General features: G+C 65.8%; 45 protein-coding genes and 1 tRNA gene (1 of these 46 running past the window's edge). 26 read left to right on the top strand and 20 right to left on the bottom strand.

Annotated elements, in window-relative coordinates:
• A protein-coding gene (locus tag NX782_RS14395; protein WP_258846159.1) for a DUF4214 domain-containing protein crosses the window boundary here: on the bottom strand, positions 1–873 show its beginning. Its footprint begins 1182 nt before the window's first position; 873 of the gene's 2055 nt are visible here — the first part of the coding sequence; its start codon is at positions 871–873; its stop codon lies off the left edge, out of view.
• Positions 874–1247: 374 nt separating this feature from the next.
• Positions 1248–2621: a FecR family protein gene (locus NX782_RS14390; RefSeq protein ID WP_258846158.1), complete on the bottom strand. Its 1374-nt coding sequence runs from the start codon at positions 2619–2621 to the stop codon at positions 1248–1250.
• A 194-nt stretch (positions 2622–2815) separates the two neighbouring features.
• Between NX782_RS14390 and NX782_RS14385 the strand changes: the two genes are divergently transcribed.
• From NX782_RS14385 to NX782_RS14325, 13 genes are all read left to right on the top strand, one after another.
• The gene (locus NX782_RS14385; protein WP_258846157.1) at positions 2816–4735 is read left to right on the top strand and encodes a CHASE2 domain-containing protein; all 1920 of its coding nucleotides are present in this window, start codon (positions 2816–2818) and stop codon (positions 4733–4735) included.
• A complete protein-coding gene (locus tag NX782_RS14380; RefSeq protein WP_258846156.1) occupies positions 4732–5979 on the top strand; it encodes a tetratricopeptide repeat protein in 1248 nt (415 codons plus the stop codon). Before NX782_RS14385 ends, NX782_RS14380 begins: the two co-directional genes overlap by 4 nt.
• 15 nt (positions 5980–5994) lie before the next feature.
• Entirely contained in the window at positions 5995–6747 is a 753-nt protein-coding gene (locus tag NX782_RS14375; RefSeq protein WP_258846155.1) for a Crp/Fnr family transcriptional regulator, read from the top strand.
• Positions 6748–6892: 145 nt separating this feature from the next.
• Entirely contained in the window at positions 6893–7699 is an 807-nt protein-coding gene (locus NX782_RS14370) for an ABC transporter permease (protein ID WP_308632957.1), read from the top strand.
• Entirely contained in the window at positions 7699–8919 is a 1221-nt protein-coding gene (locus NX782_RS14365) for an ABC transporter ATP-binding protein (protein ID WP_258846154.1), read from the top strand. Before NX782_RS14370 ends, NX782_RS14365 begins: the two co-directional genes overlap by 1 nt.
• Positions 8916–10214 (top strand): FkbM family methyltransferase, encoded by a 1299-nt coding sequence (locus NX782_RS14360; RefSeq protein ID WP_258846153.1) that lies wholly within the window; start codon positions 8916–8918, stop codon positions 10212–10214. Before NX782_RS14365 ends, NX782_RS14360 begins: the two co-directional genes overlap by 4 nt.
• 2 nt (positions 10215–10216) lie before the next feature.
• Positions 10217–14359: a glycosyltransferase gene (locus NX782_RS14355; RefSeq protein WP_258846152.1), complete on the top strand. Its 4143-nt coding sequence runs from the start codon at positions 10217–10219 to the stop codon at positions 14357–14359.
• Positions 14356–15795 carry a UbiA family prenyltransferase gene (locus NX782_RS14350; protein WP_258846151.1) on the top strand — a complete coding sequence of 480 codons (1440 nt, stop codon included), beginning with the start codon at positions 14356–14358 and terminating at the stop codon, positions 15793–15795. The genes NX782_RS14355 and NX782_RS14350 overlap by 4 nt, the downstream gene beginning before the upstream one ends.
• A 2-nt stretch (positions 15796–15797) precedes the next feature.
• A complete protein-coding gene (locus NX782_RS14345; RefSeq protein WP_258846150.1) occupies positions 15798–17726 on the top strand; it encodes a hypothetical protein in 1929 nt (642 codons plus the stop codon).
• A 47-nt stretch (positions 17727–17773) separates the two neighbouring features.
• Positions 17774–18769: a glycosyltransferase family 2 protein gene (locus tag NX782_RS14340; protein WP_258846204.1), complete on the top strand. Its 996-nt coding sequence runs from the start codon at positions 17774–17776 to the stop codon at positions 18767–18769.
• Complete coding sequence (locus tag NX782_RS14335; protein WP_258846149.1) at positions 18762–19175, top strand: GtrA family protein; 414 nt, start codon at positions 18762–18764, stop codon at positions 19173–19175. Before NX782_RS14340 ends, NX782_RS14335 begins: the two co-directional genes overlap by 8 nt.
• Entirely contained in the window at positions 19172–21277 is a 2106-nt protein-coding gene (locus NX782_RS14330; RefSeq protein WP_258846148.1) for a DUF7024 domain-containing protein, read from the top strand. Before NX782_RS14335 ends, NX782_RS14330 begins: the two co-directional genes overlap by 4 nt.
• A gap of 88 nt (positions 21278–21365) precedes the next feature.
• On the top strand, positions 21366–23072 hold the full coding sequence (locus NX782_RS14325) for a histidine kinase famiy protein (RefSeq protein ID WP_258846147.1): 1707 nt from the start codon (positions 21366–21368) through the stop codon (positions 23070–23072).
• Between the two features lie 68 nt (positions 23073–23140).
• Here the strand turns inward: NX782_RS14325 and NX782_RS14320 are convergent, their stop codons facing one another.
• Positions 23141–24604: a DEAD/DEAH box helicase gene (locus NX782_RS14320; RefSeq protein WP_258846146.1), complete on the bottom strand. Its 1464-nt coding sequence runs from the start codon at positions 24602–24604 to the stop codon at positions 23141–23143.
• A 327-nt stretch (positions 24605–24931) separates the two neighbouring features.
• Here NX782_RS14320 and NX782_RS14315 point away from each other — a divergent pair, with 327 nt between their 5' ends.
• Positions 24932–25660: an EF-hand domain-containing protein gene (locus tag NX782_RS14315; RefSeq protein WP_258846145.1), complete on the top strand. Its 729-nt coding sequence runs from the start codon at positions 24932–24934 to the stop codon at positions 25658–25660.
• On the opposite strand, the gene NX782_RS14310 is transcribed toward NX782_RS14315, so the two are convergent.
• Together NX782_RS14310 and NX782_RS14305 are read right to left on the bottom strand one after the other, a co-directional pair.
• Entirely contained in the window at positions 25661–26278 is a 618-nt protein-coding gene (locus NX782_RS14310; protein WP_258846144.1) for an LON peptidase substrate-binding domain-containing protein, read from the bottom strand.
• Between the two features lie 54 nt (positions 26279–26332).
• Complete coding sequence (locus NX782_RS14305; protein WP_258846143.1) at positions 26333–26788, bottom strand: hypothetical protein; 456 nt, start codon at positions 26786–26788, stop codon at positions 26333–26335.
• A 79-nt stretch (positions 26789–26867) separates the two neighbouring features.
• Here NX782_RS14305 and NX782_RS14300 point away from each other — a divergent pair, with 79 nt between their 5' ends.
• Positions 26868–29153, top strand: coding sequence for a CHASE domain-containing protein (locus tag NX782_RS14300; RefSeq protein ID WP_258846142.1), 2286 nt, complete (start codon positions 26868–26870; stop codon positions 29151–29153).
• Between the two features lie 27 nt (positions 29154–29180).
• Here the strand turns inward: NX782_RS14300 and NX782_RS14295 are convergent, their stop codons facing one another.
• The gene (locus NX782_RS14295; RefSeq protein WP_258846141.1) at positions 29181–29639 is read right to left on the bottom strand and encodes a glycine zipper 2TM domain-containing protein; all 459 of its coding nucleotides are present in this window, start codon (positions 29637–29639) and stop codon (positions 29181–29183) included.
• A 202-nt stretch (positions 29640–29841) separates the two neighbouring features.
• Here NX782_RS14295 and NX782_RS14290 point away from each other — a divergent pair, with 202 nt between their 5' ends.
• From NX782_RS14290 to NX782_RS14270, 5 genes are all read left to right on the top strand, one after another.
• Positions 29842–30507: an endonuclease III domain-containing protein gene (locus NX782_RS14290; protein ID WP_258846140.1), complete on the top strand. Its 666-nt coding sequence runs from the start codon at positions 29842–29844 to the stop codon at positions 30505–30507.
• A 139-nt stretch (positions 30508–30646) separates the two neighbouring features.
• A complete protein-coding gene (locus tag NX782_RS14285) occupies positions 30647–31843 on the top strand; it encodes an HAF repeat-containing protein (protein WP_258846139.1) in 1197 nt (398 codons plus the stop codon).
• A 185-nt stretch (positions 31844–32028) separates the two neighbouring features.
• Positions 32029–32583, top strand: coding sequence for a PAAR domain-containing protein (locus NX782_RS14280; protein WP_258846138.1), 555 nt, complete (start codon positions 32029–32031; stop codon positions 32581–32583).
• 10 nt (positions 32584–32593) lie between these two features.
• Positions 32594–33199 carry a lysozyme family protein gene (locus NX782_RS14275; RefSeq protein ID WP_258846137.1) on the top strand — a complete coding sequence of 202 codons (606 nt, stop codon included), beginning with the start codon at positions 32594–32596 and terminating at the stop codon, positions 33197–33199.
• Positions 33196–33609, top strand: a complete 414-nt coding sequence (locus NX782_RS14270) for a hypothetical protein (RefSeq protein WP_258846136.1) — start codon at positions 33196–33198, stop codon at positions 33607–33609. Before NX782_RS14275 ends, NX782_RS14270 begins: the two co-directional genes overlap by 4 nt.
• A 69-nt stretch (positions 33610–33678) precedes the next feature.
• On the opposite strand, the gene NX782_RS14265 is transcribed toward NX782_RS14270, so the two are convergent.
• The 11 genes from NX782_RS14265 to ybiB all read right to left on the bottom strand — a co-directional run bounded on the left by NX782_RS14265 (position 33679) and on the right by ybiB (position 46367).
• A tRNA-Ile gene (locus tag NX782_RS14265) sits at positions 33679–33757 on the bottom strand.
• Positions 33758–33875: 118 nt separating this feature from the next.
• Complete coding sequence (rpoD, locus tag NX782_RS14260; RefSeq protein ID WP_258846203.1) at positions 33876–36080, bottom strand: RNA polymerase sigma factor RpoD; 2205 nt, start codon at positions 36078–36080, stop codon at positions 33876–33878.
• 251 nt (positions 36081–36331) lie between these two features.
• A complete protein-coding gene (dnaG, locus tag NX782_RS14255) occupies positions 36332–38134 on the bottom strand; it encodes a DNA primase (protein WP_258846135.1) in 1803 nt (600 codons plus the stop codon).
• Positions 38135–38288: 154 nt separating this feature from the next.
• Positions 38289–38738: a GatB/YqeY domain-containing protein gene (locus tag NX782_RS14250; protein WP_258846134.1), complete on the bottom strand. Its 450-nt coding sequence runs from the start codon at positions 38736–38738 to the stop codon at positions 38289–38291.
• Between the two features lie 139 nt (positions 38739–38877).
• Positions 38878–39090 (bottom strand): 30S ribosomal protein S21, encoded by a 213-nt coding sequence (rpsU, locus tag NX782_RS14245; RefSeq protein ID WP_005665410.1) that lies wholly within the window; start codon positions 39088–39090, stop codon positions 38878–38880.
• A gap of 105 nt (positions 39091–39195) precedes the next feature.
• Positions 39196–40407 (bottom strand): BaiN/RdsA family NAD(P)/FAD-dependent oxidoreductase, encoded by a 1212-nt coding sequence (locus NX782_RS14240; RefSeq protein ID WP_258846133.1) that lies wholly within the window; start codon positions 40405–40407, stop codon positions 39196–39198.
• 45 nt (positions 40408–40452) lie between these two features.
• Positions 40453–43089, bottom strand: coding sequence for a carboxypeptidase-like regulatory domain-containing protein (locus NX782_RS14235; protein WP_258846132.1), 2637 nt, complete (start codon positions 43087–43089; stop codon positions 40453–40455).
• Between the two features lie 4 nt (positions 43090–43093).
• Positions 43094–43939, bottom strand: coding sequence for a fimbrial biogenesis chaperone (locus tag NX782_RS14230; protein ID WP_258846131.1), 846 nt, complete (start codon positions 43937–43939; stop codon positions 43094–43096).
• An 11-nt stretch (positions 43940–43950) separates the two neighbouring features.
• Entirely contained in the window at positions 43951–44442 is a 492-nt protein-coding gene (locus NX782_RS14225) for a DUF4402 domain-containing protein (RefSeq protein ID WP_258846130.1), read from the bottom strand.
• Positions 44443–44474: 32 nt separating this feature from the next.
• The gene (locus tag NX782_RS14220; RefSeq protein ID WP_258846129.1) at positions 44475–45002 is read right to left on the bottom strand and encodes a DUF4402 domain-containing protein; all 528 of its coding nucleotides are present in this window, start codon (positions 45000–45002) and stop codon (positions 44475–44477) included.
• A gap of 387 nt (positions 45003–45389) precedes the next feature.
• On the bottom strand, positions 45390–46367 hold the full coding sequence (ybiB, locus tag NX782_RS14215; protein WP_258846128.1) for a DNA-binding protein YbiB: 978 nt from the start codon (positions 46365–46367) through the stop codon (positions 45390–45392).
• A gap of 146 nt (positions 46368–46513) precedes the next feature.
• On the opposite strand from ybiB, the gene NX782_RS14210 reads away from it, so the two are divergent.
• The 3 genes from NX782_RS14210 to NX782_RS14200 all read left to right on the top strand — a co-directional run bounded on the left by NX782_RS14210 (position 46514) and on the right by NX782_RS14200 (position 49808).
• Positions 46514–47572 (top strand): 3-deoxy-7-phosphoheptulonate synthase, encoded by a 1059-nt coding sequence (locus NX782_RS14210; protein ID WP_441295304.1) that lies wholly within the window; start codon positions 46514–46516, stop codon positions 47570–47572.
• 122 nt (positions 47573–47694) lie between these two features.
• Positions 47695–48732, top strand: coding sequence for a tRNA (adenosine(37)-N6)-threonylcarbamoyltransferase complex transferase subunit TsaD (tsaD, locus tag NX782_RS14205; protein ID WP_258846126.1), 1038 nt, complete (start codon positions 47695–47697; stop codon positions 48730–48732).
• Between the two features lie 230 nt (positions 48733–48962).
• Positions 48963–49808, top strand: a complete 846-nt coding sequence (locus NX782_RS14200; protein ID WP_258846125.1) for an endonuclease/exonuclease/phosphatase family protein — start codon at positions 48963–48965, stop codon at positions 49806–49808.
• Here the strand turns inward: NX782_RS14200 and NX782_RS14195 are convergent.
• The 3 genes from NX782_RS14195 to ybaK form a co-directional block, all read right to left on the bottom strand.
• Positions 49805–50458: a DsbA family oxidoreductase gene (locus tag NX782_RS14195; protein ID WP_308632956.1), complete on the bottom strand. Its 654-nt coding sequence runs from the start codon at positions 50456–50458 to the stop codon at positions 49805–49807. The genes NX782_RS14200 and NX782_RS14195 overlap by 4 nt on opposite strands.
• A gap of 211 nt (positions 50459–50669) precedes the next feature.
• The gene (plsY, locus tag NX782_RS14190) at positions 50670–51320 is read right to left on the bottom strand and encodes a glycerol-3-phosphate 1-O-acyltransferase PlsY (protein ID WP_258846123.1); all 651 of its coding nucleotides are present in this window, start codon (positions 51318–51320) and stop codon (positions 50670–50672) included.
• A 111-nt stretch (positions 51321–51431) separates the two neighbouring features.
• Entirely contained in the window at positions 51432–51923 is a 492-nt protein-coding gene (gene ybaK, locus NX782_RS14185; protein WP_258846122.1) for a Cys-tRNA(Pro) deacylase, read from the bottom strand.
• 38 nt (positions 51924–51961) lie between these two features.
• Here ybaK and NX782_RS14180 point away from each other — a divergent pair, with 38 nt between their 5' ends.
• The 3 genes from NX782_RS14180 to NX782_RS14170 all read left to right on the top strand — a co-directional run bounded on the left by NX782_RS14180 (position 51962) and on the right by NX782_RS14170 (position 57552).
• On the top strand, positions 51962–52957 hold the full coding sequence (locus NX782_RS14180) for an endonuclease/exonuclease/phosphatase family protein (protein WP_258846121.1): 996 nt from the start codon (positions 51962–51964) through the stop codon (positions 52955–52957).
• A 266-nt stretch (positions 52958–53223) separates the two neighbouring features.
• Positions 53224–54411 (top strand): efflux RND transporter periplasmic adaptor subunit, encoded by a 1188-nt coding sequence (locus NX782_RS14175; protein WP_258846120.1) that lies wholly within the window; start codon positions 53224–53226, stop codon positions 54409–54411.
• A gap of 21 nt (positions 54412–54432) precedes the next feature.
• Entirely contained in the window at positions 54433–57552 is a 3120-nt protein-coding gene (locus NX782_RS14170; RefSeq protein ID WP_370661795.1) for an efflux RND transporter permease subunit, read from the top strand.
• Positions 57553–57671: the final 119 nt, after the last annotated feature.

Raw genomic sequence — 57671 nt, 5'->3', positions numbered from 1 at the left:
GGTCAGGTCGCCCTGGGCCTTGGTCACAGCGGCCGCATTGGCGGCCTGCTGGTCAGCCAGCAGGGCAGCGCGCACGCCGGCGGAGGCGCTGGCATAGCTGGTGCCACTGATCTGGTCGTCCAGGGCGGTCATTTTGGTGGTGACGTTGGTGGCGACGCTAGCTTCGGCGATGTCACGGGCAGCTTGATCAGTACCAACTTTATCGGTGCCGGTATTGAACTTGCCGTCGACTTTGCCATCCAGGCCGTCCAGGAAGTTGGTGTAGGCGGTGTCAGCTGCGGCCTTGTTGCTCAGGGCGCTCTGCAGGGTGAACGGGGTACCAGCCAGGTTGACCTTGGCAACGGTGGTCGCCAGCATGACCGGATCGGTTGCGTTGGCGTACGAAGCGTTGTCGGTCACGCCCGACAGGAAGGTCTTGGCTTCAGCGTTGGCCTTGGCGCCCGAGTACGAGTTGGTCTCGCCCAGTGCGGTGGTGAATGCCAGCGAAGCGTTGACCTTGTTGGTGAAGGCGGTCAGGTCCGAACCCTGTGCGCCGGCGGCGACTTGGGTCACGACGTTGTCGATGGTGATGGTCTTGCTGTCCAGCAGGTCAGCCCAGTACTTCTTGCCTGCGTCTTCAGCAGGACGGCCGAAGATGTTCTGGTAAATGGCGTTGACGATGTCGGCGTTCGACATGTTGGCGTAGGCAGCCTTGTATTCCGCCGAGGTGGAGAAGTCAGCCGAGATGGCAGCCATGGTGGTGGCCAGGGCTTTAGCGTCGCCCTTGGTGGCTTCCAGCACGCCTTCGTAGTAAGCCAGGCCCTTGGTGTCAGCCGGACGGTTGAAGTATGCGACGTACAGCTTTTGCAGATCGTTGTAATAGGTGGTTGCCATTTATTGCTCCAGATAGATCGATCGATCGAGTTATTTGTCTCTATTGTTCAGCCGCAGGTAGTCCCTTGCTGTCCAACGGGCCGAATAATGACATGCAGAACATTCAGGCAGATGTGACGGTCATCACAAAACATCAAAACTCGTTCAAAATTAGGACAATTTTTGACATTCTGGACAAGAAATTAATGTTTTTCCTCGCTCTTCCCTCTGAGGATCAATGTAAGCGAAAAATCGGCGTGCGCCGCATGAGGGCAATATGTGTAACAATTGGATAGATTCTTACCACTTGGAAAGCATCCGAAACTCACAGAAACTCACATGCTAGGCGAAAAAAAACCCCGGCACACCGGGGCTTTCCTGTTACCAACTTCCAGTCAACGCTTGAGCCAATAAGTTGCACCGTTGACGGTGCGTAAAGTATCGATCCTGCCGTCGAAAACATACGAGGCGCTGCCGCCGTTCTCGTTGCTCAACGAACCCTTCACGTTCAGGTAACCAGGCCGCTCGAATGCCTGGTCGCCGAACAGCATGCCATCGTTAGCGACCGTGCCGCTGGCACGGAAGGGAAGCGATTCATTGCCAGTAAGCACGTCAAATTTGGTCGTGAAGCTCCGGCTGCCGAAATCCACGTTCAGGGCGCCATTGGCCAGCGTGGCCGGCGCGATCATCCGGACGCCATAGCCGAAGTTGGTATAAACAACGGCCTCGCTGTCGCGCAGAGAGAAGCCGATGCTGCCGTCGGTCGGCGCGACGAATTCCGCGCCTCGCGTGCGCAGCACCACGTAATCGCCGTTCTGCGCGATCACGCTGGCGTTTTCCATTGCCTGGGTCAGATAGACTTTCGGATAATAGGCATCGGACTGCACCCAACGGCCCCATATCAGGCCGCTGGCAGGCTGCGGCGGCGTAGTCGGCAGCTGCGCCACCGGCGGCGGCTCCGGCACCACCGGCACCTCGGGTGCCGGCACGGTCGGCGGCGGCAGCGTGGTCGGCGGCTTGGGCGGCGGCGGCTCGGCGGTCGTCGCCAGCGCCTCGACCTTCTTGATTTCCAGGCTCGGCGTGGCGGTGGCGCTGCCATCGGTCCTGGCGACCGGCTCGTCGTTGCGTGGCGGCGACACCAGGTCGGGCGACAGCGGGCTGCCGCTCAGCAATTGGGGCGCCGCCTGGCCGCGCGTCACCTGCAGCAGCTGGCCGCGCTGCGCCGCCGAGAGTTCGCGGCTGGCCGCGCCCTGGCAGGGGCCGACGCCATCCGGGCTGCAGCCGCCGGCAAAGCCGCTCACCACCACGGCGCCAGTCAGCACCGCCACGCGCGAAGTGTGGTCATCGGTGAACACCGTGAAGTCGGTGCCGCGCACGCCGATCGCGGCGACCGGCGTATTGAAGCGGAAATTCTGGCGCGCCTGTTTGACGGCGTCGCCCGACTTGCTGCGCGCCACGCCGCTCAGGAGTTCGAACTTGACCTGGGTGTTGGCCGGATCGGCCTTGTCGATGCGGTAGGTCGCGATACGCGCCTGGCTGCCCGGACGCAGGATGAACAGGCCGTTGTCTGCCGTCTTTATATAGATGTAGCCGTCGCTGCCGGTGGCCAGCAGCTGGCCTTCCTGCACCGTGGCGCCTTCCACAGCCGGCTGTTCGCCCACGCTGGCCTTGCCCGCGGCGAAAATGATGCGTCCAGCATCGGCCGCGCTGGCGGATGGTCCGGCGCAAGCAGCTGCGATAAAGGTCGTGGCTAGCAGGTAACGCAACATAGTGGTCCTCTCTCTACAGGCGAGCTTAGCGGCGATGCCGTGCGATTGGATGTGACGGCGATCACAATTATAATTGAACGCTTGAGTGCGCTTGTCCTTAAATCGTCCGCGGCGATGTTGTTTAATGCACACAAGAAAGTTTTCAGAGTTATAATTTTTCTTTCATTTCAATACTCATCGGCCGGTTATCCTGCGTGGCAGTTCCCCTCCAAAAATCCGCTGCTGCGCCGCACGTCGCCTACCGTGCCGCCCTGGCCCGCTGGCTGATCGCCGTGCTGGCGGTGTTGCTGACGGCCGGACTCCAATGGTTGCCGCCGAACCACCTGTCCTTCGTTGCCAATGAATGGCTGCGCGACGCTTTCCTGCGCGTGCAGGTCAGCAGCGCCGCCGAGCCGCGCGTGCTGGTGGTCGACATCGACGAAGCCAGTCTGGCCCGGCTGGGGCCATGGCCCTGGCCGCGCGAACGCCTGGCCGACATGGTCGAGATCCTGCTGTCGCACTATGGAGCGCGCGGTGTCGGGCTCGATATCCTGCTGCCCAAAGAAACCGGCACAGCCGGCGATACGCGCCTGGCCCTGCTGGCCCGGTACGGCCCGGTGGTACCGGCCCAGGCCTTCGACTTCGACCTGGCGGGTGCGCGTCCGGCGCCGGTGCGCGACGGCGTGCTGGGCGGTGCCGTCGCAGGCTATGCGGGCGGCGTCGAGGCCACCGGCTATATCGCCAACTACGCGGCCCTGGCACAGGCGCCGCACATCGGCGCGATCGGTTTCATTCCCGATCCGGACGGCACCTTGCGCCGCGTGCCGATGATCAGCCGCTACCAGGGCCGCGCCTACCCAACCCTGGCGCTGGCGCTGATCAACTGCTGTACAGGAAAACAACAGCTGGAACTCGACGACACCGGCTTGGCGCGGGTCGGTTTCGCGCGCGACTGGAACGCCTACACCGTGGTCTCCGCCGCCGATATCCTCGACCAGGCGATCGATCCGGCCGGCGTGCGCGGCCGCCTGGTGCTGGTCGGCTCCTCCTCGCTCGGCATGGGCGACCGCGTGGCGACGCCGCTGGCGGCCAGCCGTCCCGGCCTCGGCGTGCACGCGGCAATGCTGTCGACCCTGCTCGACCGCCAGGCTGGCGGCGCTCCCGCGCGCTGGCCCGGCGCCTGGCTGGCCCTGGGCTGGGCGGTGCTGACCGCGCTGCTAGTGCCGCTGGCTTTTCCGCGCCTGTCGGCCCTGGCCAGCGTCGCGCTGCTCGGCGTCAGCTCGATCGCCTGGACCGGCCTGGCCTGGCTGGCCTGCAGCCATGACCCGGATTTCAATGCCGTCGCGCCCTACGCCAGCAATCTGCTGCTGCTGGCGGTGGCGATTCCCTACCAGTGGCAGCTGACCCAGCGCCGCTCGCGCCACCTGCTCAGCACCCTGCGCCAGTACGTGGCCCCGGCGGTGGTGGCGGAACTGCTGCGCAGCGACCTCGAAGATCCCTTGCAGCCGCGCCAGCTCGAGGTCACCACCCTGATCGCCGACATGGAAGGCTACACCGCCCAGGTCGAAGCCCTGCCGGTCGAGGAGGCGGCGCGCCTCACGCGCGACTTCCTGGACTGCCTGACCGGCCCGGTGATCGAGCGCCAGGGCACGCTCGACAAGTACACCGGCGACGGCCTGGTGGCCTTCTTCGGTGCGCCGCTGCCGCTCGAACGCCATGCCGACCTGGCGCTGGACGCCGCGCGCGCGATCCTCGAACGGGTCGGCGCCTACAGCGCCATGCGCGAGCGCGCCGGCTACCCGCCGCTGCGGGTGCGCATCGGCATCGAAAGCGGCCTGGCCATGGCCGGCGATTTCGGCACCAGTTTCCGCAGCATCTACACGGCGGTCGGCGACAGCGTCAACACCGCCTCGCGCCTGGAACAGGCCGCGCGCGACTATCCGCACGATGTCATCGTCGGTCCCGGCACCGTCGCCCGCGCACGCGAACACCGTTTTCTGCAGCTGGGCGAACGGCGCCTGCGCGGCAAGGAACAACTCACGACCGTATTCACTCTTCAGGACAGCATGAACCAAGCGGGCAGCACGCCAGCCAATCCGATTCCCGGCAGCGCCATCACGGGGACTTCCGCGTGAGCAAGCGCATCGAGCTCGCGGGCCTGTGGGTGGCCCTGTTTGCAGCCCTGCTCGCCGCGCCGGCCGCGCAAGCGCAGGCCGACGGCGCCAGGGAAGCCGCGGAGGCACAAATCTACCAGGAAGCCATGGAAGCGCTGGCGGAAGGCCGCCGCACCGACGCCTCAGAACTGCTGCGGCGCCTGGTGGCCAACCCGCAGCAGGCCGGCGCCCTGCTCGACCTGGCGCTGACCCAGTGCGGGCTGGGCAATGCCGACGAAGCCGAACGCCTGTTTGCGATGCTCGAGACGCGCGTCCAGCTCAAGCCGGACATGATGATCCTGATCGCCGAGACCCGTGAAGCCGGCTGCCGGCCCTGGAAGCCGGCCAGCACCACGACCCTCACCGTGGGCCGCGGCATCGACCAGAACGTCAACCAGGGCGCCAGCGTGTCCTCGCTGGTGGTCGACGCCGGCGTGCCGGTCGAGCTGCCGCTGCTGCCGGACTTCCTGCCGCGCCACGACCAGTACAGCGTGCTCGGCCTGGAGCACATGCGCGAGCTGACACCCAACGGCAGCATCGCCTACCTGCAATCGCAGTGGCGCCGCAACGACAGCCTGCGCCAGTACGACACGGCGGCCATGTTCGGCGGCATCGAGCTGCCCTGGCGCGTGTTGCGCACGACGGTCAGGACCAGCCTCAACCTGGGCGCGGTGACGCTGGGCCGCCGTCTGTACCAGCGCCAGGGCCAGCTGCAGGCGCGCGTGGCGCCGGCGATCCCGCTGCCGGCCAACACCCAGCTCAATCTGGTGGCGGGCGCCTCCTGGTACGACTACCCGACGCTCACCAACTTCAACGCCCTCACGCTGGAAGGCCGCGCCGTGCTGACCTGGCGCGACGGCCCGCTCTTTGCCAGCGCCAACGCCGCGCTGCTGAACGAGCATGCGCGCGCCGGGCGCCCGGGCGGCAACCGCCATGGCAACTACGCCAGCCTGCTGCTGCGGCGCGCGCTGCCGGCCAACTTCACGGCGGAAGCCGCCTGGACACGCCAGAGCTGGGACAGCGCCCTGCCCTACGCCCCGGAACTCCTGATTCCGGCCGTGCGCGCGCAGCGCACCACGGTGGCACGGGCCGCGCTCTCTTATCAGCTTGTCAAGGGACAAACGCTACAACTCGAGGCGCGGGCCGTTCAAAATAAGGAAAACATACCGATCTTTCAGTACAATGACCGGGTTTTGCAGCTGAGCTGGCAATGGCAGCTGCCCTGAAGTAGGAACCCATCGATGACCTCTGTGAGCAAGCTCCACGCCGCCGCCTCCGCCAACGACTCGTCGGCCGAGGAAGCGCTGCAGGCGCACATCCAGATCAACCTGCGCAAGATCCCGCTGTTCGCCGCCCTGAGCGAGGACGACATGCGGCGCGTGAACGCCGAAATCCGCATCCGCCACTACAACAAGCGCGAAGTCGTGCTGCACAAGGGCGGCAGCGGCGATGCCCTGCTGTTCCTGCTGTCGGGCCAGCTGCAGGTCATCGACATCACCGAGGATGGCCGCGCGGTCGGCCTGCGCATGCTGGCGCCGGGCGACTTCTTCGGCGAGATCGCCCTGATCAACGAATCGACCCGCTCGGCCTCCGTGGTCGCGACCAGCGACGTGCTGGTGGCCTTCCTGCCGGCGGCCACCGCGCTGCATTTGTTTTCGCATTCGCCCAGCGTCGCCAAGCAGATGCTCAAGCACCTGGCGCAAAAGATCCAGCGCGATTCCGAATTCCGCGCCCTGCTCAGCATTAACAACACGGCGCGTCGCATCTATACCTATCTGTCGCTGCTGCAAAAGAAGCCGGAAGGCGGCGGCTTTCATCCGGTGGTCGAAAACCTGCCGACCCACCAGGACATCGCCAACATGATCAACACCAGCCGCGAGACCGTCACCCGCGCGCTGCTGACCCTGGTTCAGCTGGGGATCGTGCAGAAGGAGGCGAACCGTTTGGTGATTCTCGATCCGCAAGGCTTGCAGAAGCTGGTTCAAGGCGGTTAACCAAGCTTGTGGCATGACAAACATGCCAAATTTGCTTACATCTCTATCAATTGTGTGGCAGTACCGTAGAGTATAATTTTGCGCTCGAACGGCCTTGCCACTCTATGAAGAAACACCTCACGCACCTTTCCGTGCCCTGCGCATCATGATTGCGCCGCTCATGCTGCGCGGCCTGTGGGCCTATCGCGGCTTCGTGTTCGGCAGCGTCAAGCGCGAATTCCAGGCGAAGTACATGAACGCGATGCTGGGCGCGCTGTGGTCGCTGCTGTCGCCGCTGGCGATGATCGTGGTGTACACCGTGATCTTTGCCGAAGTCATGCACAGCAAGCTGCCCGGCGCGGCCGCCGACGCGCGCTTCGCCTACAGCATCTACCTGTGCGCCGGCGTGCTGACCTGGGGCCTGTTTGCCGAGATCATCGCGCGCGCCCAGAGCATGTTCATCGAGCAGGCCAACCTGATCAAGAAGATCAGCTTTCCGCGCATCTGCCTGCCGCTGATCGTGGTGCTCAATGCGCTGGTCAACTTCGGCATCATCTTCGGCCTGTTCACCCTGTTCCTGCTGGCCTCCGGCAGTTTTCCCGGCGCGGTCTTCTTCGCCGTGATCCCGGTGCTGGCGATCCAGCTGCTGCTGGCGCTGGGCATCGGCATGATCGCCGGTGTGCTCAACGTCTTCTTCCGCGACGTCGGCCAGTTCGTGACGATCGCCATGCAATTCTGGTTCTGGCTCACGCCGGTAGTCTATCCGGTCACGATCCTGCCGCCCGAGGTGCGCGAAATGCTCGGCTGGAATCCGATGGCGCGCCTGGTCGAGGCTTACCAGCAGGTGCTGGTGAAGGGCGTGGCGCCGGACTGGATGTCCTTGTTGCCGGTGCTGGTGCTGGCCCTGCTGCTGTGCGTGCTGGGGCTGCGCCTGTTCCGCCGCCGCGCCGGCGAGATGGTGGACGAACTCTAATGGGCCGCATCGTCGTATCGAACCTGGGCAAGGCCTACCGCCAGTACCCGACCCGCTGGTCGCGTCTGGCCGAATGGGTGCTGCCCGGCGGCCCGCGCCACACGCTGAAATGGGTGCTGCGCGACATCAGCTTCACGGTGCAGCCGGGCGAAGCCGTGGGCCTGATCGGCATTAACGGCGCCGGCAAAAGCACGCTGCTCAAGCTGATCACCGGCACCACCCAGCCGACCGCCGGCGGCGTGCACATGGAGGGCCGCGTGGCGGCCCTGCTGGAACTCGGCATGGGCTTCCACCCCGACTTCACGGGGCGCCAGAACGTGTTCATGGCGGGCCAGCTGCTCGGCATGACGGTCGAGGAAATCCAGCAACTGATGCCGCAGATCGAAGCCTTTGCCGAGATCGGCGACTACATGGACCAGCCGGTGCGCGTGTACTCGAGCGGCATGCAGATGCGGGTCGCGTTCAGCGTCGCCACCGCGCGCCGCCCGGACATCCTGATCGTCGACGAAGCGCTGTCGGTGGGCGACGCCTACTTCCAGCACAAGAGCTTCGACCGCATCCGCAGCTTCCGCCGCCACGGCACCACGCTGCTGCTGGTCTCGCACGACAAGCAGGCGATCCAGTCGCTGTGCGACCGCGCCCTGCTGCTCGACGGCGGCCGCCTGGCCAGGGAAGGCCTGCCGGAAGAGATCATGGATTACTACAACGCCCTGATCGCCGAGCGCGAGAATGCCACCGTGCGCCTGAACGCGACGCCCGAGGGCAGAATGCAGACCGTGTCCGGCACCGGCGAAGCGACAGTGGCCGATATCGCCCTGCTCGATGAAGCCGGCCAGCGCGTGGAAGTGGTCGACGTCGGCAGCGAGGTGACCCTCGAGGTGAAGGTGGCCGCGAAGGCGCATATTCCGCGCATGGTGCTGGGCTACATGATCAAGGACCGCCTGGGCCAGCCCATGTACGGCACCAACACCCATCTGAAGGAGCTGCCGCTCGAAAGCGTCGAGGCCGGCGAAGAGGTGACCTACCGCTTCCGCTTCCCGATGAACCTCGGGCCCGGCACCTATTCCGTCGCCACCGCGATCGTCAGCACCGAGACCCACCTCGTCAACAATTACGAATGGCGCGACCTGGCGCTGGTGTTCACGGTCATGAACATGCGCAGGCCGCATTTCGAGGGTTCGGCCTGGCTCGACCCCGCCATAGAGATTCATCGCCCATGAGATTCATTTCCTACGCCCAGAACAACGAAGACGTGCTGCTGTGGCGCGCCCTCGGCCACGTGCAGGACGGTTTCTACATCGACGTCGGCGCCAGCGACCCGGTCGAGCACTCGGTCACCAAGGCCTTCTACGACAGCGGCTGGCACGGCATCAACATCGAGCCCCTGCCCGCCCACATCGAGGCCTTCCAGGAACAGCGCCCGCGCGACATCAACCTGGCGCTGGCCGCCGGCAGCCTTGAGGGCAGCCTGACGCTGTACGACGTGCCGGCCGTGCGCGGCTGGGCTTCGCCCGAGGCGGCGGTGGCCGAGATGCACCGCGCCGAGGGCCATACGGTGGCCGAACTGGCGGTGCCGGTGCGGCCCCTGTCGGCGATCTGCGCGGAGCACGTGCGCGGCGAGATCCACTTCCTCAAGATCGACGTCGAAGGCTTCGAGGCCGAGGTCTTGCGCGGCATGGATTTCGAACGCTGGCGTCCGTGGGTGCTGGTGATCGAAGCGACCCTGCCGAACAGCCGCGAGACCAACCATGAAGCCTGGGAGGCGCTGGTCACCGGCCAGCGCTACCGCTACGCCTGGTTCGACGGCCTGAACCGCTACTACGTGGCGGACGAACATCCGGAACTGATGGCGCACTTCGGCATCCAGCCGAACGTGTTCGACGAATACATCTCCTGGCACCTGGACCGCGCCTGGATCGCCAACGCCGCCGTCGGCCGCGCACTGCAGGAGCGCGACCAGCAGCTCGACACCGCGCGCGCCGAACTGCACGACATGATCCAGTTCGCCGGCGCGCTGGAATTGGAAAAGCAGGACGCGCTGAACGAGATCGCCCGCCTGCACGTCGAGCTGGCCGAGATCCCGCGCCTGCAAGCCGCACTGGCGCAGGCCCATGCCGAGGGCGAGCGGGTCACGCTGTGGGCACGCGACCTCGAGCAGCGCCTGGTCGCGACCCTGAACAGCACCTCGTGGCGCATCACCGCGCCGATGCGCTTCGTCATGCGCCGCGGCCCGGACAGCATGGCCAACCTCGCCCGCCGCAAGGCCAAGGGCGCGGCCCGCCGCGGCCTGCGCTGGCTGACCTCGCGCGAAGCGGTACGGCGGACCATCCTGCCGCTGGTGCTGCGCTCGCCGCGCCTGCAAGCCCTGGTGTCGCGCACGCTGGTGGCCGCCAAGCGCAGCCTCGCCGATGCCGCGCCGGCCAGCGACGTACCATCTGCCCTGCGCGAACTGCCGCAATCGGCGCGCGAAGCGCTCGACCAACTGCGCCGCGCCTACGCCCCGCACCAGGAATGACCATGCGCCTGATTATCGATTACCACCCCACGCTGCTGGCATTGACCGAAACCCTGCTGCGCGCCCCCGGCTCCCATACCGTGCACGTGGCCGTCAGCAGCGGCTACCCCGGCCACCCCGGCGACGCCGACCGGCTGCGCCATGCGCTGGACGGCCTGCTGCCGCCCGAACGCCTCCACGTCTATACCCTGCCCACCGCCGACGATGCCTGGGGCCGCCATGCCGCGGCCACGCTGCGCGCCGGCTTCTTGGCCTCGCTCGGCCCCGACCGCATCCTGGACGTGAACAGCGCCACCGCCCTGCGCGCAAGCGGCCAGGACGCCGCCGCCCTCTGGCGCGCGCTCGAGACCATGCGCCCGCCCGCTCGTAGCGCCGTTCAGCCGCCTGCCGGCGCCAAGCCGACGCTGGCGCTGGTGTCGCCGCTGCCGCCCGAGCATTCGGGCATCGCCGACTACAGCGCCGAACTGCTGCCCGAACTGGAACGCCATTACCAGGTCGAGCTGGTGCTGACGCCGGGCGCCACGCCGGAGGCGCAGCTGGCGCGCTTCGCCCAGCGCGACGTCGATTACTTCATGCGCCACGGCGCCTCCTACGACCGGGTGCTCTACCACTTCGGCAATTCGAACGTGCACAAGCACATGTTCGCGCTGCTGCGCCGCCATCCCGGCACCGTGGTGCTGCACGACTTCTTCCTCAGCGGCGTGCTCGACAACATGGAGCGCGACGGCGACGTGCCGGAAGCGTACCTGGGAGCGCTGTACGCATCGCACGGCTATACCGGCCTGCGCGAGCACCGCGAGCAGGGGCGCAACCCGACGATCTGGCAGTACCCCTGCAACAAGGAGGTGCTGGACCGGGCCGCCGGCGTGATCGTCCACAGCGACTTTTCGCGCCGCCTGGCCGAGCAATGGTACGGCCCCGGCAGTGCCGACGGCTGGCGCACCATCCCGCTGTTGCGCGGCCAGGTTGCGCCGGATGCCGACCCGGCGGCGGCACGGCGCGCCGCGCGCGAACGCCTCGGCATCAGAGACGGCGACTATGTCGTCAGCAGCTTCGGCATGCTGGGCGCCACCAAGCTGAACCACCGCCTGCTGGGCGCCTTTTTGGCCTCGCCGCTGGCCGCCGACCCGCGCTGCCGCCTGGTGTTCGTCGGCGCCAACGACGCCGGCCCCTACGGCATCGAGTTGCAGCGCAAGATCGGCGCCAGCGCCGCCGCCGCGCGCATCCGCATCACCGGCTTCGTCGACGCCGGCGCCTACCAGGACTGGCTGGCCGCCAGCGATTGCGGCGTGCAGTTGCGCGCCCAGACCCGCGGCGAGACCTCGGCCTCGGTGCTCGACTGCCTGATGCACGGCCTGCCGGCCATCGTCAACGCCCATGGCGCCGCGGCCGACCTGCCGCCCGACACCCTGTGCATGCTGCCCGACGAATTCGGCGATGCCGAACTCACGGCCGCGCTGACTTCGCTGCACGCCGAGCCGGCGCGCCGCGCCGCGCTGGCCCAGGCCGGCCGCGCCCACGTCGCCCGGCACCATGCGCCGGCCACCGTCGGCGCACTCTACATCGAGGCGATCGAAGCCTTTGCCCGCGACAGCGCACCGGCGCAGCGGCGCCAGTTGATCGCGCAACTGAGCGCGCCCGGCACCCCGCGTCCGCGCGACGAGGCGGCGCTGGTCGACACCGCCGCCGTGCTGGCCGCGAATGCGCTGCCGAACGCGCCGCGCCAACTGCTGGTCGACATCTCGGCGCTGGTCCAGTCCGACTACAAGACCGGCATCCAGCGCGTGGTGCGCAGCATCGTGCTGGCACTGATCAAGGAACCGCCGCCCGGCTACCGGGTCGAGCCGGTGTACAGCGAAGGCGGCAACCACTGCTACCGCTACGCGCGCCGCTTCACCTGCGGCATGCTGGACGTGCCGCCGCTGACGCTCGAGGACGCGCCGATCGAAGCGCGCAGCGGCGACGTGTTCCTGGGCCTGGACCTGGCCGCCAACCTCACCACCCAGAACCAGCCGCAACTGATGGCCTTGCGCAGCAGGGGCGTCAAGATCTGGTTCACGGTGTACGACCTGCTGCCGCTGCTGCGGCCGGACTGCTTCCCCTTCGGCTCGCAGAAATATTACGGCGACTTCATCGACAGCATCGCGCTGGTGGCGGACGGCATCGTGACGATCTCGCGCGCGGTGGCGGACGAGCTGGCCGGCTGGCTGGCGCAGCGTCCGAACCGCCGCCTGGCGCCGCTCAAGCTGTCCCACTTCCACCTCGGCGCCGACATTGACGCCAGCGCGCCGAGCAGCGGCTTGCCCGACAACGCCGCGCAGACCCTGCAGGCACTCAAACACGCACCGACGCTGCTGATGGTCGGCACCCTGGAGCCGCGCAAGGGCCAGGCCCAGGCGCTGGCCGCCTGCGAGCTGCTGTGGGCCAAGGGCGTGGCGCTCAATCTCGTCATCGTCGGCAAGAACGGCTGGCTGGTCGATGCGCTGGCCGAGCGCCTGGCATCGCACCCGCAGCGCGACAAGCAGCTGTTCTGGTTCAACGGCGTGTCCGACGAGATGCTGCTGCAGTTGTACGAGCACAGCTCGGCGCTGCTGGCCGCTTCCGAAGGCGAAGGCTTCGGCCTGCCGCTGATCGAGGCGGCCCAGAAGGGCTTGCCGGTCATCGCGCGCGGCATTCCGGTATTCCGCGAAGTCGCCGGCGAGCACGCCTTCTATTTCGAGGGCCGCGAGCCGGAAGACCTGGCCGCCGCCATCGAAGCCTGGCTGGCGCTGCACGCTGCCGGCACGGCGCCGCCATCGAAGAGCATGCCCTGGCTGACCTGGCGCCAGAGCGCGCAGCAGTTGATGGAAGCCGTGATCCACGACCGCCACCACGCCAGCGTGGACGCCGGCCAGGTCGCGCGCCAGCTGCTGGTCGACATCTCGGCGCTGGTCCGCGAAGACCTCAAGACCGGCATCCAGCGCGTGGTGCGGGCCCAGCTGCTTGCGCTGCTCAAGCTGCAGAACCGGCAGCGCCTGGTGCTGCCGGTCTACCTCAGCGACGAAGGCGGGCGCTGGCACTACCGCTACGCGCGCCGCTACCTGCACGAACTGGGCGGCACCGACAGCTACGGTGTGGTCGACGACGAGGTCGAAGTGGCCGAGGACGACGTGTTCTACTGCCCCGATCTGTTCCCGGGCGCGGTCAACGAGGCGGCGCGGACCGGACTGTACGCGCGCTGGCGCGAGACCGGCGTGCGCATCTGCTTCATGGTGCACGACATCCTGCCGGTGCTGCGCCCGGACTTCTTCCCGCCGCGCGTCGAGAAAGTGTTCGGCGACTTCCTGCGCACCGTCGGCCGCGAAGCCGACTGCCTGGTTTGCATCAGCGCCGCCGTGGCCGACGAGACCCGGACCTGGTTATCAACCAGAACGGCGGCCGGCGCGCTGCCGCGCTTCGCGGTGCTGCACCACGGCGCCGACATCGACGCCTCCCAGCCGAGCACCGGCCTGCCGCCGGATGCCGATGCCGTGCTGGCCGGGATTGCCGCCATGCCGACCTTCGCCATGGTCGGCACCATCGAACCGCGCAAGGGCCACGCGCAGGCACTCGACGCCTTCGAGCGGCTGTGGGCCCAGGGCCTGGACGTGCGCCTGGCGATCGTCGGCGGCGAAGGCTGGAAAGCCCTGCCGGACAAGGAGCGCCGCAGCATTCCGGCCCTGATGGCGCGCCTGCGCGAGCACCCGGAACTGAACCGCCGCCTGTTCGTGCTGCACGGCGCCAGCGACGAGTACCTGGACCGCATCTACGCCGCCTCGACCTGCCTGCTGGTCGCCAGCGAAGGCGAAGGCTTCGGCCTGCCGCTGATCGAGGCCGCGCGCCATGGCGTGCCGCTGCTGGTGCGCGACCTGCCGGTGTTCCATGAAGTCGCCGGCGAGCACGCCCATTACTTCAGCGGCGACAGCGGCGCGGCCCTGGCCGCGGCCATCCAGGACTGGCTGCGCCTGGACGCCGCCGGCCAGGCACCGGCCTCGACCGGCATTGCCTCGCGCACCTGGGCCGACAATGCCGCCGAATTGATGGACATCCTGTTCCCACCACGGCATGCGCCCACCATGAACGCTTCCCCGACCCCAGTCGCGAGTACCGAATGCACGATCCCATGACCTCCGAACCCGGCACCCGCAGCGATGCGCGCGCGGTCCCGCTCGTCATCGATCTCGACGGCACGCTGATCCTGTCCGACCTGCTGTGGGAAACGCTGGTGCTGAACCTCAAGCACGACCTGCCTGGGGCCTGGCGCCTGCCGCTGTGGCTGGCGCGCGGCAAGGCCGGCTTCAAGGAAAGCGTGGCCGCCGGCGTCGAGCTCGATCCGGAAGCCCTGCCCTATGACCGCGCGCTGCTGGCCTTCATCCAGCAGGAGCGCGAGCGCGGCCGCAGCATCGTGCTGGCCACCGGCGCCCAGCGCCGCCTGGCCGAGCAGGTTGCCGCCCACCTGGGCCTGTTCGACAGCGTGATCGCCACCGGCGACGGCATCAACCTGACCTCGCACAACAAGGCCGCGCACCTGGAAAAACTGTACGGCAAGGGCGGCTACGACTACGTCGGCAATTCGCGCGCCGATTTGCCGGTGTGGCTGGGCAGCCGCCACGCCTGGTCGGTCACGCACACCCCGTTCCGCCTGGCGGACGGGCGCGAGACCCGCTTCCTCGGCACCCGCCGCACGGGCCTGGCCAGCGCACTGCTGAAGGCCATGCGGCCGCGCCAGTGGCTGAAGAACCTGCTGGTGTTCCTGCCGATGCTGGCCGGCCACCGTCTGGATGCGGACGCCTTCGTCGCCTCGCTGCTGGCCTTCGTGGCATTCTCGCTGTGCGCGTCCAGCGCCTACCTGCTGAACGATGCGCTCGACGCCCAGGATGACCGCCTGCATCCGGTCAAGCACCGGCGCCCGATCGCCAGCGGCGCGCTGCCGCTCGGCCTGGCCCTGGCCGCCAGTCCCGTGCTGGCGGGCGCGGCGCTGGCGCTGTGCGCCTGGTTCGACCCGCTGCTGCTGGTTGCCGTCGGCGTGTACTTCGTGACCACGGTGGCGTACTCCCTGCACCTGAAGCGCCTGCTGATGGTCGACATCGTCACCCTGGCCATCCTGTACACCCTGCGCGTGCTGGGCGGCAGCGCCGCCACCGGCATCGTGCCCTCGTTCTGGCTGCTGGCGTTTTCCTTCTTCATCTTCCTGAGCCTGGCACTGCTCAAGCGCCACAGCGAGCTGACCAATCTGCAGAAAGCGGGCAAGGAAAAGACGCGCGGCCGCGGCTATACCACGGCCGACCGTACCCCGATCGGCATCATGGGCGTGAACGCGGCCTTCATCGCCGTGATGGTGGTGATGCTCTACTTTAATTCCGAAAACGTGCTGATGCTGTACCGGCAGCCGACCTGGCTGCTCGGCATTCTGCCGCTGCTGGTATTCTGGCTGGGACGCCTGTGGACCCTGTCCTTCCGCGGCGAGGTCAACGAAGACCCGGTGCTATACGTCAGCAAGGACAAGACCAGCCTGGCCGTCCTGGCCCTGTGCACACTGTTCGCCGTGGCGGCGGCCTGGTAAGCATGAAGAACGACATCGACACCCTCCTGCCCATTCGATCCCGCAGCGGCTGGCGCTTTGCGCTGGCCCTGTTCGGCGCCCTGTTCGCGCTGCTGGTCCTGACCCGGCCGTATTTTTTCGGCGACGTGGTCGAGTACACGCTGGAGACCGTGGCCCTCGCCGACCACGGCAGCCCGGACATCCGCCTGAGCGACATCGCGCGCGCGCACCAGGTGGCGCCGCAGGTGTCCGGCGTGTTCCAGCTGCTCGAAACCGATATGCGGGCCGGCAAGCAGGACGTGTATGCCGCCTTTGTGCGCGGCAAGGGCGGCGACGTCTATTCGGTGCACTTCTTCGGCTACCCGGCGCTGGCGGTCCTGCCCTATAAACTGTTCGAGCTGCTGGGGGTGCCGCCGTTCAAGGCCTTCCAGGTCGTCAACTATGCGGCCGTGTTCGTGCTCGGCCTGGCGCTGCTGCGCTTTTTCGGCTCAGGCAGGCGCGCGGCGCTGGGCCTGCTGCTGTTCCTGCTGTGCGGCGGTGCGCTGTACCTGAACTGGACCAGCCCGGAATGCGTCAGCGCGGCCTGCCTGCTGGCCGGCCTGCTGTTCTACCTGAGCGGCGCGCCGCTGGCGGCCGGCCTGCTGGCGGGCCTGGCCGGGCAACAGAATCCGACCATCGTGTTCTTCTTCGGCTTCGCCCCGCTGCTCAAGCTCTACCTCGACTGGCGCCCGGGCGTCGGCCTGGCGGCCAACCTGAAAGCCCAGCTGACCCGCGCCAATGTGCTCGGCCTGGCGGTGGGCGTCGTCCTGTTTTCGCTGCCGCTGCTGTTCAACCTCTATGAATTCGGCGTCCCGAACATCATCGCCCGGAAGTTTTCCGACCCCGGCCTGATCAGCGCCACCCGTCTGGTTTCCTTCTTCTTCGACCTCAACCAGGGCATGGTCCTGATCCTGCCCGGCGTGCTGGCCGCGCTGGCGCTGTGGGGCTGGAAGCACGAGGGGACTTCGAAGCGCGCACTCGGCCTGTTCGCGCTGTGCCTGCTGTTCGTGCTGGCGCTGATCTTCCCCGCGATGGCCGTGCTCAACTGGAACTCGGGTGCCCAGGGCGTGATGCGCTACGGTTTCTGGGCCGCGATGCCGCTGCTGCTGGTACTGCTGCTGCGCCTGCGCGCCAGCACCCGCTGGCCCGCCGGGCTGCTGCTGGGTCTGCTGCTGGCCCAGGGCGCGGCCACCCTGCATGCGGCCAGTTATTCGTATGTCGAATTCTCGCCGCTGGCCAGGTTCGCGCTGGCCCACGCCAACCGCTGGTACCACCCGGAGCCGGAAATCTTCGCCGAACGCATGGCCCGCAACGACGACTATATCGAGCCGCATAAAATCTACGTCTCGGCCGAATGGCACAAGGCGCTGGTGAACCCGGGCGGCGCCCACGTCGACGAACTGCTGTGCGGCGCCGGCAAGGTGCTGGCGCCCGATACCCGCATGGTCGAGAGCACGCGCGACTGGTACTACATCGACGGTGCGATCGCCTGCCGGCCCGACCCCAACCGCACCGAGCGCTACGGCAGCGCGCAGTTCGAAAGCGGCAACGGCATCGCCCTCGCCGAAGGCTGGAGCCAGGTCGAACACAATGGCGGCGCCTGGGATGGCGTGTGGTCGGTCGGGCCGCGCTCGAAGCTGGTCATCGCGGCGCCGTCCGGCTTCCGTGCGGCCACCCTGTCGCTGCAGGGCATGTATTTCGAGGGCAACCACCGGACCCGGGTCCGGGTCAACGGCACCGACCTCGGCTGGCTGAGCCTGGACCGCCTGCCGCACTTCGCCCTGCCCGCCAACAGCGCCGGCAAGGAACTCGTCATCGAACTGGCGCACGAGGCGCCGCACAGCCCGGGATCCGGCGATACGCGCGCGCTGGCGTTTTTCCTGCGCTCGGCCGAACTGCGCGAAGGAAGGTAACCGTGACCGATAGCAACGCTCTTGCACATGGAGTAACATCCGTGTCGATGAATCCGCCAGCCAATCCCAGTCACGGGGCCGTCGCCGTCGTGATCCCCAGCTACAAGGTCACGCGCCATATCCTCGGCGTGATCGCCGGCATCGGTCCGGAGGTCGCGCGCATCTACGTCGTCGACGACAAATGTCCCGACGGCTCGGGTGCCTTCGTGCGCGACAACTGCCGCGACCCGCGCGTGGTCGTCATCGAGCACGCGCAGAACCAGGGCGTGGGCGGAGCCGTCATGACCGGCTACCGCGCCGCCATCCGCGACGGCGCCGCCGTCATCGTGAAAGTCGACGGCGACGGCCAGATGGACGGCAGCCTGATCCCGCATTTCATTGCGCCCATCCTGGCGGGCGAGGCCGACTACACCAAGGGCAACCGCTTCTTCAACCTGGAACGGATCGGCTCGATGCCGCCGATGCGCCTGTTCGGCAATGCGGTGCTGTCCCTGCTCACCAAGCTGTCGTCCGGCTACTGGGACCTGTTCGACCCGACCAACGGCTACACCGCGATCCACGCCGATGCCGCCCGTTTCCTGCCCTTCGACAAGATCAGCCGCCGCTACTTTTTCGAAACCGACATGCTGTTCCGCCTGAACACGCTGGGCGCGGTGGTGGCGGACGTGCCGATGGACGCGGTGTATGGCGACGAGGTCAGCAACCTCAAGATTTCGCGCATCGTCACCGAGTTCGCCGCCAAGCACGTGCGCAACTTCGTCAAGCGCCTGTTCTACAACTATTACCTGCGCAATATGTCGCTGGCCTCGATCGAGCTGCCGCTGGGCATCGCCATGCTGCTGTTCGGTTCGATCTTCGGCATCACCCACTGGATCGACGCCAGCCGCCACGGCATGGCCACGCCGGCCGGCACCGTGATGGTGGCGGCGCTGCCGGTCATCATGGGCGTGCAACTGATCCTGGCCTTCCTGGCCTACGACATCGCCTCGGTGCCGCGCCGTCCGCTGCACAAGAAGGTCCTGTTCCACAAGCCCCATGCGTAGTCTGACCCGTCATTCGCGCCAGGTCGCCACCTATATCGCCGGCGGCGTGTTGTGCGCCCTGGTCGACATCGGCGTCATGCAGGTGCTACTGCGCGCCGGTGCGCATTTCACCGGCGCCACCACCGCCGGCTTCCTGGCCGGCCTGCTGGTCAATTATGCCTTCCACAGCCGCGTGACCTTCGATGCCGCGGCCAGCGCATCCAGCTTCGCGCGCTACCTGTGCGTGGTCGGCCTGAACTACCTGCTGACCATGGGCTGCGTCTCGATGGCGGTGGCGCTGGCCGGCATGCCGCTGGCGGGCAAGATTCTGTCGCTGCCGCTGATCGCGGCCAATGGCTACCTGCTGAGCAAATTCTGGATTTTCCGCAAGCGCGCACCCAAAACGACAACAACAGAAAAACGATGACCACCACGACCGCTTCCGGCCTGCGCCGGTTCTTCCCCGGGCTTGCCCTCCTGGCCTTGATGGCCGCCGCGTTCTTCTGGCTGACCGCGCGCAGCCATGGCCTGAACCCGACGATCTTCGCCGACGAGTGGTACTACAGCAAGATGTCGCGGCTCCAGGATCTGAGCGAGTCCATCCTCCCCTCCTATCTCTACCTCTGGCTGTTCCGGGCGAGCAATGCCTGCGGTACCGGCTTCCTGGATTGCGTACGCGTTGGCAACACCCTGCTGTTCGTGGCGGCCGCGCCCTTCGTCTACCTGTGCGCACGCACGGTCGCCGGACGCGCCCTCGCCTTCGTGGTCACGGTCTTGGCCACGCTCGCGCCGCTGAACCTGTTCACGGCCTACTTCATGCCGGAAACCACCTATTATTTCGGTTTCTGGGTGCTGAGCTGGATCGTGCTGACCCGCCGCCACTGGCACTGGGCCGTGCATGCGCTGGTGACGGGCGCCGTGCTGGGCCTGATGAGCCAGGTGAAGGTGCATGCGGTGTTCCTGATTCCGGCGCTCTGCCTTTACCTGTGCTATGCGCGCTGGATGGAAGGCGGCGCCTGGCTGCGCAAGGGCCTGGCCTCGATGGTCCTGGCCGCCTGCGCCGTCCTGGGCGTCAAGTTCGGACTCGGCTATCTGCTCGCCGGCAAGGCCGGCCTGAGCATGTTCGGCCCCTTCTACGCCGAAGCGGCCACCGTCGCCGGCACCCGCTCGCGCTGGGCCATGCTGGCGCCCTTCTTCACCAGCTTCCGCGGCCACCTGATGGTGCTGGCGGTCGTGTTCGGCCTGCCGCTGGCGCTGCTGGTGCAAGCCGTGCTGCGCCCCAGCCCACGCCGCGCCGCCGGTCCGGCCGCAGCGCTGCATATCTACGCCCTGCTGATGCTGGGCGCCGCCGCCGGCATGACGGTGGCCTACACGGCATCGCTGGCGGCCCCCGACAACTACGAGGCGGTGCGCCTGCACGTGCGCTACTACAGCTTCCTGTTCCCCTTGTTGTGGATGGTGGTGGCCGCCCATCTCGAGGCCAAGTTCGCGACCAGACTCGAGGCCGCCCCCGATGCCGAACCGGGCCGCGGCATCGGCAAGCTGGTGCGCTGGTTCCTCGCCCTCGCCCTCGCCGCGGTCGTGGCGATAGCCTTCGTCAAGCTGCCGACCTACTGGATCAGCGCGTCGGATGGCCCGGAGGTGCGCGCGGTCGCGCTGGATGGCCGCTGGGGCCGCGCGGTGGCGGGCCTGAGCATCGCCGTGCTGCTGCTGTGGGCGGTGGCCGGCGTGCGCACTGCCGCCCGGCTGTTCCTGTTCGTGGCGGCGCCGCTCTTCGTGCTGAGCGGCATCGTGAGCAACGGCCTGTTCACCTCGCAATTCCATGAAGACCAGGAAGCCGACCTGGCCGGCAAGTTTGCCCGCCGCACCGTGCCCGCCGCCGAACGCGGCCAGATCACGGTGGCCGGCACCGGCGGCGCCCTGATGCGCGCCCAGTTCCACATCGACCACAAGGACACCGTCATCCTCGACTTGCCGGACAATGTGCCGGTCGCGGCTTACCAGATGCCGCGCCACAACAAATGGCTGCTGGTGTTCGGCCGGCATCCGCTGCCGCCGGGCGTCAAGCCGCTGGCCGCCACCAAGGACTACGCCCTGGTTCGCCTCGACAACGACTTCCGCACGCTGGGCCGCATGCACCTGGCCAACGCCTTCGGCAGCGGACTGATCGCCAGTGCCGAAGGCCTGTCGCATGCCGAGACCATCGGCCGCTGGTCGGACAGCAAGCGGGTCGTGCTGCACCTGAACACGGTGCTGCCGCGCCGGGTGAACGTGGTCATCCGCGGCTGGGCCTTCGGCGACAATGCCGAGAAGCCCTTCACCATGCGCATCGGCGACAGCAGCGGCGAGTTCCGCCTGGGCGGCAGGCTGGAAGAAGTCGGCCTCGCCCTCGATACCGACGGCAAGCAGCGCGACATCGTGATCGACGTGCCGCACCCGGTCTCGCCCCAGGCCTACGGCCCTTCGCAAGATTCGCGCGAGCTGGGCATCCTGCTGCAGGAAATCGAAGTCTCGACGCCGGAGCACTGAGGCCGCGCTCTCCGTGCGTCCGCGAACAGTGGGCGCGCCGCACTGCGCTCTAGAATCGTCTCCGATACGTCGGCGATGAGGATGCGTAATGGCGACCGGGAGCAACAAGGAAGAAGGGCTGGAAAAACCGCTCGTCGAGCAGGGTGGTGGGCAGAGCATTGGCGTTCCGGCCGAAGGCGAAGTCGAAGGCAATGCCGAAACCCCGCTGGGCAATCCCGGCGTCAAGCACTGGCAAGCCACTTACATCAGCCGCGATGGTCTGCAAGACCGCGGCAACATCTTCTTTGCCGCCGTCGAGATGACGCGCATGCCGATGATCGTGACCGACCCGCGCCAGCCCGACGATCCGATCGTGTTCGCCAACGGCGCCTTCTTCGACCTCACCGGTTACACCGACGAGGAAGTCATGGGCCGCAACTGCCGCTTCCTGCAGGGCCAGCAAACCGACCGCCGCACCGTGGAAGAAGTGCGCAAGGCGCTCAGCGAGGAACGCGCGGTCGCGGTCGACATCCTGAACTACAAAAAGGACGGCACGCCATTCTGGAACGCGCTGTTCATCGGCCCCATCTTCGACGAACACGGCAAACTGCTGTACTTCTTCGCTTCGCAGATGGACATCACCGAGCGCCGCACCACGCAGGAATCTTCGCTGCAGGCGCAGAAGATGGAAGCGATCGGCCAGCTCACGGCCGGCATGGCGCACGACTTCAACAACCTGTTACAAGTCATCAACGGCAACCTCGAAGTCGCCCTGATCAGCCTCGACAAGCCCGACCTGGCGCGCCAGCAACTGGAACGGGCCCAACGCGCGGCGATGCGCGCCGGCAAGCTCACCCAGCAGTTGCTGACCTTCGCACGCAAGCAGCGCCTCGAACCCAAGGCCATCAACATCAACAACCTGGTGTTCGACTTTTCCGAGATGCTGGTGCGGACCCTGGACAGCAAGGTCGAGCTGCGGCTGGACCTGCGTCCGGGCCTGCCGGTGTGCATGCTCGATCCCACCCACCTCGAGATGGCCCTGCTGAACGTGCTGATCAATGCGCGCGACGCCATGCCCAAGGGCGGCGAGGTGACGGTGGCCACCGCCATCGTGCGCGGCGAGGACCGCCTGAAGCGGCACGGCCTGCCGCATGGCACCTATGTGTCCCTGTGCGTGATCGACAAGGGCACCGGCATGACGCCGGAGGTGCTGCGCCGCGCCACCGAGCCCTTCTTTACCACCAAGGGTCCCGGCACCGGGCTCGGCCTGGCCATGGTGCACGGCTTCGTGCAGCAGTCGCATGGCCGCCTGGAAATCGAGAGCAAGCCTGGCGAAGGCACCAAGGTCACCATGATCTTCCCGATCGCCGACAACGCCATCGGCCATGGCGATGCCGACGTGGATGGCGAGCGGGAGACGTCCGGGACCGAAGCCGGCGCCGATGCGGACAAGACCTGCGTGCTGGTGGTCGAGGACAACGACGACGTGCGCGAGCTGGCGGAACAGGTGCTGGAGATGGAGGGTTATGCGGTGCACTCGGCGGCCAGCGGCGAGCAGGCCATGGAACTGCTGCGCCGGGACACCCGCGTCGACCTGCTGTTCACGGACGTGATCATGCCGGGCGGAATGAATGGCCTGGACCTGGTGAAACAGGCGCGCGAGCTGCGGCCGGCGCTGCCGGTGCTGGTCACGACCGGCTACATGGACGAGCTGCCGCAGGGCGGCCGCAGCGGCGGCTTGACGATCCTGGCCAAGCCCTACCGGCAGGACGATTTGCTGGAGCGGGTGAACAAGGCGCTGGCGCCGAACGGCTAGCCCGCATACCGTCGTCGCCGCGCAGGCGGGGCATCGCGCCGGGCAGTGTCCGGCGCGACAGCCTGGTTTTACTGCTTGGGCAAGCCGCCCAGCAGGGCCGCCAGCTTCTGCTTCGGCTTGGCCTGCGCGACCGGCACGGCTTCGGCCGGGTCCTTGCGCGACGCGGCGGCCGGCTCGTAAGGCTTGAGGAACCACGGATCGACCTTTTCGCGGCGCGGTGCGCCCGGGCCGCGCGGACCACGTTCGCTGCGCTCGCCACGGTCGCCGCGCTCGAAGCTGCGCGAACTGTCGCTCTGGCGGCGGCCGCTGCTGCCGCGGTCGCCGGTGCGCTCGCCGCTGCCGCTGCGTCCCGGCGCGAAGCCGCTCAGCTCACCGCGCGTGATGGTCTGCTTGATCAGTTTCTCGATGTCGACCAGCAGGCGCTCGTCCTTGTCCGAATAGACCGACAGCGCATCGCCGGTGGCGCCGGCGCGGCCGGTGCGGCCGATACGGTGCACATAGTCTTCGGCGTTGTACGGCAGGTCGTAGTTGATCACGCATGGCAGGTCGGTGATGTCGAGGCCGCGCGCGGCGACGTCGGTCGCGACCAGCACGTCGATATCGCCCTTCTTGAAGGCGTCGAGTGCGGCGATGCGTTCCTGCTGGGTCTTGTCGCCATGGATGGCGGAAGCCTTGATGCCGGCCTGCTCCAGGTAGCGCGCCAGGCGCGAGGCGCCGATCTTGGTGTTCGAGAACACCAGCACCTGTTTCAGGTCGCGCGAGCGGATCAGGTGTTCGACGACGTCGCGCTTCTGCTCTTCCGCCACCTTGTACAGCACCTGGGTGATCGAGGTATTGGTGGCATTGCTGCGCGCCACTTCGATGGTCAGCGGATCGGTCAGGAAGCTGGCGGCCAGCTTCTTGATCTCCGGCGAGAAGGTGGCCGAGAACATCAGGTTCTGGCGCTTCTTCGGCAGCAGGTTGATGATGCGCTGCAGGTCGGGCAGGAAGCCCATGTCGAGCATGCGGTCGGCTTCGTCCATGACCAGCATCTGCACCTGGGCCAGGCTGATGTTCTTCTGTTCGACGTGGTCGAGCAGGCGGCCCGGGGTCGCGATCACGATCTCGACGCCCTTGCGCAGGATTTCGGTTTGCGGCTTCATGTCCATGCCGCCGAACACGACGGTGGAGCGCAGCGGGGTGTGCTGGGCGTAGGCCTTGACGTTCTCTGCGACCTGGATCGCCAGTTCGCGGGTCGGCGTCAGGACCAGCGCGCGCACGGCGTGACGGGCCGGCGACATGCTGGTATTCGCATGCGGCAGCAGGTTCTGGATGATCGGCAGCGAGAAACTCGCGGTCTTGCCGGTGCCGGTCTGGGCTGCGCCCATGACGTCGCGGCCGGCCAGCACCACGGGAATGGCCTGGGCCTGGATCGGAGTCGGGTGGACGTAGCCCTGGTCCGACAGCGCGCGCTGGATTTCAGGCGCCAGACCGAAATCGGCAAAGCGCACGGTCGGTGCGCCGCCAGCATCATTGGTGGTCGATTCAGACATTTCTTCTTTCGGGCGTAATAAGAGTTGCGCTCTACGGCCAAAGCGGCCCTGGCATGGCCAACGCGGGAAACTCCGGAGGTACGGGACGCGCCTGCGCGGCATGCGCTGCGTGGCGGCTTGGGCGGACGTAGAGATACTAAACCGCGCTCAATTTACCTTAAATCGACCCCTCTGTATATGAAATCCTGTACTTTGCCCGCGCATTTACCGCGTTTTTCCGCAGGTTTCCCTTTACATTCCTTTACTTGCCTTTACGCTTTCCGCCCTCCTCGCCCTTGGGTTTGCGTCCGATAATTGATGGAGTGCATTAATCAAAGGGACCACATCATGGTGGCAAGCATCAGCAGCAGCGGCAGCAATGTATCGAAGTGGGCCGACTCGGTCTTTTCGAAGCTCGATACCAGGAACCAGGGTTATATCGAGAAGACCGACCTGCAGGACGCCTTGTCCAAGGTCGGCGGCAATGGCAAGGGAAGCGGCGGCGCTGTCGACGTGGACGACACCTTCAGCGCACTCGACGGCGACAGCGACGGCAAGGTGACCAAGAGCGAACTCACCGAGGCCATGACCAAGCTGTCCGATCAGCTCAACGCCCAGTTCGACGCTTCGCGCGTCGGCCGCGGCGGTCCGCCGCCGGACGGTCCGCCGCCTGATGGCGGGGATAGGGCCGGCACCGAGGGCGCAATAACTGCCGACGGCGCGGCCGGCGCCGGCGGTCCTCGCGGCGCTGGCGGTCCGCATGGCGGTGGCGGCCGGGTCGGCGGCAGCGAAGACGAAGACACGTCGACGGATGGCACCAGCAGCACCAGCACCGATTACGTCGCCGCCGCCGATACCGACGGCGACGGCACCGTCAGCGATGCCGAGCAGGCCGCCTACGACAAGAAAGTGGCGAGCGAAAAAGCCGGTCCCCAGAACGACCCGATGCGCGAACTGGCCCATGCTCTGCACCTGCTGAAGGCGTATGCCGAAAACAGCGGCAGCAGCGACGCCACGGCGGCCTCGAGCGGCAATGCCGGCGACAGCAGCAGCGTCAGCATCAGCGTGGCAGCGTAATCAGGAAGTAATCAGCCCATGCTCATCGAGCACGTCGTGCAGCAGCTCAAGCCGGATCATCGGGTTATCCAGCATCAGCATGTGCTGCTTCTGCTGGTTCGGCAAGGGCAGCAGTTCGCACCAGCGGTTGGCGACCCAACCGCAATCATCCAGACGGAACGGCGGCTGCACCGGCCAGCGGCTCTGCGGCACGTCGTGCAGCGAGGCCAGCACGCGGTCGAGGGCATCGGCGGCCCCTTTCAGGTCGGACGGGATGCGCACCGCGTGGTCGTCTTCCAGCAGTTCGGCATCGGCCATCCACAAGCCATTGCTGCGCCGCTCGCTCGAGAGCACCTGGAAGCGCGCGCCGCCGCGGCACACCACCTGCAGCAGGCCCGGCGTCGATGCCGTGGTGTCCTGCACCGAAGCCAGGGTGCCCGAAGCCACGAAGCGCTCCAGTCCCTCGGGCGTGCGCACTTCCTGACCATGCGTCAGCAGCACCACACCGAAGGGGCTGTCCTCGGTCAGGCAATGGCTGATCATGTCGAGGTAGCGCACCTCGAAGATCTGCAGCGGCAGCACGCCATCCGGGAACAGGACCGTGCTGAGCGGGAACAGCGGTAAAGAGATCGTGGCCATGCGCGCATCATGACAGATTCGCTTTGCGGGATGGAGCACGATTGCATGGCGATCTCAGTCGTCCGGCGCCTGCACCGGCAGCGTGCGGATCGCCTCCAGCAGCGCCGCCAGACGCCAGCGCAGCCGGCTCCAGCCGGGGTCGGGCTGGGGCTGCACCCGCACCATCACCGTCGATGCCGGCGCGAGGTCGCAGGCGAAGGGAAAGTCGCCGGCCTGCTCGAAAGGCAGGCGCACCGTGTGCGCGGGCAGCACCAGCAGCTGGCCGAACACGTGCGGCTTGCGGTCGTGGTTACGCAGCAGCAGCACGTCGCGCACGCCCAGCGTCAGGCGCACGTCGGCCGGCACCGGCGGCGCGCCACGGGCAAATTCGAACAGGCGTTCGCGGGTCGGATAATGCAGTGGCGCCAGGGCCGCCCACAACAGCGCGGCGCCGAGGATGGCGGCCAACGACCATTGCAAACGGCGCAGCAGATGGTTGGCGGGAACGGGATCGGGGAGGTGCTTCGGCATGGTGGCACGGACAATACCATGACGGGACCGGCTACTGCTGTGCGCCTTGTATGGACATGCCCGGGTATCATTTGCCACCATGCCGCTTTCCGACCGCCCTGCCGACTCCGCCGCCGCCGCGTCTTCGCGCAGCCCTGCCGCCCTCCCGCTGCTCCTGGCCGCGCTGGTTTTCCTGGCGTCGCTGATCGTGACCTGGGTGGTGGCGAACAAGGTCGAACGCAGCGCCGAGAACGAACTCGAAGCCAGCTTCAACTACCGCGCCCGCGATCTGACGGCCAGCGTGGTGCGCCGCATGGCGGTCTACGAACAGGTGCTGCAGGGCACGCGTGGCTTCCTGCGCGGCTCGGTCGATATCAGCCAGGGCGACTTCGCCGATTACTATGCCCTGCTGCGCCTGAACCAGAGCTTCCCCGGCATCCAGGCCCTGGGCATCGCCGCCATCGTTCCGCCGGCGCAACTCGGTGCCCACGTCAGCGCGATGCGCGCCGCCGGCTTTGCCGGCTACGAAGTCAAGCCGCCCGGCCCACGCGCGTTCTACACCTCGATCACCCACATCCAGCCCTTCGGCGGCAGCAACCTGCGCGCCTTCGGCTACGACATGTTCAGCGAACCGGTGCGACGCAGTGCGATGGAAGCGGCGCGCGACACCGGCAACGCCGTCGCCACCGGCCGCGTCACGCTGGTGCAGGAAGGCACGCGCAGTGCGCAGCCCGGCTTCCTGGTGTACGTGCCGGTCTACCGCAAGGGTCTGCCGCGCGTGACGGTGGAAGAGCGCCGCGCCGCCATCGTCGGTTGGGTCTACGCACCCTTCCGCATGAACAACCTGATGCGCGGCGTGGGCGGCGAACATGCGACCGATCTCGACGTCGAGATCTACGATGGCCACGAGCTGGCCGAGGATGCCCTGCTGTTCCGCTCGCCCGGCGCGCGTGCGCCCGGCAGTCGCGCCATGTTCACGCACACCGACGTGATCGATACCGCGGGCCGCACCTGGACCCTGTCGATCCGCTCCTCGAAGCAGCTCGAAGCCACGCTCGACAAGCGCCCCTCGCTGGCCATCGCCGCGACCGGCATCGGCCTGGGCCTGCTGCTCAGCCTGGTGGTATGGCTGTTGGCGTCCGAACGGCGCCGCGCCCTGCAGCTGGCCGGCGACATGACGCTCGAGCTGCGCGAATCGCGCGACCGCATCGATGCCGAGCGCCAGCGCATCCGCCTGATCCTGCAGAACGCCTACGACGCCTTCCTCGCGATCGGCCCGGACGGCCGTGTCACCGACTGGAACGCGCAGGCGGCCAAGCTGTTCGGCTGGAGCGAGGAGGAAGCGCTGGGGCGCGAAGCCGTCGAACTGTTCACCGCGCCCGAATGGCGCGAGCGCTGGCGCGGCCATTTCGCGGCCTTCACCTCACGCGGCGAATGCGCGCTGCTGGCCGGGCCGAGCGAGATCGCGCTGGCGGACCGCCACGGACGCACGCTGCCGGTCGAGATCGCGGTCACCGCCCTGCCGTCGAACGGCGGCTACGGCGCCGTCGCCTTCGTGCGCGACATCCGGCCGCGCAAGGCCCAGGAAGAGCGCGAACGCCAGCGCCAGCAGCGCCTGGTCGAGGCGCGCACCGCACTGGAGCGCTCGCAGAAGCTGGAGGCGGTCGGCAAGCTGACGGGCGGGGTCGCGCACGACTTCAACAACATCTTGCACATCATCAGCGCCAACGTGCAGCTCATGATGCGCAACGAAGAAAGCAGCCGCAAGCGCCTGCTCAACATCATGGATGCGGTGGAACGGGGAAAGAAGCTGACTGCGCAGTTGCTGGCCTTCGCGCGCCGCCAGCCGCTGCACCCGAGCGTGGTCAATCCGGCGCAGCTGATCGATCGCATGGATAGCCTGCTGCACCGCGCGGCCGGCGACGCCATCGAGATCCGCTTCGAACTGCCGGCCACGCCGTGGAATACGCTGGTCGATCCGAACCAGCTGGAGAATGTGCTGCTGAACCTGGTGATCAATGCGCGCGACGCCATGAACAACCAGGGTCACATCACGATCGCCATCGAGAACGTCACGATCGCCCCCGACAGCGAGCTGGGCGAGACCGGCGTCAAGCCGAACGACTATGTAAAGATCGCGGTGACGGATACCGGCAGCGGCATGCCGCCGGAAGTGATGGAGCGCGCCTTCGAGCCCTTCTTCACCACCAAGCCGGAGGGCAAGGGCACCGGTCTCGGCCTGTCGATGGCGCATGGCTTCGTGAAGCAGAGCGGCGGCCATATCCGCCTGGCCAGCCGGCCGGATGAAGGCACCACGGTCAGCATCTACCTGCCGCGTGCGCAGCAGGAAACTCCGGATCCGCTCTATATCCCGACCCCGCACTGAGCGGGGCCGACATCATTCAGTCGCGAATCAATCGCGGATCAGGCGGCCCTGCTGGACACGCACGCGGTCGCCGTTGCCGAAGCGCGGATTGCCCTGCTCGGTAAAGACACGGTAGCCGCCGTTCGCCATGCGCACGCGCACATCGGTGTAGGTGGTCTTGTGCATGTTGCGCTCGACACGGTTACCGGCGTAGGCGCCGCCGACAGCGCCGGCGATGGTGGCCAGCGTGCGGCCATTGCCGCTGCCGACCTGGTTGCCCAGCAGACCGCCGACCACGGCGCCGCCGCCGGCACCCAGGCCGCTGGCGCGCTCGGCTGCGCGTTCATACGTACGGGTCGAGACCACGGTGCCGCAATTCTGGCAACGTGCGTGCGACGCTTTCTGATGGTGGTCCTGTGCGGCCTGGGCAGTCAGCGGTGCGGCGCCGGCAGCGGCGAAGGCGGCAACGAAAGCAAGACGGGCGCCGATGGCAGAGATTTTGTTCATGGTATTTCCCCTTGGTGATTTTGTTAGAAGCATGGACATAGGGTAATGGCAGCGATCTGTTCAGGAAAGAGTGATTCCGTATCAGATGCAAGCGGTTGTAAATGAAGGCTTGAGCAGTGCGCCTGTGCGGCATGGAACGGACGGGTTCACGAGGGAAAGCTACCCTGCCTGTTCCTGTATCGCCGGCATAAGGAAGCTATCCATGGAAAAGCGCCCATTCGAGATTGGTACGGCATTCGCGCGCATCGAGGAGGCGGTACGGCCCTGGCCCAAGGCGGCGCTGTTCCAGCTGGCCGAGGAAGGCTATACCTCCGTCTTCGAGCAACTGCTGGCCTGCATGATCTCGATCCGCACCTACGACGAGGTGACGCTGCCGGTCTCGCGCAAGCTGTTCGCCCGTGCACGCACGCCGGCCCAGGTGGCGCAGCTGTCCTGGGAAGAGCTGGATGCACTCATCAGTCCCAGTACATTTCACGAACGCAAAGCCAACCAGATGCTGGCCATTGCGCGCGAGGTGGAAGCGTCGTTTGGCGGCATCCTGCCGGGCGACCGCGACCTGCTGCTGTCCTTCGGCGGCGTCGGTCCGAAGTGCGCGAACCTGGTGCTGGGCGTCGCCTGCGGCACCCCGGTCATCAGCGTCGACATCCACGTGCACCGGGTGACCGGACGCTGGGGTTATGTCTCAGCCTCCACGCCCGAGAAGACCCTGGCGGCGCTGGAGGCGAAGCTGCCTCAGGAGTACTGGATAGACATCAACCGCCTGTTGGTGCCCTTCGGGAAACACATCTGCACCGGCAACCGGCCGCGCTGTTCGACCTGTCCGGTGCTGGACATGTGCCAGCAGGTAGGCGTGCTTGAGCATCGCTAGCGATGCTGAGCGGTTCGATATGCATGGCGGGTTTTACCCGATCTGGATTGCGCCGGGCTAAAGCTGCACCGCCTTGATGGCGCACCTTGGTCATGGGCTGGCCGTCCTGTGCAAGCCCTTGTTTTCCAAGGAGATTCTCATGCAAAGGCGTCATTTCGTTTCCCTGTCGCTGCTGCCGCTCGCGCTGGCTGCGATCCAGGCCGTCTCGGCCGCCCCGGCCGCATCCTATCCGGAGTATCGGGTCACGATCGTCGGCCCCGCCAACAGTCGGGTCAGCGACATGAACAATGCCGGTGTCGTGGTCGGCACCTACCCGATCGGCACCGACGGCACCCGGACCGGCAGCTTCGTCACCCGAGGCAACCGCTTCGTGGACCTGGGCACCTTGGGAGGCCGCTTAAGCCAGGTCATCGCCATCAACGACAAGGGACAGGTACTGGGCAACCGGGTCACCACGGGCGGCCAGCAGCGCGGCTTCATCTACTACCACGGCAAGACCCGCGACCTCAGCGACCCACCCGGCCTGCCGCTCACCTACGTCGACATCAACAATGCCGGCTATACGCTCGCCCTGGGCTTCGTCGGCACCGATCCCGGGCCAAGCAGCCTGCGCAGCTTCCTGCGCGACCCGAGCGGACACCTCAGGAACATCGGCACCCTGCCGGGCGAGGATGCCGTCACCCAGGCCGAAGCCCTGAACAACCGCAACCAGATCGTCGGCGAATCCGGCCCCTTCCTCGCGCCAGACCCGCCGCTGCGCGCCTTCCTCTGGACCAGGGGCGTCATGCGCGACCTGGGCGACTTCGGCTTCACACCCAACTACGCGCTGGGGATCAACGACCGCGGCCAGGTGACCGGCTATGCCTCGGTACCGACCGGCTTTCACAACCAGGTCGCCTTCATCTACAGCAACGGCCGCCTGATCGACATCGACCGCCGCCCACCGACCGCGGACCGCTTCAGCCTGGGCGAATCGATCAACAACCTCGGCCACGTGGTCGGCTCCAGCAACCATCTGAGCGGCTTCGTCTACCGCGGCCGCAAGATGGAAAGCCTGAATGCGCTGATCGATCCGCGCCTTGGCTGGAATATCCAGTTTCCACGGACGATCAACGACAAGGGGCAGATCGCGGCCGATGCGGTGCGGGGCGGGATCGGGTATGCGGTGCGGCTGGATCCGATTCGGCCTTATCTGGAGGCGGCGCCGGTGCTGGAGTCGGATGCGGAACTGGGGCCGATGGCGCAGTCGGGGTTGACGGCGGCGCAGGAGGCGGCCGAGGCGAAGGCTGAGGTGGAGGCGCAGGCGAAGGAGGTGGTGAGGCCGTTGGGGCAGTGATGGTCAAGGCGGCTACGCTCAACGACGCGGCCGCCTGTCCGCGATGAATCTCGGGCTGCGCATACGACGAATGCGAACTACGATCTCTGCAGTTATTTGACGGAGAACAAGTCTATAAAAGATATGCCTGCACAGTAGCTTTCGCCTTGTATCTTTATCTCCGATCAATTCCGTAGGAAGTAGAAATGCCCGAAATTATTCGTCAGGGAGATAAAACCAGTCACGGCGGCACTGTTCTTGAAGGGTCGCCTGCTGACATCTGCATGGGAAAACCCATCGCCTATATTGGTCACAAAGTTCAATGTCCAAAATGTAAAGGCACCTTCCCTATCGTTGAAGGGGCTTTAACGACGACGTTTTATGGCAAAGGGGTAGCTTTGGCAGGCATGAAAACGGCTTGTGGTGCCGTGCTCATCGCCAGTCAGTTCACTGACATTGTCGAGTACGGCGCGGGAGTAACCAGCGGAAGCAGTCGAGACACGGCACCCCAGGCAAATGCTGTCGACTCCTTTACATCGCCTGGCGCCGACAGCGCCCGGACGCAAAAAGAAGGCACCAAGACCAGTTTTGACGACAGGTTTGTCCTTCTCGACGATGTTACCAACGAACCGCTCGTCCATACCGAATATGCCATCAGGCGTGCATCCGGTGCGATAGAACACGGCATCACTGATGCGCAAGGCCACACCCATCTTCTCTCTGCCACTGCAATTGCCGAAGTTATCGATATTTATATCTGATCGAGAAATCATGTCCAGCGATACCGTGACCTCACCATCCGGCAAGACCTTGGTAAAGCGCGCAAGCATGAAAACGACGCCTAGGGAAAGTAGCGAAGCCAAAATCATCCGTGTTGCTCAGGAACGCAAGACTCGCCTGAATGAGAACCTAGCTTTACTCGCCGACCCGAATGTAAGCGCCTTCCTAAAGGCGATCGCTGAAGCAGAAGGCGGTGGCTACGATTTCAAATACGGAGCGGTGAAAGGGAAGAGAAACGATCCTTGGCGCTTTACGGATTTTTCGACACATCCTGGTCCCGGATTCGGTGGGCGAACTACAGCGTCTGGCATGTATCAGATTACAGTCGATACATGGCGCGACCATGGCCGCAAAATGGGCCTATCGGATTTCTCTCCAAAGACTCAGGATCTGCTTGCGGTCGAGATGCTTCGCTCGATCGGCGTGATCGATAAGATCAAGGAAGGTAATATAGCAGAGGCCATGGGGCCGGCTGCAAAGAAATGGGCGGCCTTGCCAAAGGGCCCCGGTCTCGGCAATCAGTACCCTCCTCAACCTTTTGTCAAATACGAAGCATTTTTTGCGATTTACCAAGCCAATGGAGGAAAAGGGAAATGAGGCAGCGTTTCGTACAGAAGTTGATAGTCGCGGGCCTAGCGTTTTCCCTGATGACCCCAACGTTTTCGAAAAACGCAAACGACAGCAATAGCGTTCGAACGGCCTCGACAACTGAAAATGTGGGATTGAAAGTTGGAGAGCCCTTCACGAAAGCGCGAGCGCGGATTGTGAAGCTGGGATGGAAACCAGTTCGCGTGCATCGTAATGACGGATACGAGTTTTCTGGAACGGAGAAGATACTTGCAGAGCGTGGTTTTGTTGAAGTTGATTCATGCTCCATGGATGCCGGCGTACTCTGCATTTTTCATTATCGCAAGGCCTCAGAGTGTCTTCGAGTGGATACCAAAGGGGAACAGATCAGATATATGAGCGTGACAGAATGGACAAATGCGTGCCCTGAGCAACAATGAAAGGTCATTAATGCTGTGTCAGCACGAACAAAAAAGGACTTAGGCTTGCACCTAAGTCCTTTGTCTTTTTGGTAGGCCTCCCCAGAGTCGAACTGGGCACCAACGGATTATGAGTCCGCTGCTCTAACCAAGCATGAGCTAGAGGCCCGAAAGCGGTACATCCAAGGGCGCTAAAAACTCGCCACTGTCGCACGCAAGGTAGCAACCATGCATGCAAAGTGGCGAGAGCATATTGCCTTTAGCTAGGGTCCGTCAAGACCAAACGATCAGCTGCTACCCTCGAGGAAACTCTTCAGCTTGTCCGAGCGCGACGGGTGACGCAGCTTACGCAGCGCCTTCGCCTCGATCTGGCGAATCCGCTCACGCGTGACGTCGAACTGCTTGCCGACCTCTTCCAGCGTGTGGTCGGTCGACATCTCGATGCCGAAGCGCATGCGCAACACCTTCGCCTCGCGCGGAGTCAGCGAATCCAGCACGTCCTTCACCACGCCGCGCATCGAGGCATGCAGCGCTGCGTCCGAAGGCGCCAGCGTGTTGTTGTCCTCGATGAAGTCGCCCAGATGCGAATCGTCGTCGTCACCGATCGGCGTTTCCATCGAAATCGGCTCTTTCGCGATCTTCATGATCTTCCGGATTTTGTCTTCCGGCATTTCCATCTTGATCGCGAGGGTCGCCGGATCGGGCTCGGCGCCGGTCTCCTGCAGGATCTGGCGCGAGATCCGGTTCATCTTGTTGATCGTTTCGATCATGTGCACCGGAATACGGATCGTGCGCGCCTGGTCCGCGATCGAACGGGTGATGGCCTGACGGATCCACCACGTCGCGTAGGTCGAGAACTTGTAACCGCGGCGGTATTCGAACTTGTCCACCGCCTTCATCAGGCCGATGTTGCCTTCCTGGATCAGGTCGAGGAATTGCAGGCCGCGGTTGGTGTACTTCTTCGCGATCGAGATGACCAGACGCAGGTTCGCCTCCGTCATTTCGCGCTTGGCCTTGCGCGCCTTCATCTCACCGGCCGCCATCTGGCGGTTGATGTTGCGCAGATCCGGCAGCGGCAGGACGACACGGGCCTGAAGGTCGATCAGGCGTTGCTGCAGCTCCTTGATCGTCGGGATGTTGCGTCCGAGGATGGCGCTGTAGGCGTGGCCGGCGTTGACTTCACCGTCGACCCAGTCCAGGTTCGTCTCGTTGCCCGGGAAGACCTTGATGAAGTGGGCGCGCGGCATGCCGCAGCGGTTCACGGCCACGTCCAGGATCTGCTTCTCGATATGGCGCACTTCGTCGACCTGGCCGCGCAGGGTGTCGCACAGCTTCTCGACCACCTTGGCGGTGAAGCGGATGCCCAGCAGTTCGTTGGAGATCGCTTCCTGGGCCTTGACGTAGTCCTTCGAGTTATAGCCCTGCTTCTCGTAGGCCTTGCGCATCTTGTCGAACTGCTGGTCGATGAAGGCGAATTTCTCGAGGGCGGAGGCCTTCAGCTGCTCGAGCTGCTCGGCGGAATAGCCTGCCGCGCCGGAGCTGGCGCTGGCTTCTTCTTCCTCTTCCTCTTCCTCGGCTTCTTCTTCCTCGTCCTCGTCGTCGTCATCGGTCGAAGTCGGCGCAACCGCGGTCGGCGAGGTGTTCTCGTCTTCGTCGGGGTCGACCATGCCGTCGACGATCTCGTCGATCTTGATCTCGTCGTTCTCGATGCGGCGCGAGGCGTCGATGATCTCGGCGATCGTCACCGGGCAGGCAGAGATCGCCTGGATCATGTCGCGCAGGCCGTCCTCGATGCGTTTGGCGATTTCGATCTCGCCTTCGCGGGTCAGCAGCTCGACCGAGCCCATTTCGCGCATGTACATGCGGACCGGGTCGGTCGTGCGGCCGAAGTCGGAATCGACGGTCGAGAGGGCGGCTTCGGCGGCAGCTTCGGCTTCGTCGTCGCTGGTCACGGTGGCGACGTTGTCGGACAGCAGCAGCGTTTCGGCGTCAGGGGCATGCTCGTAGACGGCGATGCCCATGTCGTTGAAGGTGCCGATGATGCCTTCGATCGCTTCCGGATCGACGATGTTGTCCGGCAGGTGGTCGTTGATCTCGGAATAGGTCAGGAAGCCGCGCTCCTTGCCCGACTTGATCAGGGCCTTGAGCTTGTTGCGGCGGACCTCGATCTCTTCCTCGCTCGCCTCGGTATCCGACGAGAACGCGTCTTTCAGCAGCGCTTTTTCCTTGGCCTTGCGGTCCTTGGCCTTGGCCTTGTCCGCGGCTTTCAGTTCGGCGCGCTCGACCGCGTTCAACGCGGCGACTTCGTCGTTCTCGGGCGTGAATTCCTTGGGCTTGCGGCCACGCCGCCCCGGGACCTTGACGGCCGGCAGCACGTAGCCCGACGTATCGATCGCGGCAAGTGCTTCCGCATCGGTCGTCTGGCTTACAGGCGCAACACCCGCGACGCGGGCTTCCGCCTTGTCTTGTGAATTGTCCGCCTTGGCGGACATCCTGGTGGATTTGGTAGCCACTTTGGTTTCGGGTTTCTTGGTTGGCACAGGCGCTTTCGAAGTCACGACGACTTACTTTACTAGGTTAAAGATAAAGTTTTGTTACCTTGCTTGCACTGCCCTGCTAACTGAAACTCCATGCATGCCTGACGACGAAAAGACGTTTCAAAGCTTGCAATAGTTAGCGTTTTATTATAGCACGCACCCCTGTATTTTCCAGTCGAGAACACCCTTGTCGCCGAGCATGTGCATCAGGCGAATTTCGCTGGGGTGTCGTTTGCGGCTTCCCGCATCAAGAGGTCCTGCTGTGCTGTGATTTCGCGATAGCGGGCACTCACCTGATCTGGGGTCAGCCCGGAAGAAAACAACTGGTTCAACTCCTGTTTCAATGCATCCATCTTGATTTGCCGCACAGCACTGGTAATCCAAATGCGGTCGGCGTCGATATCCGATTCGGGTTCGGACGCGATTTCCGCGACCAGGTGATCGAACTCGGTGCTGGCTTCCTTCAATTGCTGGGACAAGGCGGCGAAGCTGGCGTTCGCCCCCAAGGCCTGGGCCTGGGCCACCAGCCAGCGCAGGCGGTCCGCCGGCTCGGCGCCGAAGTGGTCGAAGGCGCGCAGCGCGGCTTCGTCGAGGTCCAGCGCGATCGAGGGATGGGCCACCAGCATGCGCATGATCTGCAGCTCCAGCCCGACCGGCTCCGGCCGGCCCTGGCGCGGTGGCGCCTTGCGCGCGACCGATACCGGCTTGGACAGCTCGAACAGGGCTTCGATCTCGGCCGGCGTCGACTGCGTCATGCTGGCCAGGCCGCGCACGATCTGCAGACGCAGCGCGGTCGGCGCCATCGCCTGCAGCAGCGGCTTGGCTTCGAACTGGGCGTGCGCCCTGCCCTCCGGCGTGTCGAGGTCGTGCTCCTGCGTGACTTCGCGCAGCAGGAACGACGACAGCGGCATCGCTTCGTCGATTTCGCGGGCGAAAGCGTCGGCGCCGAATTCGCGCACGTAGCTGTCCGGATCATGCTCTTGCGGCAGGAACAGGAACTTGATGGTCTTGTCGTCCGACATCTGCGGCAAACAGGCTTCCAGCGCGCGGCGGGCGGCGCGGCGGCCGGCCTTGTCGCCGTCGAAGCTGAAGATCACGTGGTCGGTCTGGCGCAGCAGCTTTTGCACGTGGGTGCTGGTGCAGGCCGTGCCGAGCGTCGCCACCGCCTGCGGAAAGCCGAGCTGGGCCAGCGCAACCACGTCCATGTAGCCTTCGGTCACCAGCACGTAGCCGGCATCGCGGATCGGCTGGCGCGCCTCGAACAGGCCGTACAGCTCTTGCCCCTTGTTGAACAGCGGGGTTTCCGGCGAGTTCAGGTATTTCGGTTCGCCGCCATCCATCACGCGGCCGCCAAAGCCGATCACCTGGCCCTTGGTGTTCCGGATCGGGAACATGACGCGTTCGCGGAAGCGGTCGTAGCGTTTCTTGTTGCCGCCGTCCTCGTCGACCTTGTCGATGACCAGGCCGGACTCGACCAGCGCGAGCGCATCGTAATCCTTGAAGACGGAACGCAGGTTGTCCCAGCCGGCCGGCGCATAGCCCATGCCGAAGCGGGCGGCCACCTCGCCCGTCAGGCCGCGGCCCTTCAGGTAGGCGATCGCGTTCGGCGCGGTGCGCAATTGCGCGCGATAAAAATCGCAGGCCTGCTGCAGCGCATCGGTCAGCGCCAGCGACTGCGCCTGCTGGGCGGCGCGCTGGGCCGGCGGAATCTTGTCGTCGTCGTTCGGCACGACCATGCCGACGCCCTGGGCCAGGTCCTTGACCGCATCGACGAAGCCCATGCCCGAGTACTCGATCAGGAAGCCGATGGCGGTGCCGTGCGCACCGCAGCCGAAGCAGTGGTAGAACTGCTTGGTCGGGCTCACCGTGAAGCTGGGCGACTTTTCATTGTGAAAAGGGCACAGGCCCATGTAGTTGGCGCCGCCCTTTTTCAGCTGGACGTAGCGGCCAACCACATCGACGATATCAATGCGGTTGAGCAGATCGGTAATGAAAGATTGCGGAATCACTAGATGAATACCAGTATTTGTCTAAACTCAGACTATACCGCAGCGCCCGCTAGCAATTGATTTGTAGCAAGGCAACAGGGCATTGCCACCCTGAATAGGAGAAAGCCGACGCGGCCGTGGAAGAACTCCCACAGCCGCCCCTGATCGGCCGGGATTAAGCCCCTGCCAGCGCCTTCTTCACTTGTGCCGACACGGCCGTCATATCGGCGCGGCCTGCCAGCTTGGGCTTCAGGATACCCATGACCTTGCCCATGTCCTGCGGACCGGCGGCACCGGAAGCGGCGATCGCGGCCTGCACTTCGGCGGCAACTTCCTCATCCGACAGGCCGGCCGGCATGTAGGCGGTCAGCACGCTCAGTTCCTTCTTTTCGATGTCGGCCAGATCCTGGCGGCCGCCGGCTTCGAACTGGGTGATCGAATCCTTGCGCTGCTTGATCATCTTCTCGACGACGGCGGTGACCTGGGCATCGTCCAGTTCGATACGCTCGTCCACTTCCTTGCGCTTGATTTCGGCAAGAACAAGGCGGATGGTGGCCAGGCGTTCGCTTTCCTTGGCGCGCATGGCGGCCTTCATGTCGTCGGTCAGTTGTGCTTTCAAGCTCATGGATTCTCCACAGTATTATTTTTAAAAAGGGAAAAAGGCAAAACCCGCTGCGGCATCGACCGGAGCGGGCTTCGACAGATTCAGGCCTCAAAAGCCGGGACTGGCACAGGCCGTCGCCGGATGGGGCAGCTGAATGGAATTAGTACAGCTTCTTCGGCAGCTGCTGGCTGCGGATACGCTTGTAGTGACGCTTCACGGCTGCGGCCAGCTTGCGCTTGCGCTCTGCAGTCGGCTTCTCGTAGAACTCGCGTGCGCGCAGTTCGGTCAGCAGACCGGTTTTTTCGATAGTGCGCTTGAAGCGACGCATAGCGACTTCGAACGGCTCGTTTTCTTTAAGGCGGATAGTGGTCATGTAAAAATGAAACCGTTGGATTTAGGGAAGAACGAAATTCTAACAGCTTTTCCGGCAATGTGCTAAGTTTTCTCAGCCTGTGCCGCAATTGCCACATTGAGCATCTCACTCGATACTGTTGCCGGCCACGTAACCCGAAGCCCAGGCCCACTGGAAGTTGTAGCCGCCCAGCCAGCCGGTCACGTCGACGGTCTCGCCGATGAAATACAGGCCCGGCACCTTATTCGCCATCATCGTCTGCTGCGACAGTTCGCGCGTGTCGATGCCGCCCAGCGTCACCTCGGCCTTTTTATAGCCTTCGGAACCGGTCGGCACGATGGACCAGCGGTTGATCGCATCGCCTAGCTTGCGCAGCTTGGCGTCGGCCATGTCCGGCAGGCGCGCGTCCGGGGCGAAGCCATTCGCCGTCAACAAGCCCTCGGCCAGGCGCGCCGGCAGCCACTGCGACAAGATATTGCCCAGCTGTTTCTTTACGCTGGTCTTGGAAGCGATCAACTCTTCGGCCACGTCCAGTTCCGGCAGCAGGTTCAGGACGATGGGCGTGCCCGGTTGCCAGTAGCTCGAGATCTGCAGGATCGCCGGACCGGACAGGCCGCGGTGGGTGAACAGCAGGTCTTCGCGGAAGTGACCATATTTGGCGCCCTTGCCTTTTTTGCTGCCGGTCTCGACCTCGACTTCCAGCGCGATGCCGGCCAGCGGCACGAAAGGCTGCCAGCTCGGGCCGTCGAAGGTCAGCGGCACCAAACCCGGGCGCGGTTCGATCATGTTCAGGCCGAAGCTCTTGGCGATGCGGTAGCCGAGATCGGTGGCGCCGATCTTCGGGATCGACAGGCCGCCGGTGGCGACCACCACGTTGGCGGCGGCGATCGGCCCGGTGTCAAGGCCGACCACAAAGCCTTCCGCAGTCTGCTCCACGCCCGTCACTTTGCAGGGCATGCGCCATTCCACGCCGCCGGCGTCGCATTCATCCTTCAGCATGCGAATGATCTGTTCCGACGAATCGTCGCAGAACAGCTGGCCGCGGTGCTTCTCGTGGTGCGCGATGCGGTATTTTTTTACAAGTGTCAAAAAATCCTGGGCCGTATAGCGCGACAGCGCGCTGCGGCAGAAGTGCGGGTTCTCCGACACAAAGTTCTGCCAGCCGGCGTTGATGTTGGTGAAATTGCAGCGGCCGCCGCCGGAGATGCGGATCTTCTCCGCCAGCTTGGTGGCATGGTCGACCAGCAGCACGCGCTTGCCGCGCCGGCCAGCCACCGCCGCGCACATCATGCCGGCCGCGCCCGCGCCGATCACCACCACGTCATATCGTCCTGCCATCCCACCCACCTTTTGCAGCGCACAAAGGACGAGATTGTAGCGCGCCTACTCGCCTCCCTGCACGTAGAAATCGCGGCCGTTCAACACATTGCCCTCCTGATTGATGGTCACCAGGTGCATGCCGGTGTCGCTCAGCCCCAGGCGCTTGAGCTGGGCCGGTTCGATGCGCAGCAGGTACTCGCCGGGGAAGATCCCGGTGATGACGTAATAGCCGTCGGCGGCGCTGCGCATGCTGGCGACCACCTTGCGCGTACTATCCACCAGCTCCAGGTTGAGGTCGCCGATCGGGCGCTTGCCGCCCTTGCCGATCAAATACGTGGTGCCGTCGATCTCGCCCGTCATGCCGACCGCGAAATCGAGCGCCGCCACCTTGCCCGGCCGCGGCACGATGCGCACGCCCTTCTGCCGCGGCTGCCATTGCGGGTCCTCGAGCGTGTCCGGGTCGAGGGCGATGTCGACGTAGCGGTTGGCCGGCAGGCGCCCGAGGTAGGCGATGCCGGCGGCGTCGGTGCGGCTCAGGTGGCCGCCGCCGTTGACGGTAAAGCCGGCGCCGCGGATCGGCTCATCTTCGGGGTCCATCGCGCCGTTCTGGTTCTTGTCGAGGAAGACCCGCACCGAGACGCCGCCGGTATTCGCCATCGGCTGCGCATCGGTCAGCACGCGCGCGCTGCGCGGCTCCAGTCCCATCGCCATGAACAGCTGGATGCCGGCGCCGTAGTCGCGGCTGTTGCCGTAGAAGGCGCTCAGGCCCAGCCCAAAGCTGCCGAGGCTCTTGTTCAGCGAGGCCGTCATGCGGTTCGGTCCATGGCCGAAGCTGTGCATCCAGCCGAGGTTGCCGACATAGCCATCGGCGAAATAGCGGTCGGCCGCCAGCGCCACGCTGCCCAGTTCCGCCCGCGGCTTGATCAGGTACTGCAATTGGCCGCTCAGGCCGATCCCCGCGACGCGGCGGCTGAGCTGCAGCTGGCCATCGGCCGTGCTGCGCCCGCCCAGCGTTTGCCAGCGCAGCGTGTTGCTGACGGCCAGGCCGGCGCCGTAGGCCGATATCCGGCCCTGCACTTCGATATTGCGCTCGCCGGAAGCCAGCGCGTCGCGGCGCACTTGCAGGGACAGCGGGAACACCATCGTCGTGTCCCTGCCCAGCGCGCCCATCAGCGTGCCATCCGCGCGCAGCTCGTCGCGCGTGCGCACCGGATCGAAGCTCGGCAGGAAGTATTCGCTGCTGAAGTCGTCCAGCCTGGTCCGGCTGGCCGCCAGCGACACGTTCCCCAGCCGGGTCTTGAGGCCCAGTTGCGCCATCCTGCCGCCGCCGCTTTGCTGGGCGATATCGCCGCTCAGGATGAAGGACTGCAGATAGCCGCGCAGCCCGAGCGTGGTGTAGCGCTGCTCGTCCTGCAGCAAGGGGATGCGCAGCACGCCGGCGCTGGCGCTCAGGTGTTCGTTCACGCCCCACTCCACCTGGGCCAGCGCGCGCTCGCGCCCGAACGCGTCGCGGTGCGCGGCGACATCGTAGTAGACCGTAGCGCGCGGCACCGCCGACTGCTCCAGCAGGAAGCTCTGGCGCTCCACCCGCAGCTGGCCGAGCGGGCCGTGGAACACCAGGCGGAATTCGTTGGGGCCGTACACCAGCGGCTGGTCGTCGAAGCTGTACTTGCCGTCCGGGCGCGACTGCTGGAAGCCGACCAGCGCATCGTTGTAGTACAGCTCGACGTCCCAGCCCGGCGGCAGGTCGCCCTGCAGGCTGTGGCTGTCGAAGCGGGTCGGCTGGTCCAGCGGGCGGTTGCTGAGAGTCAGGCCGTTGCCGGTCGCGCTGTTGGCCGAGATGTTGGCGACGCCCTGGACCGGCACGCTGCCGACCAGGGCGCTGCGCGCATGCAGCGGTCCGAGCAGGCCGGCGCCCGGATCGTTGCGGCCCAGGGTCAGGCGCAGGCCGGCATTCGGGTCGCGCCGGTTGTAGCTGGCGTACAGCGCCGCCTCCAGGCCCAGCAGGTCGGTGGTGAGATAGCCGGTGTAGCTCGACTCGGCCTCGCGGCGGGCGCCGGCGCGCGCCACCGACAGGCTCGCGGTCTGGTCGATGAAGGGCACATCGACCAGCCGGTAAGGTATGGCCAGGCGCGGGTAGCCGGGGTCGATGGCGCCGCCGCCGCGGCCGGATTGCTGGCCGCGTTCGCGCCTTGCGAGCCGCGCCTGCAGCGGCAGCTGTTCGCGCGGACGCACCTTGACCGTCAGGCTGGGCATGTCGACGTCGAGGTCGACCGGCAGCCAGGTCGCCAGCAGCCGGCTGGCCACATAGATCTCGTCGTCCTCCAGCTTGACCTGCGCGCGGTCCAGCGCTTCCTGCCTGCCGGCGATGCCGATCGCACCCGCCGGCACGTCGAGGCTGAAGCCGCGCTCCTCGGTCAATATATAGCCGCTGGCCTTGCCCTCGCCCGGCGCGATTCGGATGGCCAGGGTCAGCAGGCGCGCCATCTCGCCCAGCGGCAGATAGATGTCCTTGCCGATCTGGTAGGCGCTGACGGCGTCGCTGAGCACCTGGTCGCCGAGCCGGACTTCGAACAGCAGCAGGTTCGATTCAGGGCCTGGGGCGGGACGTGACGCCACGGGCGCCGCCGCATGGGCAGCCGCCGGCGCCGCGAGGGCCGCAAACAGCAGCGCCAGCGCAAGCGTCCCGGCCGCGCGCATCCACTCAGGGAAGTTCGAGGGTGGCCTGGGCCAGGACCTTGCCGCCGGCTTCCGGGCGGTCGCGGTAGCTTGCCTCGATGGTGCCGTGCGCCAGCGCGTTCCCGCTCGGGACCTGCAGCGGCACCGCCGCCTTGCGGCTCCGGTTCGGCGTGTACACCGCGATGCCGCCGACCAGCGCCAGCTGTTGCGGTTTGCCGCCGCGCGGCGTGAAGCTGACGGCCAGGTCGCCGTAGACCGAGCTGCTGCCCTCGCGGTCGAACTGCAGCGCCAGGACAGGCTGCTTGCCCTCGCGCGCCAGCGCCAGCCCGGACAGGCGCACCGTCGCCGCGGTCGCGCCATGGCGGACGATCACCGGCACCGAGGCGCCGATCAGGGTGTTCAGCACCACGCCGATGTCCTTGCCGCCGGCCTGGCTCTCGATGCTGGTGCTGCCTTCGGCTTCGGGCAGGCGTTCGAACTGCAGGTGCGAGCGGTACTCGCCGTCCGCCAGTTCGGCGGGCTTCCTCAGCATCACCCGCACGGTCTGGGCGCTGCCCGGCCGCAGCGTGATCTGGCGCGGCGAGTAACGCAGCATCGGATCGGCAAACTGTTCGCCCGGCGCCGGGGTCTCGATGGCTTCGAACTGGCCGTTTTCAAGCATCCGGCGGTTGAGCAGGGAGATGCGGTAGGTTGCAGGGGTGCTGCCGTTGTTGATCAACTCGATCTGCGCGGCGCGCTGGTTCTTGTCGAACACCAGACGGGTCGGGTGCAGCATCAGCTCGGCCCAGGCCGATTGGGCGAGAGATTGGGCGAGAAACAGGAGACCAGCCAGCAGGATGGGACGGCGGATTGCCAACGCGGAGAATGCCATGTGATCTGCTTCTACTGAAAGTTGACGATGAGCGGGATCGATCCCGTGTAATTGCCGCGCGGCTGACCGGCGGCGACTGTCATGGTCGCGCCCACCGACAGCGTCACGCCGCTGGCCGGGACCATCAGGATCGTTGCGGGGGACGTGACGAAAGCACTCAGCGGCATGCTGCCGGTGGCGCTGGTCATGCGGATGCTGCTGTTTGCCGGCAGCGTGATCGCCACTGCCTTGTTGGAGACGCCGCCATTGCTCGTGCCGACATTGAAGACGGCCGGCCCGGCGCTCGACGAATTCAGCAGGATGACGGCCCCCGTACTGCTGCGCGCGCCGCTCGGGCTGACCGTGATGGTGCCGCCGCTGCGGGCAATGAAGCGCCCGAAATCGAGCGAACGCGAGGCGGTGAGCACGACCTGCTGGGCCGACGCGCCCGGCGCCGCCGGCAGCAGGCAGGCGGCCATGGCCAGGCCGCCGGTCCGCAAGGCGAAGGCGCGATGCGCGAACATGCCGGCCAAGGACGGAAGCGCTCCCCTCTCGTTCAGTTGTAGTCGACCGAAGCGGTCACGGAACCGCTGTAGGTCCCGGCAGCCTGGTTCGCGCTCACGGTCAACACGCCGCCGACGTAGATCGACTGCGTGCCGGCGGTCAGGGTGCCGCTGGTCACCGTGCCCGAGATGGTGTTGGCGCCGGTCAGGTCGCTCACGGGGCTGAAGGCCATGGTGTCGGAGCCCGAGCTCAGCTCGGTCGGGCCGGACAGCGTGATCGAATAGGTCGCACCGGCTTCGCCGCCCACGTCGAACCTGGCCGCGCTGGTGGTGCTGCTCATCGCCACCACGCCGCCATCGACGGTGCGCGCGCCGCTGGTGCTGACGGTGACGGTGCCGGCGGCGGCCGCACCGGCAGCGAATTTACCGAACGCCAGATCAGCGCTCTTGGTGATGGTGATCGGCGTGACGACGGTGCTGCTCGAAGTTGCCGTGGCGCTGGCCGCCATGCTCGCGCCCGGCAGAGCCAGGCCAACGGCGGCCAGGGCCGCCACCAGGGTGATACGCGATTGCTTGCTCATTGGTTCTCTTCTTTCAAGTGGGTATTCACGAAGAAGCGCAGCCAGCCAAGGTTTCCATATGCAAGCAAATCCACGGCCTTCTGCTGCATTTTTTCCATGATGCAAGATCATCTTACGGCGGCCATGACGGACTTTCAGCAAATTTTTTGTCAGAAAATCCGTCCCACATGACATGGTTCGCGGGATTTGTTACATCGAAGAGGCGCGACGCAAAGGCGTAGCAATACGCTGTTTGCAAATTGAAGAGGAACGGGATGAGATGGAAGAAATTAACGCCAGTTTTGGGCGCTTATGTCTCAGCCACGGCGTATTTGATGCATCTCAAATAACGATTTTGGATAGTCGAACCGGGCACGGACGCAACACTAGTGCCCTTGCCGACAGGATTCAAGCCCTGCTACGCATCGCTGCGGCCACGCGCAGGCAGTGCGCCACCTGGGCCGCGATTGGGGGCGGCACCGGCTGTTCGCCGCGCAGGGCGCGCAGGATCCAGTCGGCGGTGGCGGGGGCATCGCGGCCTTCCGGGGCCGGCGCCAGCGCATCGGTCGGGGCATCGCGTTCGGCCAGCAGGCTCTGTTCGCCGGCATGGAACCAGTCGATCTGCTGGGCGCGGTTGGCGTTCGCCACCGTCTCGCCTTCGGTGCCGCGCATCAGGAAGGCATCGCCGCGTTCAGGCGGGGCGGCGGTCCTGAAGTAGTCGCTCAGCATCGTCAGGTATTCGGGGTGGGTGTAGGACACCAGACGTAGTGCCGGCCCCTCGAAGGGCTGCAGGATCTTGACCAGGGTGTGCGTCGAGTTGCGCACTCCGAGGATGCGGCGCAGCGACAGCTGGTGCGCCAGCCGCGGCGCCAGCGTGGCGATGGGCATGAAACAGGGCTTGCGGTCGGCGAAGGCATCGAGCATGTCGGCGGTGCTGGCGACCGGCCCAATGCCCATCTCGGCCAGGATCTCGGCGGTGGTGACGCGTCCCGGGTCCTGCTGCACGCCATGGATCAGCACCGGCACACCCTCGCGTGCCAGCAGCAGGGCCAGCAGCGGCGTCAGGTTGGCCAGCTTGCGCGCACCGTTGTAGCTGGGGATGAGCACCGGCGCGTAGGGGCCAGCCGGCATCGGCAGCGGCGCGAACGAGGCTTCCGCCGCATCCATGAAGCCGGCAATCTCGTCCACCGATTCGCCCTTGATGCGCATGGCCAGCAGGATGCCGCCCAGTTCGAGGTCGGATACGCGGCCGTCCAGCATGGCGCCGTAGAGGTTTCCAGCATCTTCGCGCGACATGCTGCGCGCGCCCTTCACGCCGCGGCCGATCTCCTTGATGAAGCGGGCGGCGGGGAAGGCTTCGGTATTTGGTGCGGGTGTGGTCTGCATGGCGCTAGGATACCATCGGCCTGGCCCTTGTCGTGTATGCATCACGGCGCGGCATTTTTTGGCACATTGCGCTGCAACATCCGTGATTTCCGGCTAGACTGGTCCTCTTCCAACGACAACAACGCCCGGAAAAACGCCTAGCCATGCTGATCACGCCCGATATCGAAAATACCAACGTTACCTCGTTCGCGACCATGCCATCGCCGGTCGAGCTGCACCAGAAACTGCCGCTGACCGACCTGGCCTTCACCACGGTGATGAAGGGCCGCGAGACGCTGCGCAATATCCTCGACCGCAAGGACAAGCGCCTGTTCGTGGTGGTCGGCCCCTGCTCGATCCACGATCCGGTCGCCGGTCTCGATTATGCGCGCCGCCTGAAGGCGCTGCAGGCCGAGGTGGCGGACACCATGGTGCTGGTGATGCGCGTGTACTTCGAAAAGCCGCGTACCACCACCGGCTGGAAGGGCTATATCAACGATCCGTTCATGGACGACTCCTTCCGCGTCGACGTCGGCATGGAGCGCGCCCGCCAGTTCCTGCTGGACGTCTGCGAACTCGGCCTGCCGACCGCCACCGAGGCGCTCGACCCGATCTCGCCGCAATACCTGGGCGATCTGATCGCCTGGACCGCCATCGGCGCCAGGACCACCGAATCCCAGACCCACCGCGAGATGTCGTCGGGCCTGTCGACGCCGGTCGGCTTCAAGAACGGCACCGACGGCGACGTCGAGATCGCGATCAATGCCGTGCTGTCCTCGTCCAGCCCGCACTCCTTCCTCGGCATCAACGAGAAAGGCGGCGTGTCGATCGTGCGCACCAGCGGCAATGCCTATGGCCACGTGGTGCTGCGCGGCGGCGGCGGCCGTCCGAACTACGATTCGGTGTCGGTGACCATTGCCGAGCAGGCGCTGAAGAAGGCCAAGCTGCCGGCCAACCTGGTGGTCGACTGCTCGCACGCCAACAGCTACAAGAAGCCGGAACTGCAGCCGCTGGTGATGTCGGACGTGATCCAGCAGATCCGGCATGGCAACCAGTCGCTGGTGGGCGTGATGATCGAATCGAACATCGTCAGCGGCAACCAGCCGATTCCCGCCGACCTGTCGCAGCTGAAGTACGGCTGCTCGGTGACGGATGGCTGCATCGGCTGGGAAGATACCGAGGCGATGCTGCGTAATGCGCACAAAGAGCTGTTGCAGCGCCCGTAATCCGTAGGGTGGGCACGCCGTGCCCACGCGTGGCGTTCGCATGACGCCAGCACCTGCGTGAGCTCGGAGAGTCCACCCTACGTTACAATAGCGGATTCTGCTTTCCCTCTTCCGCTCTTCCCATGATAGTCCTCGGCGTCGAATCCTCCTGCGATGAAACCGGCCTCGCTCTGTACGATACGGAGCGCGGGCTGCTGTCCCATGCCCTGCACTCGCAGGTCGCGATGCACGAGGAGTATGGCGGCGTGGTGCCGGAACTCGCCTCGCGCGACCACATCCGCCGCGCCCTGCCGCTGCTCGAACAGGTGCTGGCCAAGGCCGATCTGCCGAAGGAACGCATCGACGCCATCGCCTACACCCAGGGTCCGGGCCTGGCCGGCGCGCTGCTGGTCGGCTCCTCGGTCGCCTGCAGCCTGGCGCTCGCGCTCGACAAACCCGTGCTCGGCGTGCACCACCTCGAAGGCCATCTGCTGTCGCCGCTGCTGGCCAGCGAGCGCCCGGAATTCCCCTTCATCGCGCTGCTGGTCTCGGGCGGTCATACGCAGCTGATGCGGGTCGACGGCGTCGGCCGCTACACCCTGCTCGGCGAAACCCTCGACGATGCCGCCGGCGAAGCCTTCGACAAGTCGGCCAAGCTGCTGGGCCTCGGCTATCCGGGTGGCCCGGCGATTTCGCGCCTGGCCGAGTTCGGCGATCCGGAAGCCTACAAGCTGCCGCGTCCGATGCTGCACTCGAAGGATTTCAACTTCAGCTTCTCGGGCCTGAAGACGGCCGTGCTGACGGTGGTGAAGAACAGCGGTGCCGACATCGCCAACATCTGCGAGCAGGACAAGGCCAACATCGCGCGCGGCTTCGTCGATGCGATCGTCGACGTGCTGACCGCGAAGTGCGTGTCGGCGCTCAAGCATACCGGCCTGAAGCGCCTGGTGATCGCCGGCGGTGTCGGCGCCAACCGCCAGCTGCGCGAATCGCTGAACGCCGCGGCGGCGAAAAAGCGCTTCAAGGTCTACTACCCGGAACTTGAATTCTGCACCGACAACGGCGCCATGATCGCTTTCGCCGGCGCTTTGCGCCTGGAGCGCAACCCGGCGGCGGCCACGCACGATTATGGTTTCAATGTGCGTCCGCGCTGGCCGCTCGACGAAATCGAGCCTGCTTGAGGGGACCTCGAACAAGCTACTACGCGTTGCATTTCCGATCGGCGATGCTCGCTGTACTACTCGTACAGCTGCGCTTCTCGATCGGAACTGCCGCCGCTCGCTACGCTTGTTCGAGGCCCCGATACGCCAGTTGAATTGTGAACTTGTCTGCCTGATATCGATCCTACCGTGTGACCTTTCAGTCCGAATAGATGGCAATATCGGGCAGTTGAGTTTTACGGAGGTTCTCGATGCGCGTAGTCAGTTGGAATATTCACTGGGGTTGTGGCAAGGACGGGCGCATCCGCATCCACGCCATCATCGATGTGCTGCGCAAGCTGAATCCGGACGTCATCTGCCTGCAGGAAGTGGCGGCAAACCATCCGGAACTCGAGGGCAGCGCGACCGCCAGCCAGTTCAAGCAGCTCGGCGGCGCCCTCGGCGGTTACCACATGATCGAACATGCGCCGAGTGAAATCTACCGTAACAACCTGCCCCGCCAGTTCGGCAACATCCTGCTGTCCAAGTACCGTATCACCCAGGCCCAGCGCCACATGCTGCCCTGGCCGGCCGCGCCGGAACACCCGTCGGGCATGCCGCGCGGGATGATCGAAACCGTGCTCGAAGCGCCCGGCGGCAAGCTGCGCGTGCTGACCACCCACCTCGAGTACTATTCGCCGCCGCAGCGCCGCGCCCAGATCGGGCGCATCCGCGAGCTGCACGCGGAAGCCTGCGCGCGTGCCGCCATCTACCAGCCCGAGCCCGAGCTCGACCCGCCCTTCCAGCTGGGCTTCCGGCCGGGCAGCGCGATCTACTGCGGCGACTTCAACTTCACGCCGGATTCCGACGACTACCGCGCGCTGCTGGCCCCGCCCGAAGACGGCGCCCTGCGCCTGCTGGACGCGTGGCAGCTGCGGCACGGCGACATGGCGCGCGCGCCGACCGCCGGCCTGCACGGCTATCCGTGGCCCGACCGGGCGGCGTGCTACGATTATTTCTTCGTCACCGAAGATTTGGCGCCGCGCGTTGCCGAAGTCAATGTGCAGTCCGAGACCTCGGCCTCGGACCACCAACCCATCGTCCTCGACCTGGCTTAGACCGTCTCTGCTTCCTGCTCGGCCAGCTGGCGCAGCGCCTGCTCGAACACCTCGGGCGGCTGGCCGCCGGAGATCAGGTGACGCTCGTTGATGACGATCGCCGGGACCGAGCGGATGCCGGCGCGCTGCCAGTAGTACTCGCGCTGGCGCACCTCGTCGGCATAGGTGTCGGATGCGAGCACGGCGCGCGCCTGTTCCTGGTCGAGCCCGGCCTCACCGGCCACGCGCACCAGGACCTCGTGCGAGCTCGGGTCTTCGCCCTTCGTGAAATACGCCTCGAGCAGCTTTTCCTTCAAGGTGCGCTGCTTGCCCTCGCCCTGCCCGTCGGCCCAGTGCAGCAGGCGGTGCGCATCGAAGGTGTTATAGATGCGGCCGCGCTTGCCCATGTCGAAGGTGAAGCCGACATCGGCGCCGCGCTGGCGGATCATCTCGCGCGACTGCTCCTGCTGGGCCGGCGTCGATCCGTACTTTTCGGTGATGTGTTCGAAGATGTCCTGACCTTCCGGGCCCATGCCCGGGTTCAGCTCGAACGGTTGGAAATGGATGTCCACCTCGATCTCGCCGGCGACGCGTTCGAGCGCCTTCTCCAGCGATTTCAGGCCGATCGCGCACCAGGGGCACGATACATCCGACACGAAATCAATTCTCATCTGCTTGCTCACGACTCACCACCTTCCTGGAATTTGGCCGCCGCAAAAGACGCGGCGTTTGGCATATGGTGACACATCGAGCGAAAGCGGGCAGCGCGTGCACGAAAGCGGCTTGTCGTTTGATTAACGACAAACCGGGGTCAGACTCCGATTTTGGGCAATTTCCAAAATCCGGTGTCTGACCCCGGTTTTATCGAAGTCGAAAAGCGGCTTACTTTTTCTTGACGGGGGTCGGCTTTGCGCCGGCGGCTTTGCTGCCGATGCGGGACTCTTTGCCGGCCAGCAGGTTGCCGATGTTCTTGCCGTGGCGGATGAGCAGCAGCGCGCTCATGATGAGGACCGCGAACAGGATCTCGTTGGCGCCGAACAGCAGGCCGTAATAGAAAGGCGCGAAGATCGCCGCGATCAGCGCCGCCAGCGAGGAATAGCGGAAGGCGTAGGCCACCACCAGCCAGGTCACCAGGGTTGCCAGGCCCAGCCAGACGTTCAGGCCCAGCAGCACGCCCAGCGCGGTCGCCACGCCCTTGCCGCCGACGAAGCGGAAGAACACCGGCCACAGGTGGCCCACGAACACCGCGATCGCGATCAGGGCCACGCCGCCGTCTTCGATGCCGTAGCGCTCGCCGAAGTGCACCGCCAGGAACACCGGCAGCCAGCCCTTGGCGCAGTCGCCGATCAGGGTGGCGATGGCCGCCTTCTTGCTGCCGCTGCGCAGCACGTTGGTGGCGCCCGGGTTCTTCGAGCCGTAGGTGCGCGGGTCGGACAGGCCGAAGGCGCGGCTAGCCACGACCGCGAAGGAAATCGAGCCGATCAGGTAGGCGGCGATGGTGAAGATAATGGTGTAGGTCGTCGAGCTGTCCATGCTGTCTCTTTCTATATGACTGTGCGGGCAATTTCCTGAAACCGGTGTCTGACCCCGGCTTTGGGCAATTGCTCAGGCGCGTGGAATATACACCATCGGCCGAGCTGAAAGCTAATCGGCCAGGGCGCAATGCACCGGCCTGGCCTTCAGCACATCCACCAGCACGGCTGGCGAGATACCGATCAGGAAGCCGCGCCGGCCGCCGTTGATGTAGATTTTGTCCAGCGCCAGGATGCTTTCCTCGACGTACACCGGCATCGCCTTGCGCACGCCGAAGGGCGAAGTGCCGCCGACCAGGTAACCCGAATGGCGCTGCGCCACCTCGGGCTTGCAGGGTTCGACCGATTTGCACGGAATCGCGCGCGCCAGGTTCTTGGTCGACACCTTGCAGTCGCCATGCATCAGCACGATCAGCGGCCGCGCCGCCTCGTCCTGCATCACCAGCGTCTTGACGACATCGTGCTCCGGCACCCCCAGCGCGCGCGAAGAAACGGCCGTGCCGCCATGCTCTTCGTACTCGTAGGGATGCTCGGTAAACGCCACGCCCTGCTTGCGCAGGAATTGCGTCGCCGGGGTCTCTGAAATGTGCTCTTTCTTGGCCATGCGTGTTACGCTAAAAGCAAACGGAGGAGTTGCTTATTATGCAGCAAGAAATTCGCTTTGCCACCTTCAACGTCTGCAATCTTGCCCCACCCGGCGCCAGGCTCTACGAGAACCTGGAACCGAGCACGCCTGAAGAGTACGAAGCGAAGATCGCCTGGACCGCGCGCCAGATCGACATGCTGGGCGCCGACGTGATCGGCTTCCAGGAAGTATTCTCGCAGGCTTCGCTGGCCGAGGCGCTGTCGCGCACCCGCCGCTACCGCGAAGCGATCCACGTCGGCTTCGACCCCGATCCCGGCGCCGACAAGCTCACGCCCAGCGTGGCCCTGGTCTCGCGTCTGCCGCTGGCCGACGCCGCCGAATCCTTTCCGTATTTCCCGCCCGGGATCGCAATGCCGCCGGGGAACCGCGACCCCGACCGTTTTACCCGCGCCCCGCTGCACGCGGCGATCGAGATCCGCCCCGGCCTGATCGTCGACGTGGTGGTGGTGCACCTGAAGTCGCGCCGTCCCGACTACCGCGCCAACGACACCGGCGACGACCCGCAGCTGTTCGCACTGGCCTCGCTGCGCTCGCTGATCCGGCGCGGCACCGAGGCGGCCGCCCTGCGCGTGATCCTGTCGAAGCTGGGCCGCGAGAACGGCCGGCCGCGCGTGGTGCTGGGCGACTTCAACGACGTCGCCGACGCCGTCACCACCGGCATCGTGCTCGGCATCGGCGCCCCCAGCGGCGACCGCCTGTACGACGCCTGCCAGCTGCAGCGCCGCCAGGACCGTTTGCGCCACGTCGGTTTTTCCAACCTGCACGATGGCCAGTACACGACCATCGACCACATCCTCGTGTCCGGCGAATTCAACAGCGAGCTGCCGGACGCGCTGGGCGAGATCGCCGATGTGGTCTACCTGAACGACCACCTCGACCTCGGCCTGCCGGAAGCCTCGGACCACGGCCAGGTGCTGGCGCGCCTGCGCCTGTTCGAGCCATCGGCCAGCCAGCCGGGCGGGCCGTATATTCCACCCTACGGCGACGCCTGAGCCGTCGTGCCGGGCATTGCCCAACCCGACTCCCCGCGCATTCTCCGTCGTCCCCGCGTAGGCGGGGATCCAAGTTCTGCGTGAGCCGACGAAACGCTAACAACTTGGGTCCCCGCCTGCGCGGGGACGACATCTAAACGTGCGCAGCTCCATCCCGGTTTTTTGACGTTTCAGCGGTCCGAATGCACGGCTCGTCGCATTCCGATAGCTGTTCGTCATGGTCTTCCCTATTCTGCTGCCATCCCTCCGCATAACAAGAGCAACCCATGAAAATCGAATCCTTGCCGCCCGCCTCCGTCGAGCCCCCCGTCAACGTGAAAGCCAAACGCCGCTGGCGCAAGCCGGCCATCGCCCTGGCCATCCTCGCGCTCGCGGGCGCCGGCGGCTACGCGTATACGCATGCGGGCAGCAGCGCCAAGCCGGCCGCGACGGCCGCTGCGGCCGCGGACAAGAAGGACATCGTGCACGAGCTGTCGGCGCGCGACATCGCCGTGGTCGAGGCGCGCCCGCTGGCGGTGACGCTGCCGCTGTCCGGATCGCTGGTGCCGCTGGCCCAGGCCACGGTGCGCTCCAAGGTGTCCGGCGTGGTGCAGCAGACCACGGTGCAGGAAGGGATGAGCGTGGCCGCCGGCCAGGTGATCGCGCGGCTGGACGATGCCGAGGCGCGCGCCCGCGTGGCCCAGCAGCAGGCGCTGCTCGCCGACGCCAGTGCGCGCCTGGCGCTGGCAAAGAAGAACCAGGCCAACAGCGCGGCCCTGCTCAAGCAGAACTACATCGCCCAGAACGCCTACGACACCACGTCCAACGCGGTCGACCTGGCCCAGGCCGCGGTCGATTCGGCGCGCGCCCAGCTGGAGCTGGCGCGCATCGCCCTGAACGACACCACGATCCGCGCGCCGATCGCCGGTGTGGTCAGCAAGCGCCATGCCCAGGCCGGCGAGAAGCTGTCGCCGGACAGCCCGGTCTTCTCCATCGTCGACCTCAAGCAGCTGACGCTCGACGCCCAGGTGCCGGCCTCCGACATCCCGCGCATCAAGGTCGGCCAGGAGGTGCAGTTCAAGGTCGACGGCTTCGGCGACCGTCACTTCGCCGGCAAGGTCCTGCGCATCAACCCGGCCGCCGAAGCCGGTTCGCGCGCGATGCTGGTGTATATCGGCGTCGACAATCCGGACGGCGTGCTGCGCGCCGGCATGTTCGCGAAGGGCATGGTGACCACCGAGAAGACCGCGGCCCGTCCGCTGCTGCCGCTGCTGGGCCTGCGCCAGGACCATGGCCGCGACGTGGTCTACCGCATCGACGGCGGCAGGATCGTGGCCCAGCCGGTCAAGCTCGGCCTGCGCAACGAGGACGATGGCCTGGTCGAAGCGGTGGACGGCATCGCCGCCGGCAGCACGGTCCTGGCGGTCAAGCTGGACGGCCTGAAGCCGGGCGACAAGGTCAAGCTGCCCAACTAAAAGAACAACAAGGACACGAACATGTGGATGACCCGTATTAGCATCAAGCACCCGGTGTTTGCGACCATGGTGATGGTCGGCCTGATGGTGCTGGGCCTGTTCTCCTACCGCAGCCTGGGGGTGGAGAGCATGCCGAACATCGAGATCCCGGCGGTGTGGATCGAGACCCAGTACCCGGGCGCTTCGCCGGAACAGGTCGAAATCGACGTCACCCGTCCGATCGAGGAAGCGGCGAACACCGTCGGCGGCATCAAGGCGATCCGCAGCAATTCCTGGGAAGGCCGTTCCGGCGTCAGCGTCGAATTCCAGCTGAGCGTCGACATGGACCGCGCCGTGCAGGACCTGCGCGACCGCATCGGCACCGTGCGCGGCGGCTTCCCGCGCGAGGTCAAGGAACCGGTGGTCTACCGCCAGGAAGGCGAGAACTCGCAGCCGGTGCTGCAGGTGGCGCTGCTGTCGAAAGAGCGCAGCCTGCGCGACCTGTCGATGCTGGCCGACCAGGTGATCGTCAAGCGCATCCAGGCGGTGGCCGGCGTGGGCCAGGTGCGCCTGAACGGCCGCCAGAACCGCCAGGTGCTGGTCGACATCCGTCCCGACCAGCTGCGCAGCCTGAACGTCGGCATCGACGAAGTCATGAGCGCGATCACCGCCAACAACGCCAACCTGCCGGCCGGCCGCATCAGCCACGGCGAGCGCGAGAACATGGTGCGCATCGAAGGCAAGATGAAGGAAGCGGCCGACTTCAAGCGCATCATCGTGGCCAAGCGCGCCAACGGTCCGGTCTACCTGCACCAGGTGGCCGAGATCAGCGATGGCGCCGCCGAAGAGGAATCGATCTCGCGTGTGGACGGCGAGCGCGCCCTGTCGCTGGAAATCGCCAAGGTCCAGGATGCGAACACCGTCGAAGTCGGTGTGAACGTCAAGAAGGCCATCGAGACCATGAAGGCGACGCTGCCGAAGGACGTGGAATTCCGCGTGCTGGACGACGTCTCGAGCCGGGTCCAGCACCAGGTCGACAACGTCAAGCAGACCATCGTCGAGGGCGCGGTGCTGACCATGGTGATCGTGTTCCTGTTCCTGCACTCCTGGCGCAGCACGGTGATCACCGGCCTGACCCTGCCGATCTCGGTGCTGGCCAGCTTCATCGCGATGAAGTACTTCGGCTTCACGCTGAACTTCCTGACCCTGATGGCGCTGTCGCTGTCGATCGGCCTCTTGATCGACGATGCGATCGTGGTGCGCGAAAACATCGTGCGCCACCTCGGCATGGGCAAGAGCCATGCGCGCGCCGCCGACGAAGGCACCAGCGAAATCGGCCTGGCGGTGATGGCCACGACCTTTGCGATCGTCGCCGTGTTCGTGCCGATCGCCTTCATGCAGGGCATCATCGGCCGCTTCTTCCTGCAGTTCGGGATCACGGTGGCGGTGGCGGTGCTGGTCTCGCTGTTCGTCAGCTTCACGCTCGACCCGATGCTGTCGTCGGTGTGGCCGGACCCGGTCAAGGACCGCTTCAAGTACGCACCCTGGCTGGGCCGCCTGATGGCGAAGATCGACCGCGGCATCGACCGCGTGCACGACTCGTATGCGAAGGTGCTGGCGTTCTCGCTGGCCTGGCGCAAAGCGACCCTGGCCTTTGCCTTCGCGGTGTTCGCCGGCAGCCTGCTGCTGGTGCCGATGATCGGCGGCGAATTCGTGCCCGAGGTCGACAACGGCTACATCCAGCTGAACTTCAAGGTGCCGGTCGGCTCCAGTCTCGAGTACAACGACGCCAAGGTGCGCCAGATCGAAACGGCGCTGAAGGACTTCAAGGAAATCGAGAACATGCAGACCGTGGTCGGCGCCTGGGAAGGCCGCCATACGTCGATGATCAACCTGAAGCTGACCGACGTGCGCAAGACCCACCGCCGCTCGCAGCAGGAGATGGAAGGGGTGATCCGCGACCGCCTGGCGAAGATCGCCGGCGTCGAGATGACCGTCGGTAACCGCCCGATCTTCATCGCCATCCTCGGCAGCGACGAATCGAAGCTCGACATGGTCGCGCACCGCCTGATGGACAAGATGAAGAAAATCAAAGGCGTGGCCGACGTCCAGTACAGCCAGGAAGGTGCGAATCCGGCCACCATCGTGAAGATCAACCGCGAGCTGGCCACCGATCTCGGTCTGTCGGTGCAGCAGATCGGCACCGCCCTGCGTCCCTTCGTGGGCGGCGACCAGACCAACCGCTGGCTGGCGCCGGACGGCCAGAACTACGAGGTCAACGTGCAGCTGCCGAAATCGGGACGCCAGAAGGTGGCCGACCTGGCCGACCTGTCGGTGGCGTCGAGCAAGATGGACGCCAGCGGCAACCCGATCATGGTGCCGCTGCGCCAGGTGGTCGAATTCGTGCCCTCGACCAGCCCGCAGGTGCTCAAGCGCCAGGCGCTGGAACGCCGCGTGGCGGTCAATGCCGGTCTCGAGAACCGCCCGCTGGGCGACGTGATGAAGGAAGTGAACGAGGCCATGAAGACCATCGACCTGCCGGAAGGCGTGCGCTTCGACGTCGGCGGCCAGTCGCAGCAGATGGACGAAACCATGGCCGGCTTCGGCATCGCGCTGGGCATCGCCGTGATCTTCATCTACCTGGTGCTGGCTTCGCAGTTCGGCAGCTTCCTGCAGCCGATCGCGATCATGACGGCGCTGCCGCTGTCGCTGATCGGCGTGCTGCTGGCGCTCCTGATCACGAAGAGCACGCTGAACATCTTCTCGGTCATCGGCGTGGTGATGCTGATGGGCCTGGTGACCAAGAACGCGATCCTGCTGGTGGACTTCGCCAACCAGGGCCAGCGCGAAGGGAAGTCGCAGTTTGCGGCGCTGATGGAAGCCGGCCAGGTGCGCCTGCGTCCGATCCTGATGACGACGCTGGCGATGATCTTCGGCATGCTGCCGATGGCGCTGGGCCTGGGCGAAGGCGCCGAGAACCAGGCGCCGATGGGCCGCGCGGTGATCGGCGGGGTGATCACCTCGACGCTGCTGACCCTGGTGGTGGTGCCGGTGGCTTATACCTATCTGGACAGCCTGGGCAAGCGGGCCAAGCGCTGGTTCCAGAAGGGGCATGAGGTGGATGCCGAGCCGGATGCGGCCGAAGGTCAGCCGACCGTATAACAACGGACACGTACCTCAACCCGTCGTGGGGGGGGGGGGGCGCCCCCCCCCCCCCCCCCCCGCCCCCCCCCGCCCCCCCCCCCCCCCCCCCCCCCCCCCCCCCCCCCCCCCCCCCCCCC

Source organism: Massilia norwichensis, from assembly GCF_024753245.1.
Lineage (GTDB): Bacteria > Pseudomonadota > Gammaproteobacteria > Burkholderiales > Burkholderiaceae_D > Telluria > Telluria norwichensis.
The sequence above is the reverse complement of the archived record's forward strand: the minus strand, read 5'-3'. Positions and strand labels throughout refer to the sequence as shown.

Bases quoted from the DNA above. Each gene is read 5' to 3' on its own strand.
- NX782_RS14390 (WP_258846158.1), bottom strand. From the start codon at position 2,621: ATGTTGCGTTACCTGCTAGCCACGACCTTTATCGCAGCTGCTTGCGCC.
- NX782_RS14375 (WP_258846155.1), top strand. From the start codon at position 5,995: ATGACCTCTGTGAGCAAGCTCCACGCCGCCGCCTCCGCCAACGACTCG.
- NX782_RS14370 (WP_308632957.1), top strand. From the start codon at position 6,893: ATGATTGCGCCGCTCATGCTGCGCGGCCTGTGGGCCTATCGCGGCTTC.
- NX782_RS14365 (WP_258846154.1), top strand. From the start codon at position 7,699: ATGGGCCGCATCGTCGTATCGAACCTGGGCAAGGCCTACCGCCAGTAC.
- NX782_RS14360 (WP_258846153.1), top strand. From the start codon at position 8,916: ATGAGATTCATTTCCTACGCCCAGAACAACGAAGACGTGCTGCTGTGG.
- NX782_RS14355 (WP_258846152.1), top strand. From the start codon at position 10,217: ATGCGCCTGATTATCGATTACCACCCCACGCTGCTGGCATTGACCGAA.
- NX782_RS14350 (WP_258846151.1), top strand. From the start codon at position 14,356: ATGACCTCCGAACCCGGCACCCGCAGCGATGCGCGCGCGGTCCCGCTC.
- NX782_RS14345 (WP_258846150.1), top strand. From the start codon at position 15,798: ATGAAGAACGACATCGACACCCTCCTGCCCATTCGATCCCGCAGCGGC.
- NX782_RS14340 (WP_258846204.1), top strand. From the start codon at position 17,774: ATGAATCCGCCAGCCAATCCCAGTCACGGGGCCGTCGCCGTCGTGATC.
- NX782_RS14335 (WP_258846149.1), top strand. From the start codon at position 18,762: ATGCGTAGTCTGACCCGTCATTCGCGCCAGGTCGCCACCTATATCGCC.
- NX782_RS14330 (WP_258846148.1), top strand. From the start codon at position 19,172: ATGACCACCACGACCGCTTCCGGCCTGCGCCGGTTCTTCCCCGGGCTT.
- NX782_RS14325 (WP_258846147.1), top strand. From the start codon at position 21,366: ATGGCGACCGGGAGCAACAAGGAAGAAGGGCTGGAAAAACCGCTCGTC.
- NX782_RS14320 (WP_258846146.1), bottom strand. From the start codon at position 24,604: ATGTCTGAATCGACCACCAATGATGCTGGCGGCGCACCGACCGTGCGC.
- NX782_RS14315 (WP_258846145.1), top strand. From the start codon at position 24,932: ATGGTGGCAAGCATCAGCAGCAGCGGCAGCAATGTATCGAAGTGGGCC.
- NX782_RS14310 (WP_258846144.1), bottom strand. From the start codon at position 26,278: ATGGCCACGATCTCTTTACCGCTGTTCCCGCTCAGCACGGTCCTGTTC.
- NX782_RS14305 (WP_258846143.1), bottom strand. From the start codon at position 26,788: ATGCCGAAGCACCTCCCCGATCCCGTTCCCGCCAACCATCTGCTGCGC.
- NX782_RS14300 (WP_258846142.1), top strand. From the start codon at position 26,868: ATGCCGCTTTCCGACCGCCCTGCCGACTCCGCCGCCGCCGCGTCTTCG.
- NX782_RS14295 (WP_258846141.1), bottom strand. From the start codon at position 29,639: ATGAACAAAATCTCTGCCATCGGCGCCCGTCTTGCTTTCGTTGCCGCC.
- NX782_RS14290 (WP_258846140.1), top strand. From the start codon at position 29,842: ATGGAAAAGCGCCCATTCGAGATTGGTACGGCATTCGCGCGCATCGAG.
- NX782_RS14285 (WP_258846139.1), top strand. From the start codon at position 30,647: ATGCAAAGGCGTCATTTCGTTTCCCTGTCGCTGCTGCCGCTCGCGCTG.
- NX782_RS14280 (WP_258846138.1), top strand. From the start codon at position 32,029: ATGCCCGAAATTATTCGTCAGGGAGATAAAACCAGTCACGGCGGCACT.
- NX782_RS14275 (WP_258846137.1), top strand. From the start codon at position 32,594: ATGTCCAGCGATACCGTGACCTCACCATCCGGCAAGACCTTGGTAAAG.
- NX782_RS14270 (WP_258846136.1), top strand. From the start codon at position 33,196: ATGAGGCAGCGTTTCGTACAGAAGTTGATAGTCGCGGGCCTAGCGTTT.
- rpoD (WP_258846203.1), bottom strand. From the start codon at position 36,080: ATGTCCGCCAAGGCGGACAATTCACAAGACAAGGCGGAAGCCCGCGTC.
- NX782_RS14250 (WP_258846134.1), bottom strand. From the start codon at position 38,738: ATGAGCTTGAAAGCACAACTGACCGACGACATGAAGGCCGCCATGCGC.
- rpsU (WP_005665410.1), bottom strand. From the start codon at position 39,090: ATGACCACTATCCGCCTTAAAGAAAACGAGCCGTTCGAAGTCGCTATG.
- NX782_RS14240 (WP_258846133.1), bottom strand. From the start codon at position 40,407: ATGGCAGGACGATATGACGTGGTGGTGATCGGCGCGGGCGCGGCCGGC.
- NX782_RS14235 (WP_258846132.1), bottom strand. From the start codon at position 43,089: ATGCGCGCGGCCGGGACGCTTGCGCTGGCGCTGCTGTTTGCGGCCCTC.
- NX782_RS14230 (WP_258846131.1), bottom strand. From the start codon at position 43,939: ATGGCATTCTCCGCGTTGGCAATCCGCCGTCCCATCCTGCTGGCTGGT.
- NX782_RS14225 (WP_258846130.1), bottom strand. From the start codon at position 44,442: ATGTTCGCGCATCGCGCCTTCGCCTTGCGGACCGGCGGCCTGGCCATG.
- NX782_RS14220 (WP_258846129.1), bottom strand. From the start codon at position 45,002: ATGAGCAAGCAATCGCGTATCACCCTGGTGGCGGCCCTGGCCGCCGTT.
- ybiB (WP_258846128.1), bottom strand. From the start codon at position 46,367: ATGCAGACCACACCCGCACCAAATACCGAAGCCTTCCCCGCCGCCCGC.
- tsaD (WP_258846126.1), top strand. From the start codon at position 47,695: ATGATAGTCCTCGGCGTCGAATCCTCCTGCGATGAAACCGGCCTCGCT.
- NX782_RS14200 (WP_258846125.1), top strand. From the start codon at position 48,963: ATGCGCGTAGTCAGTTGGAATATTCACTGGGGTTGTGGCAAGGACGGG.
- NX782_RS14195 (WP_308632956.1), bottom strand. From the start codon at position 50,458: ATGAGAATTGATTTCGTGTCGGATGTATCGTGCCCCTGGTGCGCGATC.
- plsY (WP_258846123.1), bottom strand. From the start codon at position 51,320: ATGGACAGCTCGACGACCTACACCATTATCTTCACCATCGCCGCCTAC.
- ybaK (WP_258846122.1), bottom strand. From the start codon at position 51,923: ATGGCCAAGAAAGAGCACATTTCAGAGACCCCGGCGACGCAATTCCTG.
- NX782_RS14180 (WP_258846121.1), top strand. From the start codon at position 51,962: ATGCAGCAAGAAATTCGCTTTGCCACCTTCAACGTCTGCAATCTTGCC.
- NX782_RS14175 (WP_258846120.1), top strand. From the start codon at position 53,224: ATGAAAATCGAATCCTTGCCGCCCGCCTCCGTCGAGCCCCCCGTCAAC.
- NX782_RS14170 (WP_370661795.1), top strand. From the start codon at position 54,433: ATGTGGATGACCCGTATTAGCATCAAGCACCCGGTGTTTGCGACCATG.